Here is a 54,439-nt window from a genome sequence, read left to right on the forward strand (position 1 = left end):
CCAGCCTCACCGTCTCGCCCTATCGCCGCCCGTCGCCGGAAACGGCGATGACCGAGGCGAAGACCGGCTCACTCTATCCAAACAGCGGCCGCATGATCGCCGAGGCGCGCAGCCGCGGTTTCGACAATGCGCTGGTGCGCGACCTGAACGGCAATGTCGTCGAGACCGCCTCCTCGAACGTCTTCATGGTCAAGGACGGCGTGGTGATGACGCCCGCCGCCAACCGCACCTTCCTTGCCGGCATTACGCGGGCTCGCGTTATTGACCTGCTGCGCAAGGCCGGTTTCGACGTGCATGAAGCAGCGTTCTCCGTCGAGGATTTCATGCAGGCCGACGAGATCTTCACCACCGGCAACTACTCCAAAGTCGTCGGCGTCACCCGCCTCGACGGCCGCGACCTACAGGAAGGCCCGGTCACCCGCAAGGCGCTGGAACTCTACATGGACTGGGCCTTCGGCCGCAGCGAGAGCGAAGAGTGAGCAGCGGTTCGGCGCAGCCGAAGCAATCGATCCAGTGAATCGATTGCAGATGCGAACGCCCGGAGCGCAAGCGCAGGGCTGGAGAGGTCGCCTCTCGCAGAATTGAGATCTGCATCCACCCCCCTCTGCCCTGCCGGGCATCTCCCCCACAAGGAGGGAGATTGGACGGGCGCGATGGTTTCCCAAAACAATTGGCCGTCACATCAATCGCAAATTAGGGCGAGGCATGGCCGCCTGCACCCGAGCCCATTCGCAAAAAAAGTGAGAGCAGAGCTACCCGGAGCGCACCCTCACGTCATCCACTTCCGATGTTCCGCAAATCTCTCCGCCAAGAGGTCGATGAACAGCCGCACCTTCGTCGGCAGATGGCTGCGGTTGGGATAGACCGCGTTGATGTTGAATTCCACCGGCCGGTAGTCCGGCATGATCTTCACCAGCCGCCCTTCGGCGATGTCGTCGAACACCACGAAACTCGGCGCCAGGAAGATGCCCCGCCCGGTCAGCGTCAGGAAGCGCAGCATCTCGGCGCTGTTGGAGACGACATTGCCGCTGATCTTGACGCTTTCCTTGTTGCCGTCGCCATCCTCGAAGCGCCATTCGTCGCCATAGGGGTAATAGGCATATTGCAGGCAATTGTGGTCGGCAACCTCGGCCGGCGTCTTCGGCATCGGATGGCTCTCGAAATAGGTCGGCGAGCAGACGAGCATATGGCGCCAGGGCGTCAGCTTGCGCGCGACGAGCGACGAATCCGGCGGCGGTACGGTGCGCATCACCAGGTCGTAGCCATCCTCGATCATGTCGACCATTCGCTCGCCGACGCTGAAATCGAGTGAGATCGACGGATAGAGTTCCATAAATTCGCCGACGACCGGCAGCAGGAAACGCACGATGGCGCTGCTGGTATAGACCTTCAGCGTGCCGCGCGGCGTCGTGCTCAGTGCGCCTGCCGTCCGGTCCGCCTCTTCCAGCTCGGCCAGGATCTGCAAAGAGCGCTCATAGTAATATTTGCCGGTTTCGGTCAGGCTGACCTTGCGCGTCGTGCGGTTCAGCAGCCGCACGCCGAGCCGGTCCTCCAGTGACTGCACGTGATTGCCGACCATGGTGACGGACATGTTGAGCCGGCGCGCGGCGGCGGAAAAACCACCGCATTCCACCACCCGGCCAAAGACTGTGAGGCTTGTCAGCCGATCCATATTGCCCTCGGATTATCCGCTGAGAGTTGATGATCCTTCCCGATTTAAGCAGATTATCAAAATAAATGTCAGGGTGCATTTTCCGTCTCATCGAACATGGCCTTTCACAGAGGAGGCCAACGGTGAAGGAGAATGACGATGGTCGAGTTACCCCACAGGCAAGTTTTCGAAAGTGCCAGGCAGGCCGAGCAGATCCTGGCCGAGGAAGCCGCCAGGGCGCCTGCCGCCGAGGCGCCCCCCATGCCCGTCTCTGAAGCGTCGGTCGCCGAAGCACCGGTCGCGGAAGCGCCTAAAAAGACCGGCCGCCGCATCGTCAAGCGCGCCGTCCTTGCCGCCGCGCTGCTTGGCGGCGTCGCTTTCGCAGGCGATTTCGGCTACCGCTACTGGACGGTCGGCCGCTTCATCGAATCCACCGATGATGCCTATGTGAAGGCCGATTACACCACCGTCGCTCCGAAGGTCGCCGGCTATATCAGCCAGGTGCTGGTCAACGACAATGACGCGGTCAAGGCCGGCCAGGTTCTCGCCCGCATCGACGACCGCGACTTCCAGGCCGCACTGTCGCAGGCGAAGGCCGATGTGAAGGCGGCTGAAGCCGCCATCACCAATATCGACGCCCAGATCTCCCTGCAGCAATCGGTGATCGAGCAGGCGAGGGCGACGATCGATGCCTCGCAGGCATCGCTGGATTTTGCCGTATCCGATGCCGCCCGCTCGGCCCGCCTGATCACCAACGGCGCCGGCACCCAGTCTCGCGCCGAGCAGACCCAGTCGGCCCGTGACCAGGCCGCCGCCGCCGTCGAGCGTGACCGGGCAGCCCTCGTCACGGCTCAGAATAAGGTGCCGGTGCTTCAGACTGAGCGTGAGCAGACGGTTGCCCAGCGTGACCGTGCGGCCGCCGCCGCCCAGCAGGCAGAGCTCAATCTCTCCTATACCGATATCGTCGCCGCCGTTGACGGCACGGTCGGCGCCCGATCTATCCGGGTCGGCCAGTATGTCACCTCGGGCACGCAGCTGATGGCGGTCGTGCCGCTGCATGCGGTCTATGTCGTCGCCAATTTCAAGGAAACGCAGCTGACCTATATCAGCCCCGGCCAGTCGGTCGAGATCAAGGTCGACAGCTTTCCCGACATCTCGATCAAAGGTCATGTCGACAGCGTTTCGCCGGCAAGCGGCCTCGAATTTTCGTTGCTGCCGCCGGACAATGCCACCGGCAATTTCACCAAGATCGTCCAACGCATCCCGGTCAAGATCGTCATCGACGACGAGGCTCTGAGCGGCCTGTTGCGCTCGGGCATGTCGGTCGAGCCCGAAATCGATACCAAGGCTGCCCAGACCCAAGCTGCCGAGACCAAGCCTGCCCAAGCCTCTGGGGCGGCCAAAGAGGGATTATCCAGCCACGCTGGATGATCCTTCCTTTGCTTCCCGAATTATCCCGATCATTCCCGAATGATCCCGATCATTCCCTGAATGATCACCCGAACCCCGTCATGAGAAAGTTTCCCGCGAGAGCTGGAAGGAGATAAGCCATGGCCACTCTTCAGATCGCCGCAAACGGCAATTCGCTGGCGCGCCCCGCCGCCGCAGCGCCTGTGGCACCTGCCGTCATGAGCCCGCTGCGCATGTGGACAGCCGTTGTCGGTTCGACGCTCGGCGCCTTCATGGCCGTCCTCAACATCCAGATCGTCAACGCCTCGCTTGCCGATATCCAGGGCGCGATCGGCGCCGGCACGGATGACGGCGGCTGGATTTCGACCTCCTATCTGATCGCCGAGATCGTCGTCATTCCGCTCAGTGCCTGGCTGGCGCGGGTCTTCTCGCTCCGCAATTACCTGCTCACCAACGCCATCCTCTTCCTCATCTTTTCCGTCGCCTGCGCCTTCGCGGCCAATCTGCAGCAGATGATCATCCTGCGCGCCATTCAGGGATTTTCCGGCGGCGTGTTGATCCCGATGGCCTTCACGATCATCATCACGCTGCTGCCCAAGGCCAAGCAGCCGATCGGCCTTGCGCTCTTTGCCCTGTCTGCCACCTTCGCGCCGGCGATCGGCCCGACGATCGGCGGTTACCTTACCGAGAACTGGGGCTGGGAATATATCTTCTACGTCAACCTGGTGCCCGGCGCGCTGATGGTCGGCATGCTCTGGGCCTCGCTCGATCGTGGACCGATGAACCTGAAGCTGCTCGCCAAGGGCGACTGGCCGGGCATCGTCACCATGGCGATCGGCCTTGCAGCCCTGCAGACCGTGCTGGAAGAGGGCAACAAGGAAGACTGGTTCGGCTCCGATTTCATTGTTCGCCTGTCTGTTATCGCCGCCGTCTCGCTGACGCTGTTCCTGATCATCGAGCTGAAGACCGCCAATCCGCTCTTGAACCTTCGCCTGCTGGTGCGCCGCAACTTCGGCTTCGGCATTGTTGCCAATTTCCTGCTCGGCATTGCGCTTTACGGGTCGGTCTTCGTGCTGCCGATCTATCTCACCCGCATCCAGGGCTATAATTCCGAGCAGATCGGCATGGTTCTCGCCTGGACCGGCATCCCGCAGCTGCTGCTAATCCCGCTGGTGCCGCAGCTGATGAAGCGGTTCGATGTGCGCCTGCTGATCGTCGTCGGCTTTGCCCTCTTCGCCGCTTCGAACTTCATGAACGTGCACATGACCGGCGATTATGCCACCGACCAACTGTTCTGGCCGAACATCGTCCGCGCCATCGGTCAGGCGCTCGTTTTCACCCCGCTTTCGGCGATCGCCACCGCAGGCATCGAGCAGGAGAATGCCGGTTCGGCTTCGGCGCTCTTCAACATGATGCGCAATCTCGGCGGCGCCTTCGGCATCGCCTCGCTGCAGACCTTCCTGTCGAAGCGCGAACAGTTCCATTCGAACATCCTGACCAACTCGGTCTCGGTCTTCGAGGAAGCCACCCGCGATCGCATCGCCAGGCTCACCGGCTACTTCATGAGCCACGGTGTCAGCGATCAGGCGCTCGCCAGCCACAAGGCCGTCGTCGCCATCGCGCTCAAAATACGCAAGCAGGCCAATATCATGGCCTTCAGCGACACCTTCTTCCTGCTCGGCGTCGCCCTCGTCGTCGCCCTGCTTGCAAGCCTACTTCTCAGAAAACCCGGTCAACTCTCCGGCGGCGGCGCTCACTAGTGCCCCGCCTCCCTTAAGGAGGAAAAAGCCATGACAACTGCGATCTATGCCCCGGATACCGACAGACTCCAGCCCAAGGCAGCCGGCCATTCTGTCAGTGTCGGCGCACTGCTCTCCATCATCGAATGGCTCTCCGGCGACGAATGCCACGTGCTCGACGAAGCAGGCCTGGTTTCCGGGCTTGGCCGCCGGCTTCAGGCGGTCGGCCTGCCGGTCGACCGTCTGACCCTGCATCTGATGACCCTGCATCCCGAATTCATCGGCCGCACCATCGCCTGGGCGCCGGGCGAGCCGGTCGAGATCCACGACCGCGAACACGGCGCGCGGGTCGCCATCGCCAATACGCCGCTGCGCAAGGTCATGGAAACCCGCGAACCGCTGGTCGTCGATACCGGCGAAAGCGTGCATGGCCGCTGGCAGCATATCGATGTCTTCGCCGATCGCGGCCTGATGCAGCTCGTCATCGCGCCGCTCTGCAATGTCGACGGTCCGGTCAGCGCCGCCGTCTTCGGCACGCGGCGGCCGGGCGGATTCACCGCCTCCGAGCGTCAGGTGATCGAGCGCATCCTGCCGGCGCTGCGCAACACCAGCGAGTTGCGCATTCTGCGCCAGGTTGAGCTCAGCCTGCTCGATACCTATATCGGCCCGCTGACGGCAAGCCGCATCCTGGCCGGCCGCATCCGCCGCGACCAGATCGAATCGATGGAGGCGGCACTCCTGCTCTGCGATCTGCGCGGTTTTACCGAGCTGTCGAACCGGCTGCCCGGCAGCACCGTGCTCGGCCTGCTGAACGCCTATTTCGACAGGATCGTGCCGGCAATCACCCGCGAGGGTGGCGAGGTGCTGAAATTCATGGGCGACGCCGTGCTCGCCTTCTTCCCGGGCTACGACGCGGTCCATTCCTGCGGTGCCGCCCTGGCATCGGCCCGCGCCATCCTCGATGAGATCGACCATTTCCAATATGATGGCATCGGCGTGAAGGCTGGCATCGCCCTGCATTACGGCGAGGTCAGCTACGGCAATGTCGGCTCCGGCCGCCGCCTCGATTTCACCCTGATCGGCGGCGACGTCAATCTGGTCAGCCGTATCCAGACCGCCTGCAGCGAACTCGGAGAGGCCGTGCTGATGTCGGCGCCGTTTCGCGACGAGGCCGGGGCAGGGGATGTGGTGTCGGTCGGGGCGCACAGGCTGAAGGGTTTTGCTGATCCGGTGGAGCTGTTCACGATCGTGCGGTAGGTGCGCGACGCCACCCCCCTCTGCCCTGCCGGGCATCTCCCCCACAGGTAGGGAGATCGGCAAGAAGCCATGCTTCGCCCCAAATTTACGATTCATGTGACGGCCAGTTGTTTGGGGAAGCCACCGCGCCCATCCAATCTCCCTCCTTGTGGGGGAGATGCCCGGCAGGGCAGAGGGGGTGCTGCACCCACCGAGATACCAAACCGCCCACTTGCATAAAATGCATGGCAGGTCTGCCCGAAACGGTTTCGTCTTCCCCCATCTTTTCGCCATAGTGGCGCCGAAATTCCGTAAGCAGGGAGGAAGAGGCTTATGACTGTGCTGTTCGACGAACAAGGCGAGATCATCCGCGAACTGGGTGTCGCCGCCGATATCGACCCTGAGCGCGAGATCGAACGGCGAACCGCTTTTCTCAAGGATTATCTCGTCACCTCGGGCATGCGCGGCTACGTCCTCGGGATCAGCGGCGGCGTCGATTCGCTGACGGCGGCGCTGCTGGCTCAAAAGGCGGTGCGCGAGCTGCGTGACAGCGGCCATGCGGCCGAATTCATTGCCGTGCGCCTTCCCTACGGTGTCCAGGCGGATGAGGCGGATGCGGGAAGGGCGCTGGAAACGATCGGCGCCGACCGCTCGATGGTGGTCAATATCAAGGCGCCGGCGGATGCGATGCTTGCCGCCGCGCAGGACGGCGGCCTCGCCTTTGCCGATGCCGGCCGGCAGGATTTCATCCTCGGCAATATCAAGGCGCGCCAGCGGATGATCGCCCAGTTCGCTCTTGCCGGGGCGCTTGGCAGCCTCGTCATCGGCACCGATCATGCGGCCGAGGCGGTCATGGGTTTCTTCACCAAGTTCGGCGATGGCGCCGCCGATATCCTGCCGCTCGCCGGCCTCAACAAGCGCCGCGTCCGCCTGCTGGCAAAGCGGCTCGGCGCCCCGGACGAGCTGGTGTTCAAGGTGCCGACCGCCGATCTCGAGGACCAGCGGCCGCTGCGCCCCGACGAGGAGGCCTATGGCGTCAGCTATGACGAGATCGACGATTTCCTCGAAGGCAAGCCGGTCGGCGAGATCGCCCGCCGCCGCATCCTCGCCGCCTATCGGGCGACTGCTCACAAGCGCGCTTTGCCGGTGGCGGTCAGCGCGCTCTGACGGTCGCCCAAGCGCGGGATGCGCGGGCGCAAGCTGGGGATTTACGGTCTGACCGGCTCTCCTGTTCGTCCTGATGAAGCGAGATAGGCATGCGGCGCGAAATAGACGCCGTCGGCATCGAAGGCCTCGAGATCTTCGGCCTGCAGCGCCTCGCGCACCTTCGGTCGTGCCGCCACGCGGGCCATGAAGCCGTGCAGCGCCGGCCATTGCTTGAGATCGATGTCGGTCCAGGGCGACCAGTTCAGGCAGACGAAGAGATAGGCATCCGCCACCGTGAACGCATCGCCGGTGAGATAGGGTCCGGCAAGGCGACCGTTCAGCCAGGCCAGCCGCTTCGAGATCAGCGCGCGGACCTCCCCATGAACGCTGGAATAAATCGGACTGAAGAGCAACACCATCGGCTTGTGCAGCTCCGCGGTGATGAAGTTGAGATAGGATTGCACCTCGTTGCGGCGGATGTTGCCGACCTCAGGCAACAGAGCTGCCCCTTCGGGCACGCTGTCGGCGAGGAACTGGACGATGGCCGGCCCCTCTGTCAGCACCTTGCCATCGTCGAGCATCAGCGCCGGCACATAGCCGTTGCCGTTGATCGCAAGGTAATCCTCGCCGTCGCTCGTCCTGTGGGTCTGCCGGTCGACCTGGACGAGCTCGATATCGAGCCCCAGCTCCCGGCAAATGATGTGCGGCGAAAGCGAACAGGCGGCTGCGTGCATGTAAAGTTTCATTGCGGTTTCCTCCCCTTGCGGAGGCGGTCTATGCCGCCGGCCGACAGTGTTGAATATCTGTACTGTTTCGCATAAAATAACTCTCGTCAAGAATTTAATGCGAAGCGGTACAAATATGAAAGACGAGAAGAAGCGCGGCCGCCCGAGGGCCTTCGATGCCAAGGCGGCAATCGGCAAGGCGCGGGATGTCTTCTGGGATAGGGGGTTTGCCGCCGCCTCGCTCGACAATCTGAGCGCTGCGACCAACCTCAACCGCCCGAGCCTCTACGGCGCCTTCGGCGACAAGGAGGATCTCTACCTCGATACGCTGGAGGGCTATCGGCAGGACGGCATGAATACGCTCGCCGAGGCGCTCGACCCGTCACTGCCGCTTCGCGACAATATCGCCCGCGTCTATGCCGGTGCGCTGGCGATCTATCTGCATGGTGAAACCGCCGCCCGCGGCTGTCTGCTGATCGGCACGGCATCGGCCGAGGCGGTCCAGCATGAGCGGGTCCGCGAAGTGCTCGGCCGCAGCCTCAACGATTTCGACGACGAGATCGAAAAGCGCATGCGCCTTGGCGTGGAAAGGGGCGAGCTTCCCCAAAGCGCCGATCCGCAGATGCTTGCCAGGCTCGCCTCCGCCATCATGCATTCGCTCGCCGTCCGCGCCCGCGCCGGCGACAGCCGCGAGACGCTGGAAGCGATTGCCCGGTCAGGCGTCGAGCTGATCTGCGGGAGTGCCAATAATCCTTAGGTCGAGTCCCGAGTCTCCGCATCCCTCGGCCGTACCACCCAGGCATAGGCCGCACCTGCGACAAGCAGCACGGAGGTGCCGAGGAACACCGCCCGCATGCCGATATGGCCGCCGACGAAACCGCCAAGGATAGGGCCAGCCACCTGGCCGACATATTGCGAGGAAATCGAAAGCCCGAGAATGCTGCCGGCCGCACTATCAGGCACGCTGTGGCGGATCACCGCGGCGATGCAGGGCAGCAGCCCGCCGAGTGCCACGCCCATCAGGAAGCGCAGGATGATCAGTTGCCAGGAACTGGTGACGAAGGCCTGCGGGATCAGCAGCAGCCCGGCGACGGCGAGCGCGCCTGAAATCACCGGCCAGTGGCCGATCCTGTCGGCGAGCTTGCCGAGCCATGAGGCCGACAGGATGCTGCCGAGGGCGGCCGCCGACATGACGATGCCCGATACCATCGTCACCTGGGATTCCAAGGGCACGAGCTGCGCGACATAGACGGTGATGATCGGCTCGATCGACATATTGGCAAACATCAGCAGCATGCCGGTCGCCAGCATGGCGATGACGGGCCGCTTGTCGGCGATGGATTTCCAGCCGCCGCTGGCCTTGGCCGCCTTTTTGCGGGCCGGCGATTTCTCTTCCTTGATCAGGAAGGCCGTGGCGAGGAAGGCGAGGAAGATCATGCCGCCGGCGGCGAGAAACGTGCCGCGGATGCCGATAATGGGCGGCAGCGCACCGCCGATCAGCGGCCCCACGAGATTGCCGGCCATGATGCCGGAAGAGAGCACGCCGAGTGCCCAGGCCGAACGGTCCTTCGGCGTCTGCGTCGCCACCAGCACCATCGAGCCGGAGGCATAACCGCCGGCAAGCCCGACGAAGAGGCGCAGCGCCACCAGCTGCCAGACATTGCCGGCCATGCCCATCAGCGAGATCGCCAGCGTCATACCGAGGCTGGCGCGCACCAGCATCAGCTTGCGGCCGTAAATATCGCCGAGCCGCCCCCAGAGCGGCGCGACGAGAGCCGCGGCGAAGAAGGTGGCGCCATAGGCAATGCCCGACCATTGCACGATGTCAGCATGGTCGCTGACGCCGAGTTCCTCGACATAGAGCGGCAGGAAGGGAAGCAGCAGCGTCATCGCCACGATGGTGGTGAAGGAGCCGATCAGCGAGATGGTGAGATTGCGCCTCCAGTGGATCGAGCCCGGCCTGGCGCTGGCGGCGTCCAATTGCGTATCGGTCATTCTCTCGGCCTCGGCATGGATCGCGCGGGCGAAGTTCCGCGCGCCTGATAAAACGATGTGTCCTTTGCCGCGGCGATCAGATCGGCGCGGGTGAATGTGTCCTGAAGATCGAGCTTTTCGAGGTCGAGCGCATAGGCCGTAGTGGTGCATGCGCTCGCCGTTACAGGGCGGGCACGCGCTGATATAACCGCGCTATGGCCCATCCTTCAAGACGGCGCTTTCGCATCGGTGACCTGTCTTTGGAAATGAGAGCCGCAATCTGGACCCTCTCGGGCAAAAGTGCTACACACGACCGATTGCATGATGCAATCGGTTAATCCGAGGACATTGCCATGAGCGACATGCGCACATCCCGAGAGCAGACCGTCCGTCATCTCTACGCCGCCTATCTCGACGACCGCAAGGATATCGTCGGCGCCATGTTGACGGAGGATTTCACCTTTTCCAGTCCGCGCGATGACCACATCGACCGGGCGACCTATTTCGAGCGCTGCTGGCCGAAGGAGCCGGTCTTCCGCGGCTTTGACATCGAATTCCTGGCGATCGAAGGCGACGAGGCGGTCATCCGCTATCGTGCCGAAAAACGGGATGGCGGCAGCTTCCGCAACATCGAGAGCTTTCGCTTCCGCGGCGACAAGATCGCCTCCGTGGATGTTTATTTCGGCCGGAATCTGTAACCCCGGCCGGCATGGTGATCGCCCTGTCTTCACAGGAGCCGCATTGCCGATGTGCCGATGATGATCATCGAGACCGCCACCATCAGCGGCTGCACCGGCAGCCGTTTGACGAGGATCGCGCCGAAGGGGGCAGCGATGACGCCGCCGATGATCAGGCCGATCGCCGAATTGAGCTCCGACCAGCCGAGCGTCAGCATGAAGGTCAGGGAAATCGTCAGCGTCACGGCGAATTCGGTGAAATTGGTCGAGCCGATCACCCGTTTCAGGTCATGGCCGCGGCTGACCAGCGAACTGGTGACGATCGGCCCCCATCCGCCGCCGCCGATCGCATCGAGCACGCCGCCGCAGAACCCGACGGGCGGCACGATCCAGTCGCGAACATCCCGCTTCGGCGGCGGCCGAAAGGCCTTGTAGAGGATCACCAGTCCGATCGCGATCAGATAGGCCGATACGAAGGGCGCGATCACCTTGCCGTCGATATTGGCCAGCAGATAGGCGCCGATCGCACCGCCGATCATGCCGGCCGGTGCAAGCCGCGCCACCAGGCGCCAGTCGACGTTGCGATGATAGGCATGCGAGATGCCCGAGGCGGCGGTGGTGAACATTTCCGCCACATGCGTCATGGCACTGGCATTGGCCGCCGGGACCCCGAAGGCGAGAAGGCTCGTCGTCGACAGTACGCCGAAGGCCATGCCGAGCGCGCCGTCGACGATCTGCGCGCAGAAACCCACGACGATGAAAAAGAAGATATCCGATGTCATGCAGTTCCCTCAGACGAACGGTAGCATCAGAATAAGCGACGCGGGAAAAAATTTCCGCTCTTAGCCGGCAAGTCCGCGCTGCTTCAGCCGGACGATCTTGAAGAAGCCGTTTGGAAAGACCGGAAGAATATCGGTAGCGGCAAAATCGCCGCGGCGCTCCGCCCAGGCGACGATGCGGTGAATGCGGAAGGCCGACGACCAGCCGATGTGACGCACCAGCGGCGCCACCGCCGTCTCGATCGCGCCCTGCAGACCGGCGCCATCGCCAAGCTTGCTGGCAAGGATGATCTCGCCGCCCGGCCTCAGCACCCTCGCACATTCGTCAAGCGCCCGTTCGGGTTCGGGGATGAGCGTGATGACGAATGGCAGGCAGACCGCATCGAAAGACCGGTCGGCAAAGGTGAGAGCATGCGCATCCATCACCTCCAGCGCCTGCACTTGCTCAAGGTTTTCGCGTTTCGCCTTTTCGCGTGCCCGGGCGATCATATGTTCGGAAATGTCGATGCCGGTCACCCGGCAGTGATGCGGGTAATGCCCAAGCGTCAGTCCGGTGCCGACGCCGATCTCCAGAATATCGGTGCCGGCTGCGGCTGCGAGGGCTGCAAGCTTGCGGTGGCCATCGCGCAGGATGCCGCGATAGACCCGGTCATAGACCGGTGCCCAGCGCTGATAGATTTTTTGCTGCTCTTCCGCCCTGCTGCGAAGCGCTGACATGCCGCACCTCCCTAAAGCCCAGGCTTTCAACTCCCAAACGTAGCCTTCGGTTCCCCAGAAATGTGACCCAAGGCACAACCCAGCTTGGTGAGCAGCCTCATAGCGGCCTATTTTGCCGGCATGAGACCAAGCGTCTTGGCGTCCAGCTCGCTGCCGATCTCGACGGTCTTCTTTTGCTTGTCGTAGACACAGATCTGGGCGATCCGCCCCTTGGCGCCTTTCGGCTTGCCGGTCACCAGGGCAAGCCCGTAGTGCGAGCTGCCGAAGGGATCGACGGTGGCGCTGGGCTTCTCGATCGTAACCGCTGCCTTCTTGCATTTGGCCTCGACGTCGGCGGCGAGCTGCTTCCAGGCGTCATCGGAGGAGGCATGCGCCGCACCTGAAAGCGAAAGCAGCGCGGCGGCAGCGAGAGGCTGGATTATTTTCCTGTTCATATCGGGTCTCCGTTGATCTCCATATCAGGCAAAGTGGTTTTCGGGGCGGGTATTCCCGTTGATTTGCCCAGGCGATTTCTACGCACGACTCCAACCCTGTAACTGAGGCAAATTTTCCTCCGGCCAGTCGTTTTTTGATAATTCGCCGGTTGCCTCTCCCCCTTTCCCCTCCTATGTTCCGCCTCACCTGCCGAGACGCAATCTATTGCCAAGAGGAGATCTGACATGGCTTTCGAATTGCCTGAACTTCCCTATGACTACGAAGCGCTTGCTCCCTTCATGTCGAAGGAAACGCTGGAGTTCCACCACGACAAGCACCACAAGGCCTATGTCGACAACGGCAACAAGCTCGCCGCTGAAGCCGGTCTTTCGGACCTCTCGCTCGAAGACGTCGTCAAGAAGTCCTTCGGCACCAATGCCGGCCTCTTCAACAACGCCGCCCAGCACTACAACCACATCCATTTCTGGAAGTGGATGAAGAAGGGCGGCGGCGGCAACAAGCTGCCGGGCAAGCTCGAAGCGGCCTTTGCCTCCGATCTCGGCGGCTACGACAAGTTCAAGGCCGATTTCGCCACTGCCGGCGCCACCCAGTTCGGCTCCGGCTGGGCCTGGGTTTCCGTCAAGAACGGCAAGCTCGAAATCTCCAAGACCCCGAACGGCGAAAACCCGCTGGTTCACGGCGCCACCCCGATCCTCGGCGTCGACGTCTGGGAACACTCTTATTACATCGACTATCGCAACGCCCGCCCGAAGTACCTCGAAGCCTTCGTCGACAGCCTGATCAACTGGGACTATGTCCTGGAACGCTACGAAGCAGCCACGAAGTAAGCGGTATCAGGCTCGCCGCCCTGGCGGCGATGTCGTCAGCCTCTTAGAATTTTACACCCGGCGCCTCAAACGCCGGGTGTTTCGTTTTCACACGAAGCCGTCACATCCCTGTCATCGGCCGCTCCTAATCACGCCCCATGTCTTCTTCCTCTTCTCCCCTGTTCTGCTTCGGCATCATCGCCGACCCGCAATATGCCGCGATCGCGCCGCATGTGGCCATGGATCGCTATTACGCCAACAGCCTCGCCAAGGTTGCCGCGGCGATCGAGGTCTTCAACGGTGAGGAACTGAGCTTCGTCATGACGCTCGGCGATGTCATCGACCGCGGCTTTTCAAGCTTCGACGATATCCTGCCGGTCTATCAGACGCTCAGGCACCAGGCGCTCTTCCTGCTTGGTAACCACGATTTCTCGGTCTCTGAAGGACACTTGTCCGAAGTCGCCGCGCGCCTCGGCATGCCATCGCCCTATTACAGCTTCTTGCGCCACGGCTGGCGCTTCATCGTGCTCGACGGCAACGAGGTCAGCATCTTCGCGCCGCCCGAGGGCCATCATCATCGGGCGCTTGCCGCTGAGATGCTGGCGGAGCTGCAGGCCAAGGGCGCCGGGAATGCCCATCGCTGGAATGCCGCGCTGAGCGACGAGCAGTTCGCCTGGCTTGGCGATGAAATCGCAAAAGCGGCTGCGGCCGGCGAGAAGGTGATCGTCATGAATCACTATCCGGTGCATCCGCCCGGAGAGCACGGCATGTGGGACAGCGAGCGTATCGTCGCGCTGCTCGCATCCAGCAGCAATGTCGTTGCCTATCTCAACGGCCACGACCACGTCGGCAATTACGGCATGGCCGGTGCCTGCCACTTCGTCAATTTCAAGGGCGTGGTCGACACCGAGACGGAAAACGCCTTCGCGATCGTCGAGGTCCATGCCTCCAGCATCGAAATCCGCGGCTTCGGCCGCGAGGTGAGCCGCACGCTGTCCATCTAGCTGATTGCCGGCTCAGCCGGCATCGCCTTCATGTCACTGATGTCGCGCTTCGGTGGTGTCCCGAACATGCGGGCATATTCGCGGCTGAACTGGGAGGCGCTCTCGTAACCCACCTGATAGGCCGCGTTTGCTGCGTTGAACCCATCGGTCACCATCAGCCGCCGGGCCTCGAGTAGCCGCAACTGCTTCTGATACTGCAGCGGCGTCATCGTGGTCAGGATTTTGAAATGCTGATGGAAGGAGGAAGGGCTCATCCTGGCTGCCGCCGCAAGCTTTTCCACCCGGACGACGTCCGCAAAATTACCGCGTAACAGGTAGATGGCCTCGGCCACGCGGCGCGTATGACTGTCGGGCAATGCAAGCTTGCAGACCTCATCGCCATTTTTTCCGGAAAGCAACCAGAAACTGATCTCTCGCATGATTGCCGGATGAAGGATTGGGATCGCTTTGGGCGTTGCGAGCGTCCGGATCAGTCTCAGTATGCAGTCCTGCAGCTCGGGGCCGAATTCTTGTACGAAAACACCTGGCCCGCCGTCGCCTGCCGGCTTCGGCGGTGCATCCATCTCCTCCAGCACCTCGCGCAGGATAGTGACGTCGAGTTCCAGGTTGATGGCGATCATCGGCCGTTCGGCACTGGCTTTCGTCACCTGTCCGAAGGCCGGCATCTCGACGCTGATGATCAGCGCTTGCATCGCTTCGTAGTCGAAGAGGCGGTCTCCGAACATGAGCTGCTTGGCGCCATCGACGATGATGCAGAGTGCCGGTCGGTAGATCGCCGGTTTCGGCATGGAGAGAGTGCTGGACCGCATCAGGAAAAAACCGTCAATAGCGGTGGCAAAGAGCCCGTCACCTCCGCCATGTGCATCCATGTACCCATTGAGCGCCTGCTTCAGATCTGCGGACATCTTCGTCTCCAATGAACGCCGGGTCGGTCTGCCGCGCCGGTGAGGATGATCTTAATCCCTCAGCCTGGCTGGGCAAGGTGTTTGGAGGAATAGGCAAGAAATTGCAGGGTTTCGGCATTCAGGAATTCAGGCTTGCGGCGCATAAACTGGTCTATCAAAACATCAGGAGTACCTGAAATGCCCAACCAAAATTCAACCTCGAAAATCGCAATCGTAACCGGCGGAAGCCGCGGCCTGGGCCGCAATACGGTCGTCAATCTGGCAAGGAGCGGCGTCGATGTGATCTTGACCTACAACTCGAACCGCGACGAGGCGGAGAAGGTCGTCGCTGAGATCGAGGCGCTGGGCCGCAAGGCCGCCGCACTTCAACTTGATGCCGGCAACGTGGCGGCGTTCGATGCCTTTGTCGAAAGTGTTCGCGAGATCCTCAAGGGCTGGGGGCGTGAGCATTTCGACTTTCTCGTCAACAATGCCGGCACCAGCTACCACGCCCCGATTTCGGAGACGACCGAAGCGGAGATGGACAAGCTTTACAACCTGCATTTCAAGGGGGTCTTCTTCCTCACGCAGAAGCTCCTGCCGGTGATCGAGGACGGCGGCCGCATCGTCAACCTCTCCAGCGGTCTTGCCCGCATGGCCATGGTCGGCGCCTCGGCTTACGGCTCGATAAAGGGCGCAGTCGAGGTGCTGACGCGCTACATGGCCAAGGAGCTTGGCCCCCGCGGCATTGCCGTCAATACCGTCGCCCCGGGCGCCATCGAAACCGATTTCAGCGGCGGGATGGTCCGGGACAATCCGGACATTAACCGTGCGGTCGCCTCCATGACCGCATTGGGCCGCGCCGGTGTGCCCGACGATATAGGGCCGATGATCGCTTCCCTCCTGAGCGATGCCAACCGTTGGGTAAACGCCCAGCGCATCGAGGTTTCGGGCGGCATGTCGCTCTGAATAATCGCGATTGTCGAATAGCTAGACGGCGATCGGTTTCTCCGTCCATCCACTGGTCCAGAGTTCCCGCAGGCGGTCGCCGTCGCCCTTGAAGAAATCCTCAGCTGTCGTGCAGTGCTCCACCCGGTCGCTGCGGAAATTGCGGATCGCCTGGCGCAATTCGCACCAGGCGACGATATTGGCGGTCTGTGAATAATAGATCAGCGCGACCGGCCGGATCGTCCGTTCGCTGGCGCGGCCGAGCTCGTCGCGGTAGCCGAGCAGCAGCTTGCGTTCGTCACGGATCGCGCGGCGCACGATCGCCAGGTCGAAGCCTGCCGGCTGCGCGATCGAGCCCCAGGCGTAAAGCGCTTTGTTGTCCATCGCCTGGCGCAGCGGCGCCGGCACGGCGCCTGATATCTTCCGGTTGACCCGGCGTGCGGCCTGTTTCAGCTCCTCGTCCGCGGTGCGTTCGAGCAGCGCCAGCGACAGCACGATCGCCTCCATCTCCTCGATCGAAAACATCAGCGGCGGCAGGTCGAAGCCCGGCCGCATGATGTAGCCGATGCCGCGCCCGCCTTCGATCGGCACCCGCATTGCCTGAAGCGCGGCGATGTCGCGATAGATCGAACGCACGGTCACTTCGAGCGTCTCGGCCATGACAGCCGCCGTCATCGGCTTTCTTGCCAGCCTGAGGATCTGAATGATCTCGAAAAGCCGCGAGGCCTTGCGCATTTTACCTCTCCATCCGTCACGCTCCTGACAATACACTGTCAGTTGGGTTTGCGTATAGAGCCGCCTATCGGATTGAAATCAATCAGGGTCTTTTGAAAACGGCCCGCAGAACCCAAGGCGGTAACTGACATGAACTACCATGAAAACCTCTGGCTCTTCTTCACCCTTCTCTTCGGCATCATCATCGTGCCGGGCATGGACATGCTCTTCGTGCTCGCCAATTCGCTGACCGGCGGCGTCAAGCGCGGGCTGGCGGCGACCGGCGGCATCATGGCCGGCGGCGCCGTGCATTCGGCCTATGGCGCGGCCGGCGTCGGCGTGCTCGTCACCATGTTGCCGCAGCTCTTCAACGTGCTGCTGTTTGCCGGCGTCGCCTATATGATCTGGATCGGTATTTCGCTGATCCGCAGTTCGATCACCGTCGAGGCGGTCGAGCCGGGAACCGCACGCTCCGGCTGGCGGGCCTTCCGCCAGGGCGCTGTCACCTGTCTGGTCAATCCGAAGGCCTATATCTTCATGTTTGCCGTCTACCCGCAGTTCCTCAGGCCGGAATATGGCCCGATCTGGATGCAGGGGCTAATCATGGGCGTCATGACTGTTGTCACCCAGTTCGCCATCTACGGCACGCTGGCGATGACGGCCGGCCGCAGCCGCGACCTGCTCGTCGCCAATCCTGACGTCACGGCCTTTGTCGGCCGCTTCGCCGGACTGCTGCTGGTTGCGGTTTCCGCCTTCAGCCTCTGGCAGGGGTGGAAAAGCGCTTGAGCGCCACTGCATGTCGCCCGGAAGTGTGCAGCGGTTCCGGGATAACGACATGCATAAAAGCAGAGAACGGCCTATCACATTGTTTTTATGATGCTCCGGCAAAACGTGACTGCCAGGACGCATGGATTTTGTCATGCTGCCGGTGCAGATTGGCCATCGGCCATCTTGGCCGAGGAAAAAGGGAGAGCAATATGAATTGGAAAGCAATAGCTGCGGCTGTAGCGATGGCCGGGATGGCCGTCGGTTCGGTGACCGCCGCCGACGGCACCCATGATTCGCGCGTTGCCTTGATGAAGCAGATCGGCGGTTCGGCTGGTGCGCTGGCAGCCATCGCCAAGGGCACCAAGCCCTATGACGCCGAGGCGGTGAAGACGGCGCTGACAACCATTGCCGCAACGGCCAAGGTTTTCCCCGATCAGTTCAAGCCGGGCACGGAGACGAACGACGAGGGCGCGAGCCCGAAGATCTGGGAAAACATGGACGACTTCAAAGCCCGCGCCGCCAAGCTCTCCACTGACGCCGAAACCGCGCTCGCCCAGCTTCCGGCAGATCCTGCGGCCGTGGGCGCCACGATGAACACGCTCGGCGCCAGTTGCGGCGGCTGTCACAAGGCCTATCGCCTCAGCAAGTGAGCGATAGGCCGGAAAGAAACGGAAATGCACTGATACTGGATCCGCGCCGGCCTTGTCGTCGACGCGGATCGCCTTATTCTCCGCCTGCGCGGATCGATCGGGGGATCGATCTGCATGGAAATGTCGGCAAAAGGGGAGGCGGCGCATGGTCCGCAGGTTCATCCGGGTACTGCTCTGTCTGATCGGCGTCGCCGTTCTCGGCGGGGGCGCCTTCTATCTCGTCACCGCACCCGATCCGCTGCCGGAAAGCCATTGGGCCAATCTCGGCGCGCCGGATCCGGCAAACGGCCAGATGGTCTTCTGGGCGGGCGGCTGTGTCAGCTGTCATGCCGCACCCGGGTCCGAAGGCGATGCAAAGCTGACACTTTCAGGCGGCCTGGCGCTGAAGAGCCCTTTCGGGACCTTCCACGTGCCGAACATCTCACCCGATGAAAAGGCCGGCATCGGCACCTGGACTCTTGCCCAGTTCGGCAACGCGATGAAGCGCGGCGTCGGCCCGGGCGGGCAGCATCTCTACCCGTCTTTTCCTTACGGCTCTTATTCCCGCATGAGCGACAAGGACGTCAACGATCTCTATGGCTTCCTGAAAACCCTGCCGAAGAGCGCAAACGTTGCGCCGCCGCATGAACTGCCGTTCCCCTTCAACATCCGGCTGGCGCTCGGCGGCTGGAAATTCCTCTATCTCAACGACCAGCCGCGCGTCGCCCTGGCAAAGAGCGACGACAAGATCAAGCGCGGGCAATATCTCGTCGAAGGCCCCGGCCATTGCGGCGAATGCCATACGCCGCGTGATGCGCTCGGCGGCTTCAAGGCGGATCAGTGGCTTGCCGGCGCGCCCAATCCGGAAGGCAAGGGCCGCATACCCGATATCACCCCGGCCTCCAAGAGCATCGGCGGCTGGAGCGAGGCCGATATTGCCAGCTACCTCGAAACCGGCTTCACCCCCGATTTCGATTCCGTCGGCGGTTCGATGGTCGATGTGCAGCAGAACATTGCCCATCTGCCGGCCGCCGACCGCGAAGCGATCGCCGCCTATCTGAAGGCCGTGCCCAGCCGTTAACGATAGCGGCAGCAGGAGCCTCTGCAGATTAACCGATCGACTGCATGTAGCGCATGCCGGTCACCGGACGCGGGGTGAAATCCAGCTGTTCGTAGAAGCGGTGCGCCAGCACGTTTCCGGTGGCGGCGCTGACGGAGAGGTAACCGCAGCCGGCGTTGCGGGCGGTCTCTCGCGCCCGGTCGACGAGCAACTGGCCGGTGCCGTGGCCGCGATGGCCGTCGCGCACGAAGAGGTGGTGCAGGTCCATGCCGCGCTTGCCTTCCTGCGCCCTGTAGAGCGGCACGAGAATGGCGTAGCCGATAAGCCCTCCGCCGGTCTCGGCGACGAGCGCGTTGATCCAGGGCAGGGGGCCGAAGAGGTCGCGCTCCAACTGCTCCGCCGTTGTGGCAGCCGCATCGCCGTGATGGGCGGCAAGCAGGGCGATCATCTCGTTGAGTTCGGGCAGGTCGCGCGGCTTGGCGGTGCGGATCGTCACCACCGATGGGCGCATCAGTGAAATTTCGCTGTCTTCGATTTCGGTCATGGTCTTCGCGTCCTTTGATAGTCTGCCGTCAGGACGCTGCCAATACAACAAAGCCGCCTGACGGCGGCTTGTTGACAATATGATCTTGTCCGGCCGCCCTTTACAGGTACAGCCAAAAATACGAGCGGCTCTGGTGCGCGTTCTTGATCATGGATCATAGATCGTCGGAAACGCGGGCTTTGTCAATGGCGGATCGGAGCCCATCACCGGCATTGAGCTCCTGCTTCACACTTGATACTATACCCCCCTATTCTATATGAGAGCCTATCATGTCCCACACCGCCCTGCAGAAAAAGAAGCTCGTTGCCCGCATCAGCCGCCTGAAGGGGCAGATGGAGGCGGTCGAGCGCGCGCTCGAGGCCGGGCGCCCATGCGGCGAGATCCTGCAACTGCTCGCCTCGATCCGCGGCGCCCTGACCGGGCTGACCGGCGAGGTGCTCGACGATCACCTGCGTGAGCATGTGCTGAATGCCGTCGATGATGCCGCCAGGGCGGAGGCAGTCGAGGAAATATCGGAAGTCTTGAGAACCTATATGCGCTAAGCGCGGCGACGAAGGAGCCTGTCATGAGTGCCGGAAGCGACAAAGCTGGAATCAATGCCCTGGAACATGATCACGTCTTCCTCGGCGCCGATCATAGGCGCAACGAGCGGCGCATCTGGCTGGTGATCGCGCTGACGGCGGTGATGATGGTGGCGGAAATCGCCGCCGGCACCGTCTACGGCTCCATGGCCCTGGTCGCCGATGGCTGGCACATGTCGACCCATGCCAGTGCTCTGCTGATTTCGGCGCTTGCCTATCTCTTCGCCCGCCGGCAGGCGCGCAACCCGCGTTTCACCTTCGGCACCGGCAAGCTCGGCGATCTCGCCGGCTTCGCCAGTGCCATCGTCCTTGCCCTGATCGCCCTGCTGATGGCCTGGGAAAGCCTGCTGCGCCTTTCCAATCCCGTGCCGATCGGCTTTGCCCAGGCGATCGCCGTGGCGGTCATCGGCCTTGCCGTCAATCTGGCCAGCGCCTGGCTGCTGGCCGGCGGCGGCCATATCGCGCATGGCGATCATGCGCACCATCATCACGGGCATGGCCACCACGCGCATCACAGTCATGGCGACCACGCCCATCACAGTCATGCGCATCACGGCCATGGCGACCATGCCCATCACGCAAAGACCGGCGACAACAATATCCGCGCTGCCTATCTGCATGTCATCGCCGATGCCCTGACCTCTGTGCTCGCCATCGCCGCGCTGACGCTCGGTAGCCTCTATGGCTGGCTCTGGCTCGATCCCCTGATGGGCATCGTCGGCGGCTTGGTGATCGCCAATTGGTCCTGGAGCCTGATGAAATCTTCCGGCGGCGTCCTGCTCGACGTCATTTCCGAAGGCGATACGCTGCCGGCCGAAATCCGCGGCGCCATCGAGACGGAGGACGACCGGATCACCGATCTGCATGTCTGGGAGGTCGGCCCCGGCCATCATGCCGCAATCGTTGCCGTCCTTACCTCGAAGCCGCGCGATCCGGCCTTCTATAAGGGCAGGCTTTCGGCGCTGAAGGAATTGTCGCATGTAACCGTCGAGGTGACGCGCGCGGCGTGATCGGCGCGGGCGGACGACAAAGTGGCTCGACGGACGACAAAAGGACGAGATGCCGCCGCAATCGCGCCTTAGCTCTGTCCTCCTGATTTGCCGGAGGATTTCATGGATCTCAGTCTGACTCGCCGCATGCTGATAGGCTCGGCATTGTGCCTACCTGCGATGGGCTTGCCCGCGCTGGCGATTCCCGCCAATGCCGAGGAGGGGGCCGAGGAGGGCGCCAAGGAGAATGCCGAGGAGAATGCCGAGGAAGGCGACGACAACATCGATCGCCGCCTTGCTGCGCTGGAAAAACGCACCGGCGGCCGCCTCGGCGTCTCGGTGCTCGACACCCAGACGAGCATCTCTTTCGGCTATCGCGGCAGCGAGGCCTTTCCGATGTGCAGCACCTTCAAGGCGCTGGCCGCCGCTTTCGTGCTTGCCCGTGCTGACAAGGGCGAGGAGAACCTCGATCGGCGGGTGACCTACGGCAAGGACAAGCTCGTCGATTATTCGCCGCTCAGCGAGAAACATGCCGGCACCGATGGCATGACCATTGCCGAACTCTGCGAGGCGGCGGTGACCGTCAGCGACAACACGGCCGGCAATCTGCTGCTCGAAAGTTTTGGCGGGCCGGCGGGCCTGACCGATTGGCTGCGCTCGATCGGTGACGGCAACACTCGTCTCGACCGCACCGAACCGACGCTGAACGAGGGCCGGAAGGGCGATCCGCGCGACACGACGACCCCCGATGCGATGCTCGACACGGTCGGCAATCTGACGCTCGGCTCGGTGCTCACTGAGGCCTCCTGCGACAGGCTGATTGCCTGGCTGGTGGCAAGCACGACCGGCAAGGAACGGCTCAGGGCCGGCCTGCCGGCAGATTGGAAGGTCGGAGACAAGACCGGCACCGGCCCGAATGGATCACTCGGCGATATCGCGGTGATCTGGCCGCCGGATCGCGGCCCGATCGTCGCAGCCGTCTATATCAGCGAAGCGACCGTGCCGGTGAAGGAACTCAACCCGGTCTTTGCCGAGGTCGGCCGCATGATCGTCGAGATGGTGTGAATCACGAAAATGCGGCGGAGAGGGTTCCCGCCGCATGTTGGATTAGATCTGCCTGTGGCTCAGGCGGCGGTGATATCGTCTGTCGTCTTGGTGCCGTCATCCTCGATGCCCGCCATCTCGCGCTTGATCTGGTCGGCGATTTCCTTCTCGATTGCGGCACGCTGCTCGGCCGGCATGGCGGCCAGATCGTCTTCAGTCAGATCGTGCTGCTCGAGGTAGCGGGCGCGGATATATTCCGCCGGCGTCATGTTGCCCCATTTGGAGAATTCGTCGACCAGGGAGTCATGCGCAGCACTCGCCGCAACTTCTTCGTCGGAAGGCGGGTTGATATAGGGGCCTTCGCTGCTTTGAAGAGCCCAGATCGTATTGGCGATCGAAGGCGGCGTGCTGCTGGGCTCGAGACCGGGCGCGGTATTGCGCGCAGTGCTGTCGAAGTCCGTCGTTTGCTGATTCTTGGATTTGGCCGACTGATCGAAAAGACCGCCGACCCCGTAATAGTTGCGAATATTACTGCTGATTTCCATAAAAACTCTCCCCGAAAACCGGGGAGAGAATGATGCTGCAACCATGCCTAGAGCTTGCGCCGGCTCCTTCTCTTGAGGAGAGGGGGGCTCGCGTCACGGCAGCGTATAGGCGATCACGTAGTCGCCGGGCTTGGTGCCGACCGAGCCGTGGCCGCCAGCGACCATGACGACATATTGCTTGTTATCATCAGTCATATAGGTCATCGGCGTCGCCTGGCCGCCGGCGGGAAGCCGTCCCTGCCAGAGCTCCCGCCCATTCGTCACGTCATAGGCCCGCAGGTAGTTGTCGACCGCAGCCCCCAGGAAGGCGACGCCGCCCTTGGTCAGCATCGGCCCGCCGATGCCGGGCACGCCCACCTTGAAGGGCAGCGGCAGCGGCGTCATGTCGTGCACGGTGCCGTTCTTGTGCATATAGGCGATCTTGCCGGTGCGCAGGTCGACGCCGGCGACATAACCCCATGGCGGCGCCTGGCAGGGGATTTGGAGCAACCCGAGGAAGGGACCCATGAAGACGCCGTAGGGCGCGCCGTCATTGCGGTTGAGCCCCTGTTCGCTGCCCTTCTCGTCCTGGCCTTTCGGCGGAATGTCGGCCGCCGGCACCAGGCGTGAGGTGAAGGCGAGATAGGTCGGCATGCCGAACATGATCTGCCGCTCCGGATCCACCGCCACGCTGCCCCAGTTGAAGGTGCCGAAATTGCCGGGATAGACGATTGTTCCCTGCAGCGAGGGCGGCGTGTAACGGCCCTCATAGCGGTAGCGGTGGAAATCGATGCGGCAGGCGAGCTGATCAAACAGCGACACGCCCCACATGTCCTTTTCCTGCAGCGGTTCGGGCGAGAAGGTCAGGTCCGAGATCGGCTGCGTCGGCGAGGTATGATCGCCTGAGACCGCTCCACCAGGCGCCGGGATTTCCTTGACCGGGATGATCGGCTCACCGCTGCGCCGGTCGAGCACGTAGATATCGCCCTGCTTCGTCGAGCCGACGAGGGCGGGAACGACGGTGCCGTCCTGCTTCGTCAGGTCGATGAGCGCCGGTTGGGCGGGCACGTCCATGTCCCAGAGATCGTGATGCACCGCCTGGCGCACCCAGCGCAGCTGGCCGGTGGCGATGTCGAGCGCGACGATCGAGGAAGAAAACTTCTCGACATTGTCGCTTCGGCCGATGCCGATCTGGTCGGGCACCTGGTTGCCGAGCGGGATGTAGACCATGCCGAGCGCCTCGTCGACGCTGAAGACCGACCAGCTGTTCGGCGAGTTGGTGGTGTAGGTCTGGTCGGCTGCGATCGGCGTCGTGACATCGGGATTGCCGGAATCCCAGTTCCAGACCAGGGCGCCGGTATTGATGTCAAAGGCGCGGATGACGCCGGATTGCTCCTCAGTCGAATAATTGTCGTTCACCGCTCCGCCGATGATGATCTTGCCCGCCACGGCCACCGGCGGCGAGGTGGAATAGTAGTAGCCGGCGGGATTGTAGCGCATGCCGGTTTCGAGATGCAGCACGCCCTGGTCGGCAAAGCCGGTGCAGATCTTCCCGTCGGCCGCATCGAGCGCGATCAGCCGGGCATCGGATGTCGGCAGGTAGACGCGTTCGGCGCAGGGCTGGCCGGCGGCCACGGTTGGATCGGCATAATAGGTGACGCCGCGGCAGGTCTGATGCTGCCGGTCGGGATTCATGCCCGAGTTGGCGTCGTATTTCCATTTCTCCTTGCCGGTCTTGGCGTCGAGCGCGATCGCCCAGTTATGTGGCGTGCAGAGATAGAGCGTGTCCTTCACCTTCAGCGGCGTCACCTGATAGGTCGTCTCGCCGACATCGTCCGGCCGCTTGACGTCGCCGGTCTGGTATCGCCACGCTTCCTTGAGGGTGGAGACGTTCTCGGCGGTGATCTGGTCGAGTGGCGAATAGCGCTGGCCGAAGGGCGTGCGGCCGTATTGATGCCATTCGCCATCCGGCACGCTGCCGCCGAAGGCGGGATTGGCGGCGACCGTATCCTTGGGCAGCTCGCCGGGGAGATCATGCGGGTCAGTCGTCATCGAATAGAGAGCGACGAGGATGGCGAGAACGACAGGTACGGCGAGCGGCCAGGGGTTCGCGGCATAGGTGATGCCCGTCGGGCTGCGCAGGCCGAGCGGCCGGCGGATCCATGGCGTCAGCAACCAGAGCCCGAGCAGGATGATCATGCCGCCGCGCGGGCCGAGCTGCCACCAGTCGAAGCCGACCTCCCAGATCGCCCAGGCGAGTGCTGCGACGACGAGCACCGCATAGACCCAGAGCGCCACCGCTTTGCGCATCAGCAGCAGCCCGGCGGTAATCAGGAACATCAGCCCGGCGAACAGATAGAAGACGCTGCCGCCGAGCGTGACGAGCCAGAGCCCGCCGCCGCCGAGTGTAAGCCCGACGATGATGAAGAAGATGGAGGTGACGATGATCGCCATAAGGCTGTCTCCCGCTGAGGTTAGCCGGGGTGAAGGATTGGTGGAAAAGTCCCGCCGATCAGGCAGATAGCGCGAAGGAGATGCCTTTCAACGGCCACAATTGCCGCAGGCGCTACAGCGCCGCGCGTCTTTTAAGACGCGCAAAGGACGCTGTAACAGTTTGAATGCTGCATAACTTTAGCCTTAAATCGATCCCGATTTAAGGAATTATGCAGTCGGTCCGGATGCACCGAACTGGGCTTGATGCAGCCTGGCGTAGCCGCCTTCGCGCGCCAGCAACTGGCTGTGCGTGCCCTGTTCGACGATGCCTGACGTTCCCACTACGACGATGCGGTCGGCATTGCGGATGGTGGCGAGCCGATGGGCGACGACCAGCGTGGTGCGTCCCTGGGACAGTGCCGACAGCGACTGCTGGATGGCATATTCGGTCGCCGAATCGAGCGCCGAGGTGGCTTCGTCGAGGATGAGGATCGGCGGATTTTTCAGGAAGATGCGGGCGATCGCCAGGCGCTGCTTCTGCCCGCCGGAAAGCTTGACGCCGCGTTCGCCGACGACAGTATCGAGCCCGTTCGGCAGCGACAGCACGTATTCGTCGAGGGCGGCGCGCCGCAATGCATCGACAATCGCTGCGTCGTCGGCGCCGAGTCGGCCATAGGCGATGTTGTCGCGGATGGTGCCGCCGAACAGGAACACGTCCTGGGCGACGATGCCGATCTGCGAGCGTAGCGACTTCTGCGTCATGTCGCGGATGTCGATGCCGTCGATCAGGATCGAGCCTGAATCCACCTCGTAAAAGCGCGGCAGCAGCGAGCAGATCGTCGTCTTGCCGGCGCCGGAGGGGCCGACGAAGGCGATCGTCTCGCCGGCCGCGATCGAAAGATCGAGCCCGTCGAGCACCTTGCCGTCGCCGGTATAGCCGAAGCTCACATTGCTGTAGACGATGTTGCCGGCCAAGTGATCGACGCTGATCGCGTTTACCCGGTCGGCGATATCTGGGGCGGTGTCGATCAGCTGCGTGAAGCGCTTGAAACCGGCGATGCCCTTCGGATAGCTCTCCAGCACCGAGGTGATCTTGTCGATCGGCCGGAAGAAAACATTGACCAGCAGCAGGAAGCCGACAAAACCGCCATAGCTGAGCTCGCCCGATATGACGAACCAGGTTCCCGATATCATCACCACCAGCTGCACGAAGCGCGTGCTGAAATAGCTGAGCGTGATGCTGGCGGTCATATAGGCATAGGCGTTGAGTTTGGTTGCCCTGTAGCCCTCGTTGTTGCGGGCGAACAGATCGCGTTCGTGATCCTCGTTGGCGAAAGCCTTGACGACGCGGATGCCGCCGACGCTCTCGTGCACGCGTGTATTGAATTCGCCGACCTGCCGGAACAGATCTCGCCAGCTGAGCGTCATCTTGGCGCCGTAGCGGCTGACCAGCCAGGTCATGAACGGCACGATGGCCGTCGTCAGCAGCGCCAGCTTCCAGTGCACGGTGAACATCAGGATGAAGGCGCCGATGAAGGTCATGATCGCGATGAACAGGTCTTCGGGACCGTGATGGGCGACTTCGCCGACTTCTTCGAGGTCCTTGGTCACATGGGTGATCAGATGGCCGGTCTTGTTGTTGTCGAAATAGCGGAAGGACAGCTTCTGGATATGGTCGAAAGCCTGCCGGCGCATATCGGTCTCGATGCCGATTCCGAGCGCATGGCCCCAATAATTGACCACCGCCATCAGCGCCGTGTTGAACAGGTAGATGACCAGCAACAGCCCGGCCGTCGCCGCAATCAGCCACCAGTCCCTCTGCGGCAGCAGGGTATCGACGAAGAGCTTGACGGCGATAGGAAAGCCGAGTTCCAGCAGCCCGGCAACGACCGCGCAGCCGAAATCGAGAAAGAACAATTGCTTGTAGGGACTGTAATAGCGAAAAAATCTGAGCAGCATGGACGGCCCCACGGGAAATGCGGAAGGAGGCGCCGCTCCTCGTCAAGGACGCTGTAGCGGCGGCGATCCTGCAAGGACAGCCCTATTCGTCGCCGGGCTGGGTGGAAGCGGATCGCTGTGGCGCAACTGCCGCACCGAAAACGATCGAAGCGCGCGTCACGTTCCGCAGAAGGTCGCAAGCACCCGTTCGTCAGGCTTCGGCGGTTCCCGATAGGCGGCAAAGCCCGGCTGGTCCTCATAGGGTTTCGAAAGCACGCTCAGCAGCGCCTCGAACAGCGAGAAATCGCCGTCCTCAACGGCAGCCTTGATCGCCTGTTCGACCCGGTGATTGCGCGGAATGAAGGCCGGATTGACGCCGCGCATGGCAATAGCGCGCTCACTGGCCGTCTGCCGATCGCGCGACAACCGCTCGCGCCACTGCTTAAGCCACGCGCCGCAGGCATCGGGCTCGCGGAAACTCGCCGCAAATTCGGGCTCTGCGGCATCATCGCCGGCAAGGTCCGACAGCCGCCGGAAGGTCAGGGTGAAATCGGCGCCCTGCGCCTGCATCAGCGACAGCAGCGCCTGCACCAGATCGAGATCGCCGTCCTCTTCGCCGGCAAGGCCGATCTTTTCGCGCATGCCGGCCAGCCAATGCGCCTGGAAGCGTTCGCCGTAACTCTTGATCACCGCATTGGCCTTGTCGACCGCGTTGTCGGGCTCGGCGTCGATCAGCGGCAGCAGCGTTTCGCCGAGCCTTGCGAGGTTCCACTGGCCGATGCCGGGCTGGTTGGCATAGGCGTAACGCCCATGCTGATCGATCGATGAAAAGACGGTCGCCGGATCATAGGTATCCATGAAGGCGCAGGGGCCGAAATCGATCGTCTCGCCGGAGACGGTCATATTGTCCGTGTTCATCACGCCATGGATGAAGCCGACGTGCAGCCAGCGGGCAATCAGCGCCGCCTGGCGTTCGCAGACCGCTTCGAAGAGCGAAAGATACGGGTTCTCGGCCTCTTTCAGCGCGGGATAATGCCGGTCGATCACATAGTCGGCCAGTGCCCGCACGCCTTCGGTGTCGCCCCTGGCCGCGAAGTACTGGAAGGTGCCGACCCTGACATGGCTGGCCGCGACGCGGGTGAAGACCGCACCCGGCAGCACCTCTTCGCGATAGACCGGCTCGCCTGTCGTCACCGCAGCCAACGCCCGCGTGGCGGGAATGCCGAGCGCAAACATCGCTTCGCTGATGATATATTCACGCAAGACCGGCCCGATTGCCGCCCGCCCATCGCCGCGACGCGAAAAAGGCGTTGGTCCGGCGCCCTTCAGCTGGATGTCGTAGCGCTTGCCGCTGCGGTCGACCACCTCGCCGAGAAGGATCGCCCGCCCGTCACCGAGCTGCGGCGAGAAGCCGCCGAACTGATGTCCGGCATAGGCCATCGCCAGCGGCTCGGCCCCTTCGGGAACGAGATTGCCGGAAAAGATCGCCGCGCCGTCGCGGCGCAAGGCTTCGATGTCGAGCCTGAGTTCGGCGGCGAGCGCCTCGTTGAGCTTGATCAGCCAAGGCTCCGCCACCGCGGTCGGCGCTTGCGCCGCAAAGAAGTGCTGGGGCAAGCCGACATAGCTGTTGTCGAACGGAAAGGCCGCACCGGGCCGGTTTTTCTGCAGGGCGGAGGTCATGGTTCATAGGTAGGGCCGGGGTGTCTGTGGCGCAAGCCGGACATTCACGAAGATCGAACCGATGCAAGGAATCGTGACCTGCCTTTACCTCTCGTCAAAGCAGCTTTGCCATAAACGACATAGCGCCGCCATGATCGCGGGCGTATAGCAAATCGTCTCCCCTTGGCTTTGCGCCATGTCATCCCCCGCGGCCTTGCAGCCTTGTGTGCTCCGCCGCGCCACCGCGAGTGATCCCGGACGATGTCGGATCAGATTTACCAGGCGCCGATGGTTCGGCGCGCCACGCCCAATTTCCGGGTGATCGCGATGATTGTCGCGAGTGCGATGCTGATGGAAAACATCGATGCGACCGTGCTTGCGACCGCGCTGCCCACCATGGCGCGCGATTTCGGCGTCGGCGCCCCGGCCATGTCGATCGCCCTGACTTCCTATCTCCTGAGCCTTGCGATCTTCATCCCGGCAAGCGGCCGGATGGCCGACAGTTTCGGCTCCCGCACCGTTTTCCGCTCGGCGATCGCCGTCTTCGTCGTCGGCTCCATCCTCTGTGCTCTGGCGCCGACGCTGTCCTTCCTGGTGCTGGCGCGGCTGCTTCAGGGCATAGGCGGCGCGATGATGATGCCGGTCGGGCGCCTGGTGCTGATGCGCAGCGTCGACCGCAAGGATATGGTCAGCGCCATGTCCTGGCTGCTCGTGCCGGCGCTGATCGGCCCGATTGTCGGCCCGCCGCTCGGCGGCTTCATCGTCACCTATCTCGACTGGCGCTGGATCTTTTATATCAACGTGCCGATCGGCATCATCGGCATGATCTTCGTCTCAATCTACATCGATGAGGTGAAGGGCAAGGCAAGCGGTCCGTTCGATACGATCGGTTTCATCCTCTCGGGCATCTCGCTCGGCTCGCTGCTCTTCGGCTTCGAAATGTCGAGCCATGAGGGCGAGGGTGCGTTTTCGATCTTCCTGATCGCCATCGGCCTGCTCTTCGGCATCGCCTATCTCAGACATGCCCGCAAGCATCCGTCGCCGATCATGGATTTCTCGCTGATGAAGGTGCCAAGCTTCGGCACGTCTGTCATTGCTGGTTCGCTGACCCGCATCACGCAAGGCGCGCAACCCTTCCTGCTGCCGCTGCTCTTCCAGATCGGCTTCGGCCTGTCTGCCGCCGCGGCCGGCCAGATCATCATCGCGACCGCGCTTGGCGCTCTCGCCATGAAGCCGATGGCGAAGTTTGTCTTCCGCCGCCTGGGCTTCCGCAGGAGCCTCATCCTCAACGGCATCCTCGGGACGATCGGCTATGGCCTTTGTGCCGCCTTCCGGCCGGACTGGCCGATGCCGCTGATCTTCGTCGTCCTGGTGCTCAGCGCCTTCTTTCTGTCGTTCCAGTTCACGGCCTATAACACCATTGCCTATGACGAGATCAGCAAGGATCGGATGAGTTCGGCCACCAGCTTCTACACCACCTTCCAGCAACTGATGCTCTCGCTCGGCATCTGCATCGGCGCCTTGGCGCTGCACGGCTCCATGGCTTTGTCAGGCACTGAGACGCCGGCTCTTGGCGATTTCTCGGCCGCCTTCATCGTCGTCACCATTATCTCGATTACCGCCACCTTCTGGAACCTGCGCTTCTCGCCGACTGCCGGCGAGGAGATCACCGGCTACAAGGCCAAACAGAGGAAAGACGCCGTCGCCAAAGGCTGACGCCGCCCGCCCGTCCACCGCCGTCGCCATTTCTGTTGTGCCGTGCCGGCCCCTCGTAGCCGGATACAGGGCTCTCCTCTCAGGTCGTCACGCCGCTTGCGGCAGGCATGCCTCGCAGATCGCCGCGACATGGCGGTGGTCGGTGCCGCAACAGCCGCCGAGCACGCGGAGCTCCGGCATGCGGTCGATGAGCTTGCGGTAGCGGCGGCCGAGATCTTCGGGATCGCCCGCATCGAGCGTTTCGCTATTGTCCAACTGCTCGTGGCTCATGGTCGAGGCATTGGCGCGGATGCCGGAAATGCGCTTCACCCAGGCGCTTCCCGGATCGAGCGTTGTTTCGAAATGCGTCGGATGGGCGCAGTTGATCATGTAATAGGCCGGGGCTCCGCCGGTCGCCGCATCCGTCGTCTCGATCGCGTCCTGAATGCTGCGGCCCGTCACCAGCCGACCATCCGTCTCCAGCGTGAAGGAGATGACCGAGGGCATGCCGATCGACTGTGCTGCCCGCGCCACACCGATCGCCTCGTCGATATTGGTCAGCGTGAATGCGCTCACCATGTCGGCTTCCGTGCCGGCAAAGGCCCCGATCTGGAAGGCGTGGTAGTCTTCCGCTTCGGCCGCATCCATGAAGCCTGCCTTGTAACCGTCGCCGCGCGGGCCGATCGCGCCGCTGATGACGATCGGCTGCTCCGGCCGCTCATAGGCGCTGCGTAAGTCGACGAGCAGGTCGACGGCCTCCTCGTTGACCGCCTTCAGGGCGTCGCTGGTATAGCCGAGCTTCTGCCCCCAGTCCGGATTGGCCCGCCATGTGGCGGTGTCGAGCACGAAGCCCGTGCCGTATCGCCGTGCGATATCGAGATAACGGCGATAGTAATTCCGCATGCGCTGCCGCCCGTCTTCGGAAGACAGCAATATGAAGGCAGCGAAATGCGGTAGCTCGATCCCTTCCTGGAAGATCATCGTCGTTTCCATGCCGCCGTCGGTAATGAAGGTGCCGCTTTTGAGCTGCGGCAAACCGTTTCTGTACTTTGCCATTGTTGAAACCTCTCCCTCGCGGCCCCCGATTGGCTGCCGTCGATGAATAATGTTCTGGCGCTTAATCGGCTGTCAAACTAGGCGACTTCAGGTATACTCCAGACGGTTTTGGCTTTTGCCGATTGATATCAATCGCTTGCTTCAGCCGAAGCCGTCGAGGGCGTAAGAAAGCCTGAACGATGGCGCTGAAAACTGTACCGGCGGTACAGGGGGGGACATGCGAAAGGGCGAGGAAACGCGGACCCGCATCCTCGATGTGGCCGAAGCGGCCGTCTTGCAGAAGGGTTTCGGCGGCACCTCCATCGAGGAGCTGATCGCCGAGACCGGCATCACCAAGAGCGGCTTCTTCTATCATTTCAGGGACAAGAACGAGCTCGCCAAGGCGCTGCTCAACCGTTACATCGAAAATGACGAGCGCATCTACGACGAGATCTTCAGCCGCGCGCGCGAGCTGACCGGCGATCCGCTGCAATCTTTCCTGCTCGGCCTGAAGCTGCTGTCCGAATTGCTCTCCGACCTGCCGAACGGCCATCCGGGCTGCCTTGTGGCGGGTATCTGCTATTACGAGCGGCTGTTCGACCGGGAGATACAGGAGATCAACCGGAATGCGGTGCTTGCCTGGCGGCACCGCTTCGGCCGCATGATCCGGGATATCGTGGCCGTCTATCCGCTACGCGAACCCGTCGACGTCGACCAGCTTGCCGACATGGTGTCCTCCGTCCTGGAAGGCGGCATCGTTTTGTCGAAGACGCTGAAGGAGCCGAACACGCTGGCCGAACAGGTGCTGATGCTCCGCACCTTCGTGAAGATGCTCTTTCTGCCGGTGGCGGAGATGCCGAGGACTTAAAGCAATTCCAGCAAAAGTGCGAAGCGGTTTTGCGTCCGGAACTGCGCTAACCGCCTCAGTCCCCGTCCTCCAGAGCCGCAGCCATTTCCGCGAGCTTGCGCACGGTGTTGAGATTGCGCGACGTCCCGGGTTTCAGCGCCGGCAGCTTCAGCTTCGAGCGGCCGGAACCATTGGGATAATGCACATAGATTTCGCGGCCGGCGAGCTTGGCCTCCTCGCCGTCGGGCGCCACCATCTTTTCCAGCGCATCGCCGGGCGGCTTTTCGGGCAGGAAATAGACGAGCAGGAAGTTCGGCTTGGCATCGGGAAAGGGGGCATCGGCGACAAGCTTGTCGAGCTCTTTGCGGCTGCGCACCATCACCCCTGGCCGCTTGCCCATCGTCTTGCCGAGCGCTTCGTCGAGCCGCTCCTCCACCGTCTTTTCGGGCTCATCCGAACGGAAAAGCACGTTGCCGCTCTGGATGTAGGTCTTCACGTCGGAAAAGCCGAGGCCTTCGCATATCGCCTTCAGCTCGGTCATCGGCAAAGAGCCGGTGCCGCCGACATTGACCGCGCGGAGGAGGGCGATATAGACGGGCATTCGTTGTCTCCCTTGGCCTGTTGTGCCGTGCCAGCCCCCCTCTTCCCTGCCGGGCATCTCCCCCACAGGTGGGGAGATCACAAGTGGCTAAACCTTCCCGTCCGTCTAGCGTTTCGTCGTGCTGTGACGCCTGTTGTCGGGCGAGCAAGCGCGCCCAGCCAATCTCCCCACCTGTGGGGGAGATGCCCGGCAGGGCAGAGGGGGTGCCACTAGGCACGCCCCCAACCCGTTCACATCTTGCCGGCAACCTTGATCGCAAACGCATACTCGAAGGCAATCTCTTCCAGCCGTTGGAAGCGGCCCGAGGCGCCGCCGTGGCCGGCGTCCATGTTGGTCTTGAGCAGGATCGGCGCATTGCCGGTCGTCTTGTCGCGCAGCTTCGCCACCCACTTGGCCGGCTCCCAATAGGTGACGCGCGGGTCGGTCAGCCCGCCGAGCGCCAGGATCGGCGGGTAGGCTTTTGCGTCGACATTGTCATAGGGCGAGTAGGATGCGATCTGCTCGTATTCTTCCTTGCTGTCGATCGGGTTGCCCCATTCCGGCCATTCCGGCGGGGTGAGCGGCAAAGTGTCGTCGAGCATGGTGTTGAGCACGTCGACGAAGGGAACGGCGGCGATGAGGCCGGCGAACTTCTCCGGCGCCATGTTGGCAACGGCACCCATCAGCATGCCGCCGGCCGATCCGCCCTCGGCGATGATCTTCGCGTAAGACGTGAACTTCTGTTGATTCAGATAATCGGCCGCCGCGACGAAGTCTTTGAAGGTATTCGTCTTCTTGTCCATCTTGCCGTCTTCGTACCAGGAAAATCCCTTGTCCTTGCCGCCGCGGATATGGGCGATGGCATAAACGAAGCCGCGGTCGGCGAGCGACAGGCAATTGGTGTTGAAGCCGGCTGGAATGGTGATGCCGTAGGCGCCATAGCCGTAGAGCAGGCAGGGCGCGCTGCCGTCGAGTGGGGTATCCTTGCGGTAGAGCAGGGTGACCGGCACCGTCTCGCCATCCCACGCCGGCGCAAAGACGCGGCGGGTGACGTAGTCGTCGGGATTGTGGCCGGACGGCACCTCCTGCGTCTTCAACAGCGTGCGCTCGCGCGTCACCATGTTGTAATCGTAGAGTTGCGACGGTGTCGTCATCGACGAATAGGAGAAGCGGATGATATCCGTGTCATATTCCGCCGCACCCTGCAGTCCCAGCGAATAGGCTTCCTCGGCGAAGGCGATCGCATGTTCCTCGCCCGTCGCCCGATCGCGGATCATGATCTGCGGCAGCCCGTCCTTGCGCTCCAGCCACAGAAGATGGCGGGCATAGGCCATGTGGCTGATAACCAGCGTGCCGGGCTTGTGGGCGACCACTTCGCGCCAGTTTTCCTTCACCGGATTGTCGACCGGCGCTTCCATGATTTTGAAATCCTTGGCGCCGCCGTCATTGGTGAGGATGTAGAAGACGTCGCCGCCCTCGGTCAGCGAATATTCGATGCCTTCCTCGCGCGCCGCCACCAGCTTCGGCTCGGCTGTCAGATCCTTGGTCGACAACAGCCGGTATTCGCTGGTCTCGTGGTCGTGAATGTCAATATAGATGAAATCGTCGAGCAGCGAGCCGCCGACGCCCATGAAGAAGCCGGCATCCGCTTCCTCATAGACCAACCGGTCTTCCGACTGCGGCTGGCCGAGAATATGGTGGAACACCTTCGACGGCCGGTGGTTCTCGTCGAGCGCCGAATAGAAGAAGCTCTTGCCATCGGGCGCCCAGACGCCGCCGCCGCCGGTATTCTCGATCCGGTCGGCAAGGTCTTGCCCGGTCTGGAGGTCGCGCACCTGCAGCGTGAAGAACTCCGAGCCCTTGTCGTCATAGCCCCAGATGCCGCGGCTGTGGTCGCTGGTATGGTCGAGACCGGCGAGGCGGAAATAGGCCTTGCCGACCGCCTCCTTGTCGCCGTCGAGCAGCACGGTGCGGATCGTCTCGTCGGCGACATTGCCATCGCGGGCGATGCGGAAATAACGCGGCTGTTCGCCGCCTGTGACATAGAAGGTGCCGTAGGCATAGGCGCCATCCTTCATCGGCACCGAGCTATCGTCTTCCTTGATGCGGCCGCGCATTTCGGCAAACAGCACCTTCTGCAGCGGCTTGGTGTCCTCCATTGCCGCATTCATATAGGTGTTTTCGGCTTCGAGATGGTGGCGGATCTCAGGGTCGAGAATCGACGGATCCTTGAACATCGCCTGCCAGTTGTCGGCGCGCAGCCAGGCATAGTCGTCCGTGCGGGTGATGCCGTGGCGCGTATCGGAGATCGGCTTCTTCGGTGCGGCAGGCGGGGTCGGCAGGCTTTTGAAAGCGGACAAGGAATGGCTCCGGGTCGGAATGACGGGTTGGCAAGAGATAGAGGCGCACTTGTCCCGGATCAAGCGGCAAGGGTGCGCCAAGGGTAGAGGTGCCCTTCCACAGACAAGGAGGACGCTTTGCCGGCCTTGCCTTGATGTCACCACAATATTTAAGAAAGTCCGCTCTCGTCGCGCGAAATTTGCACGCGCCAAGCCTCCGGCAAGCCGCCTGTGGCAGGGTGAAGAATGGACAACAGTAAGGGATTTTCTCCACAATGCCGAAACGTCTGCTCCTGTTTGTATCCCTCGCAAGCCTTGCTGCCCCTGCCTTTGCCGTCGATCCCGCCATCAAGAAGCAGCTGGAAAAACTCGATCCCTCGACCCGCCTGGAACAGAGCTGCGACACAGAGGCGATGAGCCGCATCAACAAGGACAGCACCGGCTTCAAGCCCGACAAGGTGATCGCTTACACCTTCAAGGACCCGATCCCCGGCGACAATTCGCTGGACGCGCCGGGTGCTGTCTTCCGCAGCAAGGGCGACTGGTACCATCTCTCCTACAATTGCATCACCGGTCCGCAGCATATCAACGTGCGCGAGCTCAACTACGAGATCGGCGAGAAGGTGCCGCGCGAGAAGTGGGACAAGTATTATCTCTATGATTGATGCTGCCCTGTCCGTCCAAGCGGCTGCGGTGACAACCGGCCGCATGGCGCCGGGGGAGAGCCGTCGCTAAAATCGGCAGCTCGAATCATAGAAATCCGTCGTATGAACCGCATCCTGCTCGCTTCGGCGTTCCTTCTCGTCAGTATCTCCGCTGCATTCGCAGACGAAATTCCGTCAGCGCTGCCCGCCCCGGCAGTTGTCAGTCCGGTCCCGGCCGTAGTCAGTCCGGCCCCGAAGGCGCCGGCGCCAAAACTCGTCGAGCCGCATCTGCATATCGCCCGCTCCAATATCGCCGGCCATGCCCGCATTGCGCTGACCTTCGATGCCTGCATGGGGCAGGCGGACGAGCGCATCCTTTCGACACTGGTGCGTGAACGCATCCCGGCAACGATGTTCGTCACCGCCCGCTGGCTGAAGCGCAATCCCGCAGCACTTGCCGTGTTCCTGCAGAATCCCGATCTCTTCGAACTCGAAAATCATGGCCAGAACCATATTCCGGCCGTCGACACGCCGACGCTGATCTATGGCATCGCGTCTGCCGGCTCGCCGCAGGCCGTGCGGCAGGAAGTCGAAGGCGGCGCTGCCGCCATGGTCGCGGCCGGCATCCCGGCGCCGCACTGGTTCCGCGGCTCGACCGCCAAATATGACCTTTCCGCCATCGGCGAGATCCGCGCAATGGGCTATCGCATTGCCGGTTATTCGGTAAACGGCGACGGCGGCTCGCTGCTCGGGGCTGTCATCACCGAAAAGCGCATCGCCTCGGCCAAGGACGGCGACGTCGTCATCTCCCACATCAACCAGCCGACCCATGCGGCCGGCGCGGGGGTGGCGAAGGCGCTGGTCGATCTCAAGGCGAAGGGTACGCAATTCGTTCGCCTCGAGGATGTCGAGGACACCGGTGACGACAAGACGACGGAGTGATTGAAGGCGGGCACGGCACGACAGTCAATGTGGGATCTTACCTCAGCTCATTCCCGGCCCGCACTAAACCCTCTCCAAAACGCGCCAAACCCGGCCCGTCGCGGTCGAGCGCGAAATCTTCGAACCAATCGCGATGCATGCCGGCGAGCATGGCGCCGATCATCTGCGCAGCGAGATAGGAAAAGGTGATGCCGTTGCCGCCGTAGCCATAGGCTGCGAACACATGCGGCGTCTTCGGCACCGGGCCGATCAGCGGCAGACCGTCGACCGTCTCCCCGAAAGTGCCGCACCAGGCGTGTTCCACCCGCGTATCTGCTTTCGGCCACAGCCGCTTCATCTTCTCCTGGATCGCCATGGTCTTGGCCGGCAGCTTCCGATCTCGTACCTCGGCATCCGTGGTATCGTCATCCTCGCCGCCGGCGACGATGCGATTGCCCGGCGTCGTGCGCATATAGAGATAGGGGTGGCTGTCCTCCCAGATCAGCGCTCTGTCGCGCCAGAAATTTGCCGGGTCCTGCGGCACGGTGGCGAGCGCCCAGCTCGAACTCGACCGGTGCAGTTTCGGCATGTCGAAGCCCGGCATCGAATAGCCGGTCGCCAGCACAACATGCCGCGCCTCGATGACGTGGCCTGCATCGGTCTCTGCCGTGACGTGATCGCCTTCGCTGTGAAGCGCCGTCACGGAAGCGTTGACCAGCCGCGCGCCGCGCCGGACGGCCATCTCCAGCAGCGCCCAGGTCAGAAGCAGCGGATCGCACTCCGCCGAACCCGGCGAATAGATCGCGCCATCCCGGTCGAGATCGAATTGTGTGAAGAGATCGGGATGTTCGAGATAGACGCCGGGCAGGCCCGCCCGGCGACGAAGCTGGCGCTCCTCCAGCAGGTCGCGCGCGCCTTCACGACCGTCGGCCAGATAGAGCGTATTGCGCGACCGGAAGCCGCAGGCGATCGCGTTTGCGGCGATCAGCTTGGAAAGGCCGGCGACCGCGGCACCACTGCGGCGGTAGATGCCGGCCGCGCGCTCGAAGCCGTAATAGTCCTCGAGCTCGGTGAGCGTGCTGTCGATTTCCCATTGCAGCATCGCCGTGCTCGCTGCGGTGCTGCCGAAGCCGGGCTCCTCCCGGTCGATGATCGCCACGGAAAAACCGCGTGCCGTCAAATGTTCGGCAACCAATGCGCCGGTGATGCCGCCGCCGATCACGGCGACGTCGGTGAAAAAGCTCTGCTCGATCGGCCGCCATGCCGGCCGTATGCCGCTTTTCCCCCAGAGAGAACGGCCGCTGACCATCTGGTCGTGATCGGATTCGGCAAGATCGAGATCAGATGCCACGAACGTCCCCCCGGTTGATCATTTCGGCAACTGCGGCTGCGGTTTTTCCTCGATCAGCAGTTCGTCGATAATAGTCATGACGATCAATGAGAGCGGCAGCGCCAGCATGGCGCCGACGGCACCCCACATCCATGTCCAGAACAGGATGGCGAGGAAGACGACGAACGGATTGATTTCCAGCCGCCGTCCCATCACCGCTGGGAAGATCAGGTTCTCCATGAGCAGATGCACGGTGAAGAAGGCCGCGGCCGGCATCAGGCCGATAAGGAGGCCATCATGGGTCAGGATGCCGGCGACCGCGACGGCAAACGTCATCAGCGTGATGCCGAGATAGGGGATGAAGCTCGACAGGAAGGCAAAGAATCCCCATAGCACCGGGGCCGACAGCCCGCCGGCATAGGCGATGACAGTCATGACCACGCCGAGCCCGACATAGATCAGCGAGGCTGTGGCGAAATAGAAGCCGAGCACCTGCTCGACGGCGTTGATGACGCGGATCGCCGCCAGGCGCTGCGTGCGGGTGCGGAAGGTCATGATGATCGTCTTGCGCAGGTTGACCCGACCAGCGAGGAAGAACAGCAGCGCCGCAAAGAAGATCATCCCCTGCACCAGCGCCGGCGTCAGGCTACTTGTCACCACGTGCAGCACGTTGCCGGTGTTTTCGAGCAACGCACCGATCGACATCGACCCACTTTCGAATGTCGCCGGCGTGATATGCAGCCATCTGATTCGCTCCAGATAAGGCATGACGCGGTTGATGGTCCGCTCGGCGAAGGCCGGGCCCTCATTGGCAAGCGTCATCAGCGGGTCGGCGAGCGAGTTGATCAACAGGAAGATCACCAGCGCCACGCTGCTTGACAGGATGAAGGCGTTGGCAAGCCGCGGCACCCCCATCCGGCTGAGCTTTTCTGCCGCCATGCCGAGGATCATGCCGACGACGACGGCAAGTGTGATCGGGATAAGGATCAGCGACATTAGGTAGACGGCGGCAAGAAAAAGAATGCCGAAGATGCCGATGATCGCCCAGGCCATGCTGACGTCGAGCCCATCCTTTTCCAGACGGTGCAGCGGCGGCGGCGGCAGTTCTTCCGCAGCCTCCTTCAGCGACTGTGCCCAGGCGCTGGTGTGGCGTTCGCCGATGGCGATCTTCTTTGCTTGTTTGCGGATGCCATTGGCGATGCCCATGCGGTGAGGTCCCCGAAGCCCCATTGCTTCCTCACGGAAACGCGCCGATAGGGTTCCGGTTCCCTGAGGGAACGACCGTCTGTTAAAGTGCGTCCGGCATGTCTTTGCGCCGATGGCATTGGCAGCATGGCGTCAGCGTCATCAACCGCTATGGCTGATCCGCAGCAATCTGGAAATTACGCCGAAAGCGTCAGGCCGATGCCCCAGGGATCCCTGAGGAACACGCCGCCGTCACGCTTCTCGCTTTTGATCTCCAGCGCATCGAGCTTGGAGACCGCCGCATCCAGCGTCGCCTTGTCGTTGAAACGGATCTTGTAGTCCGAAAGCCCTGTCATGTTACCGGCGCGTGCCGTCGCGCCGCGGCTGTTCCAGATATTGGCGCCGAGATGGTGATGATAGCCGCCGCTCGCAAAGAAGCTCGCGCCGGGATAGCGCGCCATCAGCTTGAGGCCGAGGACGTCGCGGTAGAAGGCGTCGGCCTGCGGGATGTCGCCCACCTGCAGATGCAGGTGACCGATCGCGCTCCCGACAGCCATGCCGTCCCAGCGCTCATCAGGCGCACTGTTATAGAGCGCCTGCAGGTCGAGGCGAAGCGTAGCCATTTCCACCATGCCATCCTGGTGGAATTTCCATTGTTCGTGCGGCCGGTCGGCATAGATCTCGATGCCGTTGCCTTCCGGATCGGAAAGATAGATAGCCTCGCTGACGAGATGGTCCGAGGCGCCGTCGAGCGCCACGTTGTTCTGTGCCGCATGGCGCAGCCAGCGCGCGAGCTCGGTCCGGTTCGGCATCAGGAAGGCGGTGTGGAAAAGGCCGGCGGCGTTGCGCGGCGCGATGGTCGCATTCTTTGCGGTCGTCAGCGTCAGCAAAGGGAGATCGCCGACACCCAGCACTTCGCCGCTCGCCGTCTTCTCGATGACCTTCAGGCCGAGCATCGATTGATAGAAGCCGGAAACAAGAGCGAGGTCGGTGACGACGAGATGCGACTGGTCGATATAAGCGGGCCGCGTCAGCGCATAGGAAGTTTCGGTCGTCATGGATTGGTCTCCTGCCTCTGAATTGGCCTGTAAGAGAGAAGGCGTCCCGGCGGTTGCGGCAAACATGCCGCCTGTGGCAAGCCCAAGAAAGTTTCGCCGGTTCATTCGCCTCTGATCTCCCTGGGCTGCTGTACTTGATCCCTATATGGCGCATTCCGATTGTTCACAGAAGATCCATTTTTGAGGATGAAGCGTTGAGCAGGTGTTGACGATGACTTGTGTCCACTTGATCGTGATCAATGCGTCCATATCTTCTTTAGAGGAAGCTTATACATCCCAGTCATGGAGGGAAGCCATGTACAGAAAGATCATCGTAGCGATCGCGCTCGGCGGCATCGACAAGGGAGAAAAGATCCTCCGCAAGGCGGCGTCCCTGCTCGATGCAGGCGGCGAGATCATCGCGCTCAACGTCGTCGAGGACGTGCCGAGCTATGTCGCGATCGAACTGCCGGCCAATATGGTCGAGGACGCCATGAAAGATGGCCGCGAGAAGCTGGAAGCACTGATCGCCGCAGCCGGCGTCACGGCAACCATCGAGATCGCCAACGGCCCGCCGGCCAAAGCCATCATCTCGACCGCCGAAGGCCACGGCGCAGACCTGATTATCGTCGCCTCGCACGTTCCGGACTTTTCCAACTACTTCATCGGCGCCACCGCCGACCGGGTCGTGCGCCATGCCAAATGCTCGGTGCTGGTCGACCGGCAGAAGATTTGATTTTTGCGCCACTGCGGCCTGTCAAGAAGATTTACCGCCCGTGCGCTTTGCCGCAGTTGCGCGCCCGCCGGTTCGATGCGACGATTGCATCGGGGTATGAAACGGATTGGCGTGCATGGGCGAGTTCAACGGCATTCGCTGGGCTTATGATAGATACGAACTGATCGCCGACGGTATCGTCCATGGCGTCGGTCTCGTGCTGGCGCTGATCGGGGCCACCGTGCTGATCTTCTACGCCACGGTCTGGAGTTCCTACGGCGCGCTCGCCGCCGCCTGGATCTATAGCGTCGGGCTGGTGCTGACGCTTGCCATTTCCTTTTCCTACAATGCTTGGCCGGTCTCGCGCACGAAATGGTATCTGCGCCGTTTCGATCATTCGGCGATCTTCCTCTTGATCGCCGCCACCTACACGCCCTTCCTCGAACGTGGCGCCGACGACCCGCTGCTCTTGTTCATGCTGGTGGCGATCTGGTTGTTCGCCGCCGTCGGCATTTTCTTGAAATGCGTCTTCCCCGGGCGTTACGACCGGCTTGCCATCCTGCTTTATCTCGCCATGGGCTGGAGCGGCGTGCTGGTGGCCGGGCCTGTCGCCGCACGCATTCCCTCGGCCTCGATGCTGCTAATCGTCATCGGCGGCGTCATCTATTCGCTCGGCGTCATCTTCCATGTCTGGGAGAAGCTGCGCTTTCAGAACGCCATCTGGCATGGTTTCGTCGTCACCGCCGCGGCGGTGCATTATTCGGCCGTCTTCACCTGTTTCAGCCTGTCGGCGCCGGGCCTCTGAACGACTGATGTGCCCGAATCGTTCCTGTTTCGCACCCGCCGTTTACATCTTTCGAGGCGGGGCGTATGCCCGCCTTCGCAAACAACATGAACCCGAGCATCATGACAGACGTTGTCCTCCTCCGCGACGCCACCGAAGCCGATCTTTCCGCCATTCGCGATATCTACAATCACGCCGTCGAGCACACGACAGCGATCTGGAACGACACGCTGGTCGATCTCGAAAATCGGCTGGAATGGTTCAGGGCGCGCAAGGCGCGGGGCTTTCCGGTCATCATCGCCGAAATGTCGGGCAAGGTCGCAGGCTACGCCTCCTATGGCGATTGGCGGGCCTTCGACGGTTACCGCCACACGGTCGAGCATTCCGTCTATGTCGACAAGGATTGTCGCGGTGCCGGCATCGGCGAGCGGCTGATGCGGGAATTGATCGCGCGAGCTGCCGCCGGCAATATCCATGTGATGATTGCCGGCATCGAGGCTGAGAACACCGCCTCGATCAAGCTGCACGAAAAGCTCGGTTTCCGCATCGCCGGCAGATTTTCCGAGGTCGGCACCAAATTCGGCCGCTGGCTGGACCTCACCTGCATGGAACTTCGCCTGCCCGGCAAGGTGGATTGATCCACCTGCCCGGCAAGGCGGATTGACCTGCCTGTCCGGCAAAGCCCCAGATTGATCACGCAAAGCGCCAAACTCATCAGACAAAGCCCCAAACTCATCAGGCAAAGCCATTGTGAACGGCGCGCGCCATCTTTTTATTGTAGTCTGAGCTGTGTAAGAATGTGGAAGCAGCCTGCTTCGCGGAAAGCGGCCTGAAGCATATTGTAAGCGTCATGGGGGTGAATAGTTCAATGGCAATGCACGGATCGTCGCTCGGTCTCCTTGCCCTCGTCCTTCTGGCATTTGCGCCGGTTGCCGCACGGGCCGCCGATTGCGGTAGCCTGGCCTCGCCGAAGCTCGACTGGCAGGAATGCACCAAGAAGAACCTGATGTTGCAGGGCAGTGATCTCGAAGGCGCCAACCTCGTCGGAACGGATTTCTCGCTGACCGATCTCGCCGGCGCCAACTTCAAATCCGCCAATCTGGAAAAAGCGACGCTGGTGCGTGCCTCACTCGAGGGCGCACACGCTGAAGGCGCCAACTTCGCCAAGATCGAGGCCTATCGCTCCAGCTTCGCCAATATCGCCGCCGATGGCGCTTCCTTTGCCGGCGCCGAGCTGCAACGCGCCAATTTCGCCGGAGCCCGGCTTGCCGGCGCCAGCTTCGAAAAGGCCGAGCTCGGCCGCGCCGATTTCGACAAGGCGGTGCTGACGGGGGCGAAATTCTCGTTCGCCAATCTCTCCCGTGCCGATCTCTCCGGCGCCACCTTCGAAACCACGCCGATGTTCGATCGTGCCTTCATGTTCCTGACCCGCATCGAAGGCCTTGACCTCTCGGCCGCAACCGGGCTCGAGCAGGCCCAGATCGACCTTGCCTGCGGCGATGCTTCGACCAAGCTGCCGGCCGGCCTCTCCGCACCGACAACTTGGCCCTGTCCCGCCGATCACGAGTGACCAGGCGGGCTCGCCGGCCGTATGGTCGAGCTGCGCAAGCGTCGGTCTCGGCTTATCATCCGAATGAACCGCTTGCCGATTTCGGGGCCGGTCGCTACTTCCCGGGCTCGAACACCATGGAGTGGCCGTTGATGCAATAGCGCAGGCCGGTCGGCGGTGGGCCGTCGGGAAAGACGTGGCCGAGATGGGCCTCGCAGCTGCCGCAGCGGATTTCTGTGCGCACCATGCCAAAGGCCGTGTCGCGATGCTCCGTCACCGATTCGGGCGATACCGCTTCGAAATAGCTCGGCCAGCCGCAGCCGGCATCGAATTTCGTGTCGGAGCGGAAAAGCGGCGCGTTGCAGCCGACGCAGCGGTAAAGCCCTGTCTCGAAGGAATCCCAATAAGGGCCGGTGAAGGCGCGTTCGGTGCCGTGCTGGCGCGTGATGCGGTACTGCTCGGGCGTGAGCTGCTCTTTCCATTCGGCGTCGGTCTTGTGGATCTTGGCGGTGGTCGCAGTTTCGGACATGACGTGCTCCTTTCGCCGAGGGGCGGGTTCCGTTTCGCGAGAAATGTGGTGCGCCGCGTTCAGTTCATCAAGTCTCCCGCCGGCGCGCCATGAGATTGGCCGCATACCCAATTGGGGGAAGAGGCTTGCTTTTACATCCGTTAGGGGTTTTCTGTTAGGGTTAATGTTGCGTGCATTGGAGAATCACTGGTGTTTGAAACAGCAATCGTCCTGCTCTACGGCCTCGTGGCCGTGGCAGCCATGGCGGTCACACTGTTGGAAGGCTGGGCCAACCATGACGGCGTGACGCTTCATCGTCTCGCCGGGCTCTTCGCCTGTCTGCTCTGGCCGCTGACGCTTGTGGTCTTCATCCTCCACGGTTGCATCGCTCGGCTGCTGACGCGTCTTTCCAGATCGACGGCCTGATCGGCTTTGAAACATCACCATGCAGTGCGGCTCGCGGCCGAAATCACTTGAGACGCTCCCCCGTTTCGCCTAAGCCAGAGGACAGGCCGGTTTTCTCCGGTTTTTCCGTCTGTTGCTCTTGCAACAGACTGTTGCCTTTACAGCGCTGCGCGCCTTGTCGGACGTTCAAAGGACTGTAACATTTTGAATTATGCAGTAGAGGAGGGGACATGGCCGATGTCACGGCTCTGACATTTCTGGCCCTGTGTCTGCCGCTCGTCGGCGCTCTTGCCGCCCCCTTCGTCATCCGCATCTTCGGCGCAAACGGTGCCTGGCTCCTGGCGATCGCTCCCTTGCTCGCCTTCCTGCATTTCCTGCGTTTCATGCCCAAGATCGCGCGCGGCGAGGTCGTCACCGGCGGCTATTCCTGGGTGCCGAGCTTTCATCTCTCTTTTTCCTGGTTTCTCGACGGCCTGTCGCTGACTTTCGCGCTGCTGATCACCGGCATCGGCAGCCTGATCGTGCTGTATGCAGGCGGCTATCTCAAAGGACACAAGGATCAGGGCCGTTTCTTCTCCTTCATCTTCCTCTTCATGGGGGCGATGCTCGGCGTCGTCGTTTCCGACAGTTTCTTGATGCTCTTCATCTTCTGGGAATTGACGTCGATCACGTCCTTCCTGCTGATCGGCTTCGATCACGAGCGTGCAGCGGCTCGCCGCGCCGCCCTGCAGGCACTGGTCGTCACCGGCGGGGGAGGGCTCTGCCTGTTGGCCGGTCTGCTGCTGCTCTGGAACATCTCAGGCGTCACTGAGATGTCGCGGCTCATGGGAGCGGGCGATATCGTGCGCGAAAGCCCGTTCTATCTCGCAGCCCTCCTTCTGGTCCTGGGCGGCGCCTTCACCAAGTCGGCGCAATTTCCCTTCCATTTCTGGTTGCCGAACGCCATGGAGGCGCCGACGCCGGTTTCCGCCTACCTGCATTCGGCGACGATGGTGAAGGCGGGCGTCTATCTGCTGATGCGGCTCAATCCCGTCATGGGGGCAACGCCCGACTGGGAGATCCTACTGCCCTTCTTCGGCGGGCTGACGCTGGTGGTCGGCACCGCGCTCGCCATCCGCCAGACCGACCTGAAGCTCAAGCTCGCCTATACCACCGTCTCCTCGCTCGGCCTGCTTGTCATGCTGATCGGCTTCGGCTCTGACCATGCGGTCGAGGCGGCGGCGCTCTATCTGGTGGCGCACTCCCTCTTCAAGGGCGCGCTCTTCATGGTTGCCGGCATCATCGATCACGAGACCGGCACGCGCGATATTACCAGGCTGCGTGGCCTGATGCAGGCGATGCCGCTCACCTGGATGATCGCACTTGCGGCGGCCTTCTCGATGGCCGGCCTGCCGCCCTTCTTCGGTTTCCTCGCCAAGGAGGAGATCTATACGGCACTCGTCGGCGGTGATGTCCGCGCACTCACCTTTACCGCCATAACCGTCTTCGGCAATGCGCTGATGTTTGCCGTCGCCTTCGCCGTGGCACTGAAACCCTTCCTCGGCCAGCCGGTGGAGACGCCGAAACCTCCGCACGAAGCGCCCGTCCTGCTTTGGCTCGGCCCGGCCGTTCTCGCCGTCCTCGGCCTGCTCGCGGCGATCTTTTCGACCTTCACCCATACCGTCCTGTCCTCGCCGATCGCCTCCGCCATCCGCCAGACACCCGTCGACATCGACATTTCGTTGACGCCGCATATCGGCCTGCCCTTGGCGCTCTCCGCCCTGACCGTGCTGCTCGGCATCGGCGTCTACTGGCAGCTCGCGCGCGCCCGTTTCCTGATGGCGGTTTTCCTGCGCGCAGCCGGGCCTGGGCCGGACCATGGCTTTGATGTCGCACTATCGGGCCTTGTCCGCTTTTCCGGCCGCGTCATGCGTGTGCTCCAGCCGGGGCGGCTGGAGATCTATGTCACCTGCACCTTCCTCTGCGTCGCCGCCATCCTCATCATCCCCCCAGTCGTCTATGGCGAACTGCCGCGTCTTCCGGCCTGGCCTGCCGATGTCAGGCTCTATGAATGGGCGGTCTTCCTGATCGCCGCCTTCGGCCTTGCCGCCGTGCTCGTCGCCCGCGATCGGCTGACGGCGATCGTCTCGCTCGGCATCCAGGGTTTCGCCGTCGCCATCATCTTCCTGCTGTTCGGCGCGCCGGATCTGTCCTTCACCCAGTTCATGGTCGAAACCCTTTCGGTGGTGATTCTCGCCCTGGTCATGACCAGGCTTCGTCTCTCGCCCGACGATCAGCGGCCGCTCGGCCGCAAGCTTTTCGATGGCGCGCTGGCGCTTGTCTGCGGCCTCGGCTTCACGCTTCTGCTGATGCGGGCGACCGAGGCGCCGTTCAACGACGCGCTGACGGCTTTCTTCAACGCCTATTCCAAATCGATCGCCCACGGCGCCAATGTCGTCAACGTCATCATCGTCGATTTCCGCGGCACCGACACGCTCGGCGAAATCGCCGTCGTCGCGGTCACCGGCCTTGCCATCCTGGCGCTGATCCGCATCCGCGCCGGCAGCGAGCGCAAGCTTGCCGCCAATGACCCCACGGTGGAGGGCTGATCGCGTGAACACCCTCATCTTCCGCACCGTCGCCCCGTTCCTCACCGCGCTGGTGTTGCTTTTTTCCGTCTTCGTGCTGCTGCGTGGTCATAACGAGCCCGGCGGCGGCTTCATCGGCGGGCTGATCGCTGCCTCGGGACTGGCGATCTACGGCATTGCCCGCGGCGTTGGCGCCGTTCGCCGGGCGCTGTTTTTCCATCCGCTGTCGATCGCCGGCTTCGGCCTGCTCCTGTCCACCGCGGCCGGTCTTCTCTCCATCCTCTTTGCCGTTCCCTTCATGACCGGCCTCTGGATCTATCCGACGCTTTTCGGCGCCGAGGTGCCGCTGTCGAGCGTCATGCTCTTCGATATCGGCGTCTATCTCGTCGTGCTCGGCGCCATCACCTCGATCGCGCTGGCGCTCGAGGAAAAGGAGGTGGAATGATGGAGCCGCTTCTAGCGATCCTTGTCGGCCTGTTCTTCGCCGCCGCCATCTATCTGATGCTGTCGAAATTCTCGATCCGCATCATGCTCGGCATCGCCATCCTCGGCAACGCCGTCAACCTGCTGCTCTTTACCGGCGGCCGGCTGACGCGCGAGGTGCCACCGATCATCCCGGCGGGTCTCGACAGCTTGCCCGCGGGCACGGCCAACCCGCTGCCGCAGGCCCTCATCCTGACGGCGATCGTCATCTCCTTCTCCTTCCTCGCCTTCCTGCTGGTGCTGACCTACCGCGCCTATCAGGACCTCGGCACCGACAACACCAGCGACATGCGCGCCGCCGAGCCCGACGACCGGCCGCTGCCGCCATCGGGGTATTGAGCCGGATGATTGTGCGGATGTTGACCCCACGGCGAATGCTTTCCTCCCTTAGAGGAGGCGCCATCTGATGGCCGCCCCCACCTCCACCGTCGATCTCTCCGCCGCCCTGATCACCGTCCCGGTGCCGATCGGCCATTGGCTTGCCATCCTGCCGGTCGCCCATTGCATCACGCTCGGCGCGGTCCTGCTGATGCTGCGCGGCTATCCTCGTCTGCAGGCCTGGCTTGCCATTCCGGGCCTTGCGGCGCTGGCGTTGATCGATGCGGCACTGCTCGCCAAGGTCGCGGCCGACGGCCCGCTAACCATGGTCATGGGCCGCTGGCTACCGCCCTTCGGCATTGCCTTCACCGTCGATCTCTTCGGTGCGCTGATGGCCTTCACCGCAGCTCTGGCCGCGCTCGCCGGCGGCATCTATGCGCTGGCCGATATCGGCGAAAGCGGCCGGCGATATGGTTTCTTCCCGCTGCTCATGCTGCTGATGGCCGGCGTCACCGGCGCCTTTCTCACCGGCGATATCTTCAATCTCTATGTCTGGTTCGAGGTGCTGCTGATCTCTTCCTTCGGGCTGATCATCCTCGGTTCCGAACGTGAGCAGATCGACGGCGCGCTGAAATATGCGGTGCTCAATCTGATCGCCACGACCCTGTTCCTGGTCGGCGTCGGCATTCTCTACGCCGCCTTCGGCACGCTCAATATGGCCGATATCGCTGCCAAAGCGGGGGATTTGCGCGGCACGGCGCCGCTGATGACGCTGGCAAGCCTCTTCCTGCTCGCCTTCGGCATGAAGGCGGCAGCCTTCCCGGTCAATTTCTGGCTGCCCGCCGCCTACCATACGCCGCGCATCGTGGTCTCGGCGCTGTTTGCCGGCCTGCTGACCAAGGTCGGCATCTATGCGCTGATCCGGGTGATGGTCATGCTGCTGCCGGTGGAGCGGCAGGAACTGAGCCCGGTGATCGCGCTCGCCGCCGCCGCGACCATTGTCGTCGGCGCACTCGGCGCGCTTGCCGAAAACGATATCCGCCGGCTGTTTGGCTATGTCGTCATATCGGGCATCGGCAACATGCTGGCCGGCGTCGCCCTCGGCGGCCTTGGCGGCATCAGCGGCGCTGTCTTCTACGCGCTCCATTCGATGGTGCTGATGACCGCACTTTATCTTGCCGCCGGCGAGATCGCCCGGCGCGGCGGCGGCTTTTCACTGTCGGCCCTCGGCGGGCTCTACAGGCAAAGCGGCGGCTTCACCGCGCTCTCCCTCGTGCTCTTCCTGGCCGCCTGTGGCCTGCCGCCCTTTTCCGGCTTCTGGCCGAAAGTCATTCTCGTCAAGGCCTCGCTCGATCTCGGCGCCTGGTGGCTGGCGGCCTCGATCCTCGTCGGCGGTTTTCTGACGACGATCGCCTTCGGCCGTCTCTTCCTGCTCGCCTATTGGCGCCCGGCGGCAATAGCACTGACGCCGTCCGGACCCAGGTGGCGCACGGGCCTGCCGCTCGCCGCGCTGACCGCGCTGGTCATCGGCTTCGGCATCTTGCCGGAACAGTTGCTGGCGCTGTCGCAATCGGCCGCCGCCGGCCTGGCCGATCCCCAGGCCTATCTTCATTCGGTCTTCCCGGAAGGGCGCGCGCCGTGATCTTCTTCCTCTTCAACCTGCTGCTTGCCACTGCCTGGGTCACTGTTACCGGCAGCGCCTCGCTGCACAATCTCGTCCTCGGCGTCCTGCTCGGAGCCCTGGCGCTGGTCATCATCCGCGAATCCTTCGGCGGCAAGGGACGCATCCCCCGCGTCCTCCCGGTACTCTCGCTCGCCGCTCTGTTCCTCAAGGAATTGTCGCTGTCGGCCTGGAAGGTCACGGTCACCGTGCTCTCGCCCGATATGAAGCTGAAACCTGGCATCTTCGCCTACCCTTTGACGGTGACGAGTGATCTCGAGATCACTTTGCTGGCAAACCTCATCACGCTGACTCCAGGCACGCTTTCGGTCGACGTCTCCACAGATCGCCGCACGCTCTATGTGCACGCGCTTGATTGTTCCGATCCGGAGGCGACCAGGCGTGATATCGCCAACGGTTTCGAACGCAAGATCATGGAGGCCTTCCGGTGATCACACCTGCCGCCATCATCGCGGTCGCATCCTCGGCCGCACTCGTCATCCTCGGCCTGGCGCTGATCCTCACTGTCTGGCGCGTCGTTGCCGGCCCGACATTGCCGGACCGTATTCTCGCCCTCGACATGCTGACCGGCATCGCCATTGGTTTCATTGCGGTCATCGCGGTTAAGACCAGGTTTTCGCTCTATATCGATATCGCCATCTCGCTCGGCCTCGTCGGTTTCCTGGCGACTGTCGCCTTCGCCCGATTCGTGCTGTCGCGCGGCAATATCAAATCGAAGCCGTCCGCATCTGCGGCAAATGGCAAAACGCAAAAACGCCGGGCAGGGGGGAAGAAGCGATGATCGATTATATCGTGGCTGCCGTCACCGCCTTGCTTTTGATCGTTGGTTCGCTCTTTGCGCTTGCGGCGGCGATCGGCCTGGTCAGGCTGCCCGATCTCTATACGCGCATGCATTCGGCCTCGAAGGCGGGGACTGTCGGCTCCGGCCTGTTGCTCCTTGCCGCCGGCCTCTATTCGCAGGACCCGGCGATTCTCGCCCGCGCCCTTGCCGGTTTCGTCTTCTTCCTGCTGACGGCGCCGGTGTCTGCCCATCTGCTGGCCAGAACTGCCCATCGCTCGGGATATGATCTCGGTGCACTCTCGGTCCGCGACGATATCAGGGATCGTTGAGCCTATGCTGTTCGGCGACTTTACCAGATTTATGCAAAACTTATGCACAGGAAGCTGTGAGTAAAGCTTGCCGGTAAGCCCCTCAATTCTTCATCTGTCATTTTTTCTCAAGAAAAACGACAAATAATAATTGGCCTTTCGGCCAAACGATGGTATTTGAAAATGCAAGTAGAGTTCTGATTGTGAATTGCAATCGTAATGCTTCCAAGTCCCTCAGTTTTGATTTTTAATGTCTAAACTGAGGCCGTCGCCTGGGGCATGACGTAGTGGTTTCCAGTCAGGCAGTATAAGAACAGGTCAGGCTCTTCGGAATCTAGGGGTGGATTTCGCGTTTTTCGAAACAGAAGGTCGCTTCCTGTACTTTTGCTGTTCGCTTCTACGAGGCGGGTCTTTGGCGTGTCAGTCAAAGACCGTTTGAGCATGCTAACAGGAGAAAGAATATGACGGATATAGCGACCGGCAATGCGCCGGAGCTGCTTGTGGAACTGACAGCCGACATCGTCGCGGCCTATGTCAGCAACCATGTTGTACCGGTCAGCGACCTGGCCAATCTGATTTCCGACGTGCATTCGGCACTGAGCAACACGTCCGTACCGCAGCCTGCTGCGGCGATCGTCGAAAAGCAGAAGCCTGCAGTTTCTGTCCGCAAGTCCGTACAGGACGAGCAGATCACGTGTTTGGAATGCGGCGGCAACTTCAAGTCCCTCAAGCGTCACCTGATGACGCATCACAGCCTCTCGCCGGAAGAATACCGCGAGAAGTGGGACCTGCCGACCGATTACCCGATGGTAGCGCCCGCTTATGCCGAAGCGCGTTCGCGCCTGGCAAAGGAAATGGGCCTCGGGCAGCGCCGCAAGCGCGGCCGCGGTTGAGCTTTTTCGAAAGCATCGACGACAAAAAAGCCGGGTCTTGTGCCCGGTTTTTTTGTGTGCCTTTTCAAGGCGAGGAAAATAATCTCGATGGGGCCATTCCAGGAAAGTGAGAAGCGGTTTTGCCGGGAATTGGGTAAACGAAAGGTTGAAATTCTTCAGCGCTTCCATTATAAGCTGAGCAGCGTTGGTATTCCGAGCCTTCGCGGATGATTCGGACGGGCGCCAAGATAGTGTGAGCGACCCTGTCTTATGCTTTGCCGGCAGGCTTAGAATGTATTCCTATACTATCAGCAAGTGTTAATGTATTCGATGTGCCAAGGCAGGCGCTGCCGAAATCGATCGGTTGTGGCTCTGAAAGTCAGCCAGCCAGCCAGCCACGATCGCGGTCAAGCCGCAGCCCGGACTCTTGCCTCTTCGCGGATCCTGTTCACCATTGAGCGCAGTCCGTTCGAACGCTGCGATGACAGGTTCTCCACCAGGCCGATCTTCGAGAATATCTCGAAGGCATCGAGCCCGGCGATCTCCGATGCCGTCTTGCCGGAATAGGTGGCAAGCACGATGGCGACGAGGCCGCGCACGATATGGGCGTCGGAATCACCCTCGAAGCTCATGACCGGATTGTCTGGATCGCCTGCCGTATGGGTCACCAGCCACACCTGGCTGGCGCAGCCCATCACCTTATTCTCCGAGGTGCGCTTCTCCTCGGCCAGGTCGGGCAGTGCCTTGCCGAGTTCGATGACATAGCGGTAGCGGTCTTCCCAATCGTCCAGGAAAGCGAAGTCGTCGATGATCTGGTCGAGGGATGCCATGGAGAAGCCTTTCACTATTGAAGCAGTTCCAGCAAAAGTGCGCAGCGGTTTCGCGTCCGGAATGCGCCGGGAAATGCTCTAAGAGTGCATATAGGTGAAAGACCGGCAGATTTGAACCGTTAAAGCAATTCCAGGAAAAGTGCGAAGCGGTTTTCCGTCTGGAATTGCGCAAACGAGAGACCGGAGCAATTCCAGGAGAAGTGCGAAGTGGTTTTCCCAGGCAACGCGCGAAGCGGTTTTGCCGGGAATTGCCTAAACCAAGATAGAAAAAACGCCGTGAGGGATGGGCATCCTCACGGCGCAGCAACATGCTGAATTAAACAGGGCAGGCACGTCAGGCATGGGGCATCTCCGCGTCATGCGGACCACCGATGCAAGCTGGTTGTGAGGGTCAGGTCGCCGGCTTGGGCGTCGGCAGCGGAATCGCGCCTGTTACCACCGTCTCGGCTGCGGCATCATCTTCGACCGGCGGACGGTAAGGCATCGGCTGGTTGAGCGCAGCCTTGGCCTCGCGCACCTTTTCCTGGATGGCAGGCGTGGTGAGGGAAGGCATGTTGAGCGCCACTGGCACCTGCGGTTCGGCAAGCTTTGCGGTTACAGGCGCCTCATCCTTGAACTGGCTGTCGAGAAGTTCATAGGCAACGCGGGCGCCTTCGCGGGCCCGGTAGCCGAGTGCGGTGAGGGTCTCGGTGCCCTTGGCGCAGACCTCGGGCTTCTCCGAGCACATGCCGGTCAAATAGTCGTAGGCGCCGCTTGCCGCCGTGAACGCGTCGGACAGTTGCAATTGCGGGCCGTTGGCGAGCTTGTCGGAACTCTCCGTGCTGAAGACGGAAAGAAGCACGAGCACGAGGCCAAACCAGAAGGATCCTTTGATCAGAAACCACATTGTCGTCGCCCATCCTGTTTCCCCGTCCGGTTCTTGTTGCCGAATCAGGCCGGTTGTCCGGTGTGTTTTCACCCTACCGCCAAGTTGCGAATGCCGCTTTTCGAAACTCACGCGCATTTGCGGCAAATTTAGTTCAAATTTTAGCGAACGGCATTTGAGCCGCATTTTAGTCGAATGCGAGCGATCGCCGTTAAGCATCAGGGCAGCACCTGCTTGCAATTGCAGCACTTTTGCCGGCTCGCCTTGCCACAGGAGTTAACGCAATGCTGAAATATGAGGAAAATCCGTCGCTTACCCCCTATTAACCACAAAAGGCAAAGAGCCTTCCAGATGCTTCAAAACGGGAATTTCGGCCGTTTCAGGCTGTGAACAGCGCTTTTGCCTTATCCTTTCTTTAAGTCGCCAAGGCCTATTGTCCGGATCGATCGACAGCCTTTCGGGCGGGTATTGCGTGCGTGTATTGAGTAACATTGGCGGCTGGATGACGGCCCTCGTAGACCGGGCAGCGACAAGCTGGCTCTCCCGGACGGGCGGCGGTGAAGCCGTGCGCCAACGTGAGCTCGCGATCCTGCGCCGCCTCGTACTCTTCTCGTCGGCCGCTCTCGTTGCCGCGCCTATCGGCCTTTCGGCAGTCACCAGTCCGGCCGTCGCGTTGCCGGCGGGTGTCGCCATGGTCTGTGCTGCCTTTCTCTTTTCCGCCGTCGGCAGCATCGCGCTCGCCCGTCAGGGTTCGTCCGCCGGTATCGCCACGCAGTCGGCCGAGGATTTCTTCCTTGACGCCACCCCGGGCCTCGTCTTCTTCCTCGACCCGCACGGCAGTGTGGCGACCGTCGGCGGCCGCGACCGGCGCGATTTCCTTGCCTGGATGCGCGATCCCAAGGGCAGGGGCTTCCTCGAGCAGGTGCATGTCTCCGACCGCATCCTTTTCCTGCAGGCGCTTGATGACCTGCGCCGGGGCGAGGATGCTCAGAGCGTCGATCTGCGCATCGACCGGCCCTCGGTCTCGCGCGATCAGCGCCAGTTCGCCTATCTGAGAATGGACATGACGGCCCGGCGCGATGCCGACGGTGAACTTGCCGCCATCATTGCCCAGCTGCGCGATGTCTCCGTCGAGCAGCAGCTGCG

General features: G+C 62.2%; 57 protein-coding genes (2 of these 57 running past the window's edge). 35 read left to right on the forward strand and 22 right to left on the reverse strand.

The genetic code is table 11. From position 1 onward, the window contains the following. Positions 1-479 carry the 3' portion of a branched-chain amino acid aminotransferase gene (locus RLCC275e_RS04815; RefSeq protein ID WP_033180605.1) on the forward strand. The gene continues 409 nt to the left of window position 1, outside the view, so only the last 479 of its 888 coding nucleotides appear in the window; its start codon lies beyond the left edge, outside the window; its stop codon occupies positions 477-479. Positions 480-769: 290 nt separating this feature from the next. Here the strand turns inward: RLCC275e_RS04815 and RLCC275e_RS04820 are convergent, their stop codons facing one another. After that, a complete protein-coding gene (locus RLCC275e_RS04820; protein ID WP_033180604.1) occupies positions 770-1,672 on the reverse strand; it encodes a LysR family transcriptional regulator in 903 nt (300 codons plus the stop codon). A gap of 138 nt (positions 1,673-1,810) precedes the next feature. Here RLCC275e_RS04820 and RLCC275e_RS04825 point away from each other — a divergent pair, with 138 nt between their 5' ends. The 4 genes from RLCC275e_RS04825 to nadE all read left to right on the forward strand — a co-directional run bounded on the left by RLCC275e_RS04825 (position 1,811) and on the right by nadE (position 7,203). Then, positions 1,811-3,082 carry an HlyD family secretion protein gene (locus tag RLCC275e_RS04825; RefSeq protein WP_033180603.1) on the forward strand — a complete coding sequence of 424 codons (1,272 nt, stop codon included), beginning with the start codon at positions 1,811-1,813 and terminating at the stop codon, positions 3,080-3,082. Positions 3,083-3,201: 119 nt separating this feature from the next. Next, positions 3,202-4,821, forward strand: a complete 1,620-nt coding sequence (locus tag RLCC275e_RS04830; RefSeq protein ID WP_033180602.1) for an MDR family MFS transporter — start codon at positions 3,202-3,204, stop codon at positions 4,819-4,821. A gap of 30 nt (positions 4,822-4,851) precedes the next feature. Beyond that, on the forward strand, positions 4,852-6,057 hold the full coding sequence (locus RLCC275e_RS04835; protein WP_033180601.1) for an adenylate/guanylate cyclase domain-containing protein: 1,206 nt from the start codon (positions 4,852-4,854) through the stop codon (positions 6,055-6,057). A 312-nt stretch (positions 6,058-6,369) separates the two neighbouring features. Further along, complete coding sequence (nadE, locus tag RLCC275e_RS04840) at positions 6,370-7,203, forward strand: NAD(+) synthase (protein ID WP_033180600.1); 834 nt, start codon at positions 6,370-6,372, stop codon at positions 7,201-7,203. Positions 7,204-7,244: 41 nt separating this feature from the next. Here the strand turns inward: nadE and gstA are convergent, their stop codons facing one another. Next, positions 7,245-7,928 carry a glutathione transferase GstA gene (gene gstA, locus RLCC275e_RS04845; RefSeq protein ID WP_033180599.1) on the reverse strand — a complete coding sequence of 228 codons (684 nt, stop codon included), beginning with the start codon at positions 7,926-7,928 and terminating at the stop codon, positions 7,245-7,247. A gap of 115 nt (positions 7,929-8,043) precedes the next feature. On the opposite strand from gstA, the gene RLCC275e_RS04850 reads away from it, so the two are divergent. Beyond that, positions 8,044-8,664 (forward strand): TetR/AcrR family transcriptional regulator, encoded by a 621-nt coding sequence (locus RLCC275e_RS04850; protein ID WP_033180598.1) that lies wholly within the window; start codon positions 8,044-8,046, stop codon positions 8,662-8,664. On the opposite strand, the gene RLCC275e_RS04855 is transcribed toward RLCC275e_RS04850, so the two are convergent. After that, entirely contained in the window at positions 8,661-9,902 is a 1,242-nt protein-coding gene (locus RLCC275e_RS04855; protein WP_033180597.1) for a multidrug efflux MFS transporter, read from the reverse strand. The genes RLCC275e_RS04850 and RLCC275e_RS04855 overlap by 4 nt on opposite strands. 332 nt (positions 9,903-10,234) lie before the next feature. Here RLCC275e_RS04855 and RLCC275e_RS04860 point away from each other — a divergent pair, with 332 nt between their 5' ends. Then, positions 10,235-10,579, forward strand: coding sequence for a nuclear transport factor 2 family protein (locus tag RLCC275e_RS04860; protein WP_003557720.1), 345 nt, complete (start codon positions 10,235-10,237; stop codon positions 10,577-10,579). Positions 10,580-10,608: 29 nt separating this feature from the next. Here the strand turns inward: RLCC275e_RS04860 and RLCC275e_RS04865 are convergent, their stop codons facing one another. From RLCC275e_RS04865 to RLCC275e_RS04875, 3 genes are all read right to left on the reverse strand, one after another. Then, positions 10,609-11,340: a sulfite exporter TauE/SafE family protein gene (locus RLCC275e_RS04865; RefSeq protein WP_033180595.1), complete on the reverse strand. Its 732-nt coding sequence runs from the start codon at positions 11,338-11,340 to the stop codon at positions 10,609-10,611. Positions 11,341-11,400: 60 nt separating this feature from the next. Continuing rightward, positions 11,401-12,054, reverse strand: a complete 654-nt coding sequence (locus RLCC275e_RS04870) for a class I SAM-dependent methyltransferase (RefSeq protein ID WP_033180594.1) — start codon at positions 12,052-12,054, stop codon at positions 11,401-11,403. A gap of 107 nt (positions 12,055-12,161) precedes the next feature. Next, on the reverse strand, positions 12,162-12,488 hold the full coding sequence (locus RLCC275e_RS04875; RefSeq protein WP_130707407.1) for a hypothetical protein: 327 nt from the start codon (positions 12,486-12,488) through the stop codon (positions 12,162-12,164). Positions 12,489-12,713: 225 nt separating this feature from the next. Here RLCC275e_RS04875 and RLCC275e_RS04880 point away from each other — a divergent pair, with 225 nt between their 5' ends. Both RLCC275e_RS04880 and RLCC275e_RS04885 read left to right on the forward strand, forming a co-directional pair. Continuing rightward, entirely contained in the window at positions 12,714-13,316 is a 603-nt protein-coding gene (locus RLCC275e_RS04880; RefSeq protein ID WP_033180593.1) for a superoxide dismutase, read from the forward strand. A 137-nt stretch (positions 13,317-13,453) separates the two neighbouring features. Further along, a complete protein-coding gene (locus RLCC275e_RS04885) occupies positions 13,454-14,299 on the forward strand; it encodes a metallophosphoesterase (RefSeq protein WP_033180592.1) in 846 nt (281 codons plus the stop codon). Here the strand turns inward: RLCC275e_RS04885 and RLCC275e_RS04890 are convergent. Then, positions 14,296-15,204 (reverse strand): AraC family transcriptional regulator, encoded by a 909-nt coding sequence (locus RLCC275e_RS04890; protein WP_033180591.1) that lies wholly within the window; start codon positions 15,202-15,204, stop codon positions 14,296-14,298. The two genes, RLCC275e_RS04885 and RLCC275e_RS04890, sit on opposite strands and share 4 nt — an antisense overlap. A gap of 11 nt (positions 15,205-15,215) precedes the next feature. Between RLCC275e_RS04890 and RLCC275e_RS04895 the strand changes: the two genes are divergently transcribed. Both RLCC275e_RS04895 and RLCC275e_RS04900 read left to right on the forward strand, forming a co-directional pair. Beyond that, positions 15,216-15,380 (forward strand): hypothetical protein, encoded by a 165-nt coding sequence (locus RLCC275e_RS04895; protein WP_165403635.1) that lies wholly within the window; start codon positions 15,216-15,218, stop codon positions 15,378-15,380. 1 nt (position 15,381) lies between these two features. Next, complete coding sequence (locus RLCC275e_RS04900; protein ID WP_033180590.1) at positions 15,382-16,152, forward strand: SDR family NAD(P)-dependent oxidoreductase; 771 nt, start codon at positions 15,382-15,384, stop codon at positions 16,150-16,152. Between the two features lie 21 nt (positions 16,153-16,173). Here RLCC275e_RS04900 and RLCC275e_RS04905 read toward each other — a convergent pair whose 3' ends face one another. Next, on the reverse strand, positions 16,174-16,866 hold the full coding sequence (locus RLCC275e_RS04905) for a helix-turn-helix transcriptional regulator (protein WP_033180589.1): 693 nt from the start codon (positions 16,864-16,866) through the stop codon (positions 16,174-16,176). Positions 16,867-16,995: 129 nt separating this feature from the next. On the opposite strand from RLCC275e_RS04905, the gene RLCC275e_RS04910 reads away from it, so the two are divergent. From RLCC275e_RS04910 to RLCC275e_RS04920, 3 genes are all read left to right on the forward strand, one after another. Then, positions 16,996-17,631 (forward strand): LysE family translocator, encoded by a 636-nt coding sequence (locus RLCC275e_RS04910; protein WP_017993395.1) that lies wholly within the window; start codon positions 16,996-16,998, stop codon positions 17,629-17,631. A 191-nt stretch (positions 17,632-17,822) separates the two neighbouring features. Next, entirely contained in the window at positions 17,823-18,263 is a 441-nt protein-coding gene (locus tag RLCC275e_RS04915) for a c-type cytochrome (RefSeq protein WP_003557742.1), read from the forward strand. Between the two features lie 145 nt (positions 18,264-18,408). Next, positions 18,409-19,323 (forward strand): cytochrome c, encoded by a 915-nt coding sequence (locus RLCC275e_RS04920; RefSeq protein ID WP_033180588.1) that lies wholly within the window; start codon positions 18,409-18,411, stop codon positions 19,321-19,323. A 28-nt stretch (positions 19,324-19,351) separates the two neighbouring features. Here RLCC275e_RS04920 and RLCC275e_RS04925 read toward each other — a convergent pair whose 3' ends face one another. After that, positions 19,352-19,846, reverse strand: coding sequence for a GNAT family N-acetyltransferase (locus RLCC275e_RS04925; RefSeq protein WP_033180587.1), 495 nt, complete (start codon positions 19,844-19,846; stop codon positions 19,352-19,354). 269 nt (positions 19,847-20,115) lie between these two features. On the opposite strand from RLCC275e_RS04925, the gene dmeR reads away from it, so the two are divergent. The 3 genes from dmeR to bla all read left to right on the forward strand — a co-directional run bounded on the left by dmeR (position 20,116) and on the right by bla (position 22,481). Continuing rightward, on the forward strand, positions 20,116-20,388 hold the full coding sequence (gene dmeR, locus RLCC275e_RS04930; protein ID WP_033180586.1) for a Ni(II)/Co(II)-sensing transcriptional repressor DmeR: 273 nt from the start codon (positions 20,116-20,118) through the stop codon (positions 20,386-20,388). Positions 20,389-20,411: 23 nt separating this feature from the next. Further along, positions 20,412-21,437 (forward strand): CDF family Co(II)/Ni(II) efflux transporter DmeF, encoded by a 1,026-nt coding sequence (gene dmeF / locus RLCC275e_RS04935; protein WP_033180585.1) that lies wholly within the window; start codon positions 20,412-20,414, stop codon positions 21,435-21,437. A 102-nt stretch (positions 21,438-21,539) separates the two neighbouring features. Next, positions 21,540-22,481 (forward strand): class A beta-lactamase, encoded by a 942-nt coding sequence (bla, locus tag RLCC275e_RS04940; RefSeq protein WP_033180584.1) that lies wholly within the window; start codon positions 21,540-21,542, stop codon positions 22,479-22,481. 59 nt (positions 22,482-22,540) lie between these two features. Here bla and RLCC275e_RS04945 read toward each other — a convergent pair whose 3' ends face one another. The 4 genes from RLCC275e_RS04945 to RLCC275e_RS04960 all read right to left on the reverse strand — a co-directional run bounded on the left by RLCC275e_RS04945 (position 22,541) and on the right by RLCC275e_RS04960 (position 29,035). After that, positions 22,541-23,005 (reverse strand): hypothetical protein, encoded by a 465-nt coding sequence (locus RLCC275e_RS04945; protein ID WP_033180583.1) that lies wholly within the window; start codon positions 23,003-23,005, stop codon positions 22,541-22,543. A gap of 93 nt (positions 23,006-23,098) precedes the next feature. Then, complete coding sequence (locus RLCC275e_RS04950) at positions 23,099-25,438, reverse strand: glucose/quinate/shikimate family membrane-bound PQQ-dependent dehydrogenase (protein ID WP_033180582.1); 2,340 nt, start codon at positions 25,436-25,438, stop codon at positions 23,099-23,101. Positions 25,439-25,645: 207 nt separating this feature from the next. Beyond that, complete coding sequence (locus RLCC275e_RS04955) at positions 25,646-27,376, reverse strand: ABC transporter ATP-binding protein (protein ID WP_033180581.1); 1,731 nt, start codon at positions 27,374-27,376, stop codon at positions 25,646-25,648. A 156-nt stretch (positions 27,377-27,532) separates the two neighbouring features. Then, positions 27,533-29,035 carry a protein adenylyltransferase SelO gene (locus RLCC275e_RS04960; RefSeq protein WP_033180580.1) on the reverse strand — a complete coding sequence of 501 codons (1,503 nt, stop codon included), beginning with the start codon at positions 29,033-29,035 and terminating at the stop codon, positions 27,533-27,535. Positions 29,036-29,275: 240 nt separating this feature from the next. On the opposite strand from RLCC275e_RS04960, the gene RLCC275e_RS04965 reads away from it, so the two are divergent. Beyond that, positions 29,276-30,730 carry a DHA2 family efflux MFS transporter permease subunit gene (locus RLCC275e_RS04965; RefSeq protein WP_033180579.1) on the forward strand — a complete coding sequence of 485 codons (1,455 nt, stop codon included), beginning with the start codon at positions 29,276-29,278 and terminating at the stop codon, positions 30,728-30,730. Positions 30,731-30,817: 87 nt separating this feature from the next. Here RLCC275e_RS04965 and RLCC275e_RS04970 read toward each other — a convergent pair whose 3' ends face one another. Further along, complete coding sequence (locus RLCC275e_RS04970) at positions 30,818-31,765, reverse strand: homocysteine S-methyltransferase family protein (protein ID WP_033180578.1); 948 nt, start codon at positions 31,763-31,765, stop codon at positions 30,818-30,820. 217 nt (positions 31,766-31,982) lie between these two features. Between RLCC275e_RS04970 and RLCC275e_RS04975 the strand changes: the two genes are divergently transcribed. Then, on the forward strand, positions 31,983-32,612 hold the full coding sequence (locus RLCC275e_RS04975; RefSeq protein ID WP_033180577.1) for a TetR/AcrR family transcriptional regulator: 630 nt from the start codon (positions 31,983-31,985) through the stop codon (positions 32,610-32,612). A gap of 55 nt (positions 32,613-32,667) precedes the next feature. Here RLCC275e_RS04975 and RLCC275e_RS04980 read toward each other — a convergent pair whose 3' ends face one another. Together RLCC275e_RS04980 and RLCC275e_RS04985 are read right to left on the reverse strand one after the other, a co-directional pair. Beyond that, on the reverse strand, positions 32,668-33,192 hold the full coding sequence (locus tag RLCC275e_RS04980; protein WP_033180576.1) for a DUF1697 domain-containing protein: 525 nt from the start codon (positions 33,190-33,192) through the stop codon (positions 32,668-32,670). 230 nt (positions 33,193-33,422) lie between these two features. Beyond that, positions 33,423-35,531 (reverse strand): S9 family peptidase, encoded by a 2,109-nt coding sequence (locus RLCC275e_RS04985; protein WP_130707408.1) that lies wholly within the window; start codon positions 35,529-35,531, stop codon positions 33,423-33,425. Positions 35,532-35,785: 254 nt separating this feature from the next. Between RLCC275e_RS04985 and RLCC275e_RS04990 the strand changes: the two genes are divergently transcribed. Both RLCC275e_RS04990 and RLCC275e_RS04995 read left to right on the forward strand, forming a co-directional pair. Continuing rightward, a complete protein-coding gene (locus RLCC275e_RS04990) occupies positions 35,786-36,175 on the forward strand; it encodes a DUF930 domain-containing protein (RefSeq protein ID WP_003557772.1) in 390 nt (129 codons plus the stop codon). Between the two features lie 102 nt (positions 36,176-36,277). Then, positions 36,278-37,096, forward strand: coding sequence for a polysaccharide deacetylase family protein (locus RLCC275e_RS04995; RefSeq protein WP_033180574.1), 819 nt, complete (start codon positions 36,278-36,280; stop codon positions 37,094-37,096). 37 nt (positions 37,097-37,133) lie between these two features. On the opposite strand, the gene RLCC275e_RS05000 is transcribed toward RLCC275e_RS04995, so the two are convergent. The 3 genes from RLCC275e_RS05000 to RLCC275e_RS05010 form a co-directional block, all read right to left on the reverse strand. Continuing rightward, positions 37,134-38,426 carry an NAD(P)/FAD-dependent oxidoreductase gene (locus RLCC275e_RS05000; RefSeq protein WP_033180573.1) on the reverse strand — a complete coding sequence of 431 codons (1,293 nt, stop codon included), beginning with the start codon at positions 38,424-38,426 and terminating at the stop codon, positions 37,134-37,136. A gap of 18 nt (positions 38,427-38,444) precedes the next feature. Beyond that, positions 38,445-39,611: an AI-2E family transporter gene (locus RLCC275e_RS05005; protein WP_033180572.1), complete on the reverse strand. Its 1,167-nt coding sequence runs from the start codon at positions 39,609-39,611 to the stop codon at positions 38,445-38,447. A 176-nt stretch (positions 39,612-39,787) separates the two neighbouring features. Further along, complete coding sequence (locus RLCC275e_RS05010) at positions 39,788-40,648, reverse strand: VOC family protein (RefSeq protein ID WP_033180571.1); 861 nt, start codon at positions 40,646-40,648, stop codon at positions 39,788-39,790. A 295-nt stretch (positions 40,649-40,943) separates the two neighbouring features. On the opposite strand from RLCC275e_RS05010, the gene RLCC275e_RS05015 reads away from it, so the two are divergent. The 4 genes from RLCC275e_RS05015 (at position 40,944) to RLCC275e_RS05030 (ending at position 43,696) form a co-directional block, all read left to right on the forward strand. After that, entirely contained in the window at positions 40,944-41,363 is a 420-nt protein-coding gene (locus RLCC275e_RS05015) for a universal stress protein (protein ID WP_033180570.1), read from the forward strand. 115 nt (positions 41,364-41,478) lie between these two features. Beyond that, entirely contained in the window at positions 41,479-42,147 is a 669-nt protein-coding gene (gene trhA / locus RLCC275e_RS05020; RefSeq protein ID WP_033180569.1) for a PAQR family membrane homeostasis protein TrhA, read from the forward strand. 65 nt (positions 42,148-42,212) lie between these two features. Further along, a complete protein-coding gene (locus tag RLCC275e_RS05025) occupies positions 42,213-42,764 on the forward strand; it encodes a GNAT family N-acetyltransferase (RefSeq protein ID WP_033180568.1) in 552 nt (183 codons plus the stop codon). A 230-nt stretch (positions 42,765-42,994) separates the two neighbouring features. Next, positions 42,995-43,696: a pentapeptide repeat-containing protein gene (locus tag RLCC275e_RS05030; RefSeq protein ID WP_033180567.1), complete on the forward strand. Its 702-nt coding sequence runs from the start codon at positions 42,995-42,997 to the stop codon at positions 43,694-43,696. Positions 43,697-43,790: 94 nt separating this feature from the next. On the opposite strand, the gene msrB is transcribed toward RLCC275e_RS05030, so the two are convergent. Continuing rightward, on the reverse strand, positions 43,791-44,204 hold the full coding sequence (gene msrB, locus RLCC275e_RS05035) for a peptide-methionine (R)-S-oxide reductase MsrB (protein ID WP_003557789.1): 414 nt from the start codon (positions 44,202-44,204) through the stop codon (positions 43,791-43,793). Positions 44,205-44,393: 189 nt separating this feature from the next. Between msrB and RLCC275e_RS05040 the strand changes: the two genes are divergently transcribed. The 9 genes from RLCC275e_RS05040 (at position 44,394) to RLCC275e_RS05080 (ending at position 51,619) form a co-directional block, all read left to right on the forward strand. Next, entirely contained in the window at positions 44,394-44,609 is a 216-nt protein-coding gene (locus RLCC275e_RS05040) for a hypothetical protein (RefSeq protein WP_012756647.1), read from the forward strand. A gap of 209 nt (positions 44,610-44,818) precedes the next feature. Further along, complete coding sequence (locus tag RLCC275e_RS05045; RefSeq protein ID WP_033180566.1) at positions 44,819-47,176, forward strand: putative monovalent cation/H+ antiporter subunit A; 2,358 nt, start codon at positions 44,819-44,821, stop codon at positions 47,174-47,176. A 4-nt stretch (positions 47,177-47,180) separates the two neighbouring features. Further along, the gene (locus RLCC275e_RS05050; RefSeq protein WP_033180565.1) at positions 47,181-47,600 is read left to right on the forward strand and encodes a Na(+)/H(+) antiporter subunit B; all 420 of its coding nucleotides are present in this window, start codon (positions 47,181-47,183) and stop codon (positions 47,598-47,600) included. Next, a complete protein-coding gene (locus RLCC275e_RS05055) occupies positions 47,600-47,977 on the forward strand; it encodes a Na+/H+ antiporter subunit C (RefSeq protein ID WP_033180705.1) in 378 nt (125 codons plus the stop codon). The genes RLCC275e_RS05050 and RLCC275e_RS05055 overlap by 1 nt, the downstream gene beginning before the upstream one ends. A 67-nt stretch (positions 47,978-48,044) precedes the next feature. Next, positions 48,045-49,598, forward strand: a complete 1,554-nt coding sequence (locus tag RLCC275e_RS05060) for a Na+/H+ antiporter subunit D (RefSeq protein WP_033180564.1) — start codon at positions 48,045-48,047, stop codon at positions 49,596-49,598. Further along, positions 49,595-50,068 (forward strand): Na+/H+ antiporter subunit E, encoded by a 474-nt coding sequence (locus tag RLCC275e_RS05065; RefSeq protein WP_033180563.1) that lies wholly within the window; start codon positions 49,595-49,597, stop codon positions 50,066-50,068. The genes RLCC275e_RS05060 and RLCC275e_RS05065 overlap by 4 nt, the downstream gene beginning before the upstream one ends. Beyond that, the gene (locus RLCC275e_RS05070; RefSeq protein ID WP_033180562.1) at positions 50,065-50,418 is read left to right on the forward strand and encodes a cation:proton antiporter; all 354 of its coding nucleotides are present in this window, start codon (positions 50,065-50,067) and stop codon (positions 50,416-50,418) included. The genes RLCC275e_RS05065 and RLCC275e_RS05070 overlap by 4 nt, the downstream gene beginning before the upstream one ends. Further along, positions 50,415-50,747 (forward strand): monovalent cation/H(+) antiporter subunit G, encoded by a 333-nt coding sequence (gene mnhG / locus RLCC275e_RS05075; protein WP_033180561.1) that lies wholly within the window; start codon positions 50,415-50,417, stop codon positions 50,745-50,747. Before RLCC275e_RS05070 ends, mnhG begins: the two co-directional genes overlap by 4 nt. A gap of 440 nt (positions 50,748-51,187) precedes the next feature. Further along, positions 51,188-51,619, forward strand: coding sequence for a Ros/MucR family transcriptional regulator (locus RLCC275e_RS05080; protein WP_003557810.1), 432 nt, complete (start codon positions 51,188-51,190; stop codon positions 51,617-51,619). Positions 51,620-52,005: 386 nt separating this feature from the next. Here RLCC275e_RS05080 and RLCC275e_RS05085 read toward each other — a convergent pair whose 3' ends face one another. Both RLCC275e_RS05085 and RLCC275e_RS05090 read right to left on the reverse strand, forming a co-directional pair. After that, positions 52,006-52,428: a SufE family protein gene (locus RLCC275e_RS05085; protein ID WP_003557812.1), complete on the reverse strand. Its 423-nt coding sequence runs from the start codon at positions 52,426-52,428 to the stop codon at positions 52,006-52,008. A 391-nt stretch (positions 52,429-52,819) separates the two neighbouring features. Further along, positions 52,820-53,314 carry a DUF5330 domain-containing protein gene (locus RLCC275e_RS05090; RefSeq protein ID WP_033180560.1) on the reverse strand — a complete coding sequence of 165 codons (495 nt, stop codon included), beginning with the start codon at positions 53,312-53,314 and terminating at the stop codon, positions 52,820-52,822. A 412-nt stretch (positions 53,315-53,726) separates the two neighbouring features. Here RLCC275e_RS05090 and RLCC275e_RS05095 point away from each other — a divergent pair, with 412 nt between their 5' ends. Then, positions 53,727-54,439, forward strand: the beginning of a protein-coding gene (locus RLCC275e_RS05095; protein ID WP_245483457.1) for a sensor histidine kinase. It continues 868 nt past the right edge of the window; the window shows 713 of its 1,581 coding nt (coding positions 1-713); the start codon lies at positions 53,727-53,729; the stop codon falls past the right edge of the window.

This window comes from Rhizobium brockwellii (assembly GCF_000769405.2).
Lineage (GTDB): Bacteria > Pseudomonadota > Alphaproteobacteria > Rhizobiales > Rhizobiaceae > Rhizobium > Rhizobium brockwellii.

What these genes read in the sequence shown, in the direction of transcription:
- RLCC275e_RS04820 (WP_033180604.1), bottom strand. Translation starts at nt 1,672, where the DNA reads ATGGATCGGCTGACAAGCCTCACAGTCTTTGGCCGGGTGGTGGAATGC.
- RLCC275e_RS04825 (WP_033180603.1), top strand. Translation starts at nt 1,811, where the DNA reads ATGGTCGAGTTACCCCACAGGCAAGTTTTCGAAAGTGCCAGGCAGGCC.
- RLCC275e_RS04830 (WP_033180602.1), top strand. Translation starts at nt 3,202, where the DNA reads ATGGCCACTCTTCAGATCGCCGCAAACGGCAATTCGCTGGCGCGCCCC.
- RLCC275e_RS04835 (WP_033180601.1), top strand. Translation starts at nt 4,852, where the DNA reads ATGACAACTGCGATCTATGCCCCGGATACCGACAGACTCCAGCCCAAG.
- nadE (WP_033180600.1), top strand. Translation starts at nt 6,370, where the DNA reads ATGACTGTGCTGTTCGACGAACAAGGCGAGATCATCCGCGAACTGGGT.
- gstA (WP_033180599.1), bottom strand. Translation starts at nt 7,928, where the DNA reads ATGAAACTTTACATGCACGCAGCCGCCTGTTCGCTTTCGCCGCACATC.
- RLCC275e_RS04850 (WP_033180598.1), top strand. Translation starts at nt 8,044, where the DNA reads ATGAAAGACGAGAAGAAGCGCGGCCGCCCGAGGGCCTTCGATGCCAAG.
- RLCC275e_RS04855 (WP_033180597.1), bottom strand. Translation starts at nt 9,902, where the DNA reads ATGACCGATACGCAATTGGACGCCGCCAGCGCCAGGCCGGGCTCGATC.
- RLCC275e_RS04860 (WP_003557720.1), top strand. Translation starts at nt 10,235, where the DNA reads ATGAGCGACATGCGCACATCCCGAGAGCAGACCGTCCGTCATCTCTAC.
- RLCC275e_RS04865 (WP_033180595.1), bottom strand. Translation starts at nt 11,340, where the DNA reads ATGACATCGGATATCTTCTTTTTCATCGTCGTGGGTTTCTGCGCGCAG.
- RLCC275e_RS04870 (WP_033180594.1), bottom strand. Translation starts at nt 12,054, where the DNA reads ATGTCAGCGCTTCGCAGCAGGGCGGAAGAGCAGCAAAAAATCTATCAG.
- RLCC275e_RS04875 (WP_130707407.1), bottom strand. Translation starts at nt 12,488, where the DNA reads ATGAACAGGAAAATAATCCAGCCTCTCGCTGCCGCCGCGCTGCTTTCG.
- RLCC275e_RS04880 (WP_033180593.1), top strand. Translation starts at nt 12,714, where the DNA reads ATGGCTTTCGAATTGCCTGAACTTCCCTATGACTACGAAGCGCTTGCT.
- RLCC275e_RS04885 (WP_033180592.1), top strand. Translation starts at nt 13,454, where the DNA reads ATGTCTTCTTCCTCTTCTCCCCTGTTCTGCTTCGGCATCATCGCCGAC.
- RLCC275e_RS04890 (WP_033180591.1), bottom strand. Translation starts at nt 15,204, where the DNA reads ATGTCCGCAGATCTGAAGCAGGCGCTCAATGGGTACATGGATGCACAT.
- RLCC275e_RS04895 (WP_165403635.1), top strand. Translation starts at nt 15,216, where the DNA reads ATGAACGCCGGGTCGGTCTGCCGCGCCGGTGAGGATGATCTTAATCCC.
- RLCC275e_RS04900 (WP_033180590.1), top strand. Translation starts at nt 15,382, where the DNA reads ATGCCCAACCAAAATTCAACCTCGAAAATCGCAATCGTAACCGGCGGA.
- RLCC275e_RS04905 (WP_033180589.1), bottom strand. Translation starts at nt 16,866, where the DNA reads ATGCGCAAGGCCTCGCGGCTTTTCGAGATCATTCAGATCCTCAGGCTG.
- RLCC275e_RS04910 (WP_017993395.1), top strand. Translation starts at nt 16,996, where the DNA reads ATGAACTACCATGAAAACCTCTGGCTCTTCTTCACCCTTCTCTTCGGC.
- RLCC275e_RS04915 (WP_003557742.1), top strand. Translation starts at nt 17,823, where the DNA reads ATGAATTGGAAAGCAATAGCTGCGGCTGTAGCGATGGCCGGGATGGCC.
- RLCC275e_RS04920 (WP_033180588.1), top strand. Translation starts at nt 18,409, where the DNA reads ATGGTCCGCAGGTTCATCCGGGTACTGCTCTGTCTGATCGGCGTCGCC.
- RLCC275e_RS04925 (WP_033180587.1), bottom strand. Translation starts at nt 19,846, where the DNA reads ATGACCGAAATCGAAGACAGCGAAATTTCACTGATGCGCCCATCGGTG.
- dmeR (WP_033180586.1), top strand. Translation starts at nt 20,116, where the DNA reads ATGTCCCACACCGCCCTGCAGAAAAAGAAGCTCGTTGCCCGCATCAGC.
- dmeF (WP_033180585.1), top strand. Translation starts at nt 20,412, where the DNA reads ATGAGTGCCGGAAGCGACAAAGCTGGAATCAATGCCCTGGAACATGAT.
- bla (WP_033180584.1), top strand. Translation starts at nt 21,540, where the DNA reads ATGGATCTCAGTCTGACTCGCCGCATGCTGATAGGCTCGGCATTGTGC.
- RLCC275e_RS04945 (WP_033180583.1), bottom strand. Translation starts at nt 23,005, where the DNA reads ATGGAAATCAGCAGTAATATTCGCAACTATTACGGGGTCGGCGGTCTT.
- RLCC275e_RS04950 (WP_033180582.1), bottom strand. Translation starts at nt 25,438, where the DNA reads ATGGCGATCATCGTCACCTCCATCTTCTTCATCATCGTCGGGCTTACA.
- RLCC275e_RS04955 (WP_033180581.1), bottom strand. Translation starts at nt 27,376, where the DNA reads ATGCTGCTCAGATTTTTTCGCTATTACAGTCCCTACAAGCAATTGTTC.
- RLCC275e_RS04960 (WP_033180580.1), bottom strand. Translation starts at nt 29,035, where the DNA reads ATGACCTCCGCCCTGCAGAAAAACCGGCCCGGTGCGGCCTTTCCGTTC.
- RLCC275e_RS04965 (WP_033180579.1), top strand. Translation starts at nt 29,276, where the DNA reads ATGTCGGATCAGATTTACCAGGCGCCGATGGTTCGGCGCGCCACGCCC.
- RLCC275e_RS04970 (WP_033180578.1), bottom strand. Translation starts at nt 31,765, where the DNA reads ATGGCAAAGTACAGAAACGGTTTGCCGCAGCTCAAAAGCGGCACCTTC.
- RLCC275e_RS04975 (WP_033180577.1), top strand. Translation starts at nt 31,983, where the DNA reads ATGCGAAAGGGCGAGGAAACGCGGACCCGCATCCTCGATGTGGCCGAA.
- RLCC275e_RS04980 (WP_033180576.1), bottom strand. Translation starts at nt 33,192, where the DNA reads ATGCCCGTCTATATCGCCCTCCTCCGCGCGGTCAATGTCGGCGGCACC.
- RLCC275e_RS04990 (WP_003557772.1), top strand. Translation starts at nt 35,786, where the DNA reads ATGCCGAAACGTCTGCTCCTGTTTGTATCCCTCGCAAGCCTTGCTGCC.
- RLCC275e_RS04995 (WP_033180574.1), top strand. Translation starts at nt 36,278, where the DNA reads ATGAACCGCATCCTGCTCGCTTCGGCGTTCCTTCTCGTCAGTATCTCC.
- RLCC275e_RS05005 (WP_033180572.1), bottom strand. Translation starts at nt 39,611, where the DNA reads ATGGGCATCGCCAATGGCATCCGCAAACAAGCAAAGAAGATCGCCATC.
- RLCC275e_RS05010 (WP_033180571.1), bottom strand. Translation starts at nt 40,648, where the DNA reads ATGACGACCGAAACTTCCTATGCGCTGACGCGGCCCGCTTATATCGAC.
- RLCC275e_RS05015 (WP_033180570.1), top strand. Translation starts at nt 40,944, where the DNA reads ATGTACAGAAAGATCATCGTAGCGATCGCGCTCGGCGGCATCGACAAG.
- trhA (WP_033180569.1), top strand. Translation starts at nt 41,479, where the DNA reads ATGGGCGAGTTCAACGGCATTCGCTGGGCTTATGATAGATACGAACTG.
- RLCC275e_RS05025 (WP_033180568.1), top strand. Translation starts at nt 42,213, where the DNA reads ATGCCCGCCTTCGCAAACAACATGAACCCGAGCATCATGACAGACGTT.
- RLCC275e_RS05030 (WP_033180567.1), top strand. Translation starts at nt 42,995, where the DNA reads ATGGCAATGCACGGATCGTCGCTCGGTCTCCTTGCCCTCGTCCTTCTG.
- msrB (WP_003557789.1), bottom strand. Translation starts at nt 44,204, where the DNA reads ATGTCCGAAACTGCGACCACCGCCAAGATCCACAAGACCGACGCCGAA.
- RLCC275e_RS05045 (WP_033180566.1), top strand. Translation starts at nt 44,819, where the DNA reads ATGGCCGATGTCACGGCTCTGACATTTCTGGCCCTGTGTCTGCCGCTC.
- RLCC275e_RS05055 (WP_033180705.1), top strand. Translation starts at nt 47,600, where the DNA reads ATGGAGCCGCTTCTAGCGATCCTTGTCGGCCTGTTCTTCGCCGCCGCC.
- RLCC275e_RS05060 (WP_033180564.1), top strand. Translation starts at nt 48,045, where the DNA reads ATGGCCGCCCCCACCTCCACCGTCGATCTCTCCGCCGCCCTGATCACC.
- mnhG (WP_033180561.1), top strand. Translation starts at nt 50,415, where the DNA reads ATGATCGATTATATCGTGGCTGCCGTCACCGCCTTGCTTTTGATCGTT.
- RLCC275e_RS05080 (WP_003557810.1), top strand. Translation starts at nt 51,188, where the DNA reads ATGACGGATATAGCGACCGGCAATGCGCCGGAGCTGCTTGTGGAACTG.
- RLCC275e_RS05085 (WP_003557812.1), bottom strand. Translation starts at nt 52,428, where the DNA reads ATGGCATCCCTCGACCAGATCATCGACGACTTCGCTTTCCTGGACGAT.
- RLCC275e_RS05090 (WP_033180560.1), bottom strand. Translation starts at nt 53,314, where the DNA reads ATGTGGTTTCTGATCAAAGGATCCTTCTGGTTTGGCCTCGTGCTCGTG.